Below are 57,671 nucleotides of genomic sequence, written 5' to 3' on the forward strand. Positions count from 1 at the left end.
CCCCTCGGAGCCTACGGTGTGCATGCCCGAGGAGGGCAGCACGTGCAGCACGGCTGCGAACAGGATGATGAGCAGCATGCCGAACCAAAACGAGGGGATGGACATGCCGACGTAGGACACTCCGCTGATGATGGCGTCGGCCTTCGAGTTGCGCCGGTAGCCAGCCCACAGCCCCAGCGGGATGGCCAGCACGAGAGCCAGTCCTAGCGAGCTGCCCATGAGCAACAGCGTGGCGGGCAGGCGGTTGGCGAGAAGCGTTGCAACCGGCATGTCGTGATTCGTCGCCGAGACGCCGAGGTCTCCCTGTATCGCTTTGGATGCCCAGGCGAGGTACTGCTCGGGCAGGCTCTTATCGAGCCCGAGCGTCGCAATGACGGCAGAACGTTGCTCATCGGTCATGTCGGGCGTGATGTACATCTGCGAGATGTCGCCGGGCGCGAAGTAGATGACCGCAAACGACAGAAACGAGATGAGCACGAGCACGACGGCGAGTTGGACGGCTTTCTTGACGACGTATCTCAGCATGGAGGGACTTTCTTTTGGGGGCGAGCCCTCCGCGTTTGCGCAGAGGGCCCGCCTGCGTTATGAGGCTCTCTCTTACGCCAGCTTGATGGCGGCGAACTGCGAGAACTCGGGGATGATCGGCGAGGCGTCCAGGCCGCTGACGTCCTTGCGCGACACCATGACGTAGTTCGTGTACGTCAGCGGGTACTCCCAGCACTCATCGAGGTAGCGCTGCTGGATCTCCTTCCACTGATCCTTGCGCGCCGCCTGGTCGGGGTTGGAGTTGGCGGCCTTGGTGAGCTCGCCCAGCTCATCGGAGAAGCCGGTCATGAAACGCGACGTGCCCGACGTGAGGTAGTTGTAGGCCTGGCGCGAGCTGATGCCGCGCTCGGAATCCCAGCCGTTGGAGCCCAGGTCCCACGTGTTGCCCTGGTCGGTGCCGTACGCGCCGTAGAAGAAGCGGTTGAAGAACGTTGTGGAGTCGAGGCCCTCGATGCTGAGGTTGACGCCGATGGCCTGGAGCTGCTGCTGCACGACGACAGCGACCTGCTCCATGTTCGGGCGGTCGGCGTTGAAGATGTACGTGAGCGTCTGACCGGCCAGGCCGCTGGACTCGGCGAGCTGCTTTGCCTGCTCGATGTCCTGCGTATAGCCGGGGCACTCCGGGTCGTAGTCGTACTGGTCGGGTGTCAGCGGGCTGTTGGCTGGCGTGGCCAGCTTGTCGGTGCCGTAGGCGAAGTCGACGATCTCCTGGCCGTTGAGTGCGAGGAACAGGGCCTTGCGTGCGTCCTCGCCCAGCGTGGACATGACGGGCCCCTGGGGGTTGAGCTGCAGGTAGTTGAGGCGCGCCTCGGAGACGGAGTACAGTGTGTACGTGGCCTCGTCGGCGGCGTACTTCTCCAGGTCCTCGGCCGTCGTGACGCGCATGTAGCTGACCTCGCCGTTCTCAAAGGCGAGCTGCTTGGTGCTGCCCGAGCCGATCGTCTTGGCTACGAGCTTCTTAATGGAGAGCTCGCCGCCGTAGTAGTCGGCGCGCGGGGCGTAGACGATGCTGTCCTCGTTGATCTGCTCGACGGTGAATGCGCCGCTCGTCACCATGTCGGTCGTGAAGAAGTAGCCGGCGTTATCCGCGACCTTCGAGGGGTCGTTGTCAAAGGCGTGAGCGGGCAGCGGCGTCCAATTGCACATCGTGTAGATGTAGGTGACGTAGACGGAGGGCAGCACGACCTCAAGCGTCTTGTCGTCCTTCTTCGTGAACGTGACGTCCTCGCCGTTGACCTGTGTCGTGCTCGTCTTGCCGTCGTACTTCAGGCCGTTGTACTCGATCGTGAACAGAATGTCGTCGACGGTGATGGGCTCGCCATCGCTCCAGTTTGCGTTGTCGCGGATGTGGATCGTGTAGGTGAGGCCGTCCTCGGAAATCTCGACGCCATCAGCGAGGTGGTACTCGATCTTGTCGCCGTCGAGCTCCTGGAACAGGCACTCGTAGACGGGACGCACGACGATGGTCTGATCGTCGTTGCCGCCGGAGGAGGGCTGCAGCGAGGAGGGCATGAAGCTGATGGCCATCGTGAACGTGCCGTCGGACTCGTCGGCGCGTGCCACCTGTGGCGCGAGGCCGGCGGGCAGCACGGAGGCCAGGCCGAGGCCGAGTGTGGCGGCCAGCGTGCCCTTTACGAGCGAGCGGCGGGAGAGGGGAGTGGTGAGCAAAGGCTGCATGAGGAATCCTTTCATGTGGGCTGGGCGACCCGTTGGGGCCGCAGGGAGGTTGAGTCGTGGCGTGCCCGAACCGGACGCGCGTGGCTGGTGCTCAGGGCGATGCCCCACGTGCGGCGGGAGCGCTTTTCCCTGCAGGCTGCCCTGGAATCGCGGCATGAAAAAAGCCCTGGCCGTGGGCGCCCTCTGCGCTTCCACCTGCCAAGACCCTCGTTTGCTCTTCTGCTGCCACGCCTCTCGCCGCACGGGCGAGGATGGCTGTTCTGTTGGACCCGCGACCCTGCACACGGCAGGTCGTTGCACTACATGATCCCCGTATCCCCATGTCTTCTCGCACCTCCCTTCCCTCATTCTTGGCTCGGATTCATCGCTGCGACATAGTGCCGATTGCCAGCTTGCTTGTCAAGCTCGGACGTCGCGCCTCTGCTTGTCGAGTGCGGGCCGCTTCTTGCCCCAGAATCAGCCCGCACTCGATGAAGCTCTATCCTGCCAGCTCGCCCGTGATCTCGGTCATTGCGGCGATGCCAGCGTCGATCTCGTCTTCGGTGTTGAGGTGCGAGAAGCTGAAGCGCACGGCTCCCTGGCTCACGGTGCCCAGCGCGCGGTGCATGAGCGGCGCGCAGTGCGCTCCGGAGCGCGTGCAGATGCCGTAGTGCTCGGCCAGCAGGCTCGTGATGCGCCCCGAGTCCACCTCGCCCACGTTGAGCGCCACGACGCCCGTGCGCGCTACGCCGCCGTGACCGCCGTACACGCGCACGCCCGGCAGGTTCGCGACGCCGGTCTCGAAGCGCTCTGTGAGCTCGGCCACGCGTGCGGCCACGTGCTCCACGCCGACGCGCTGCAGGTAGTCGATGCCGGCTGCGAGTCCCGCCAGTCCGTGCGCGTTGAGCGTGCCGGCCTCGAGGCTCTCAGGCATCGCAAGCGGCTGACGCTCGTCGTAGCTGTGCACGCCGGTGCCGCCCTCGAGCAGTGGGCGCACCTCGACGCCTTCCGCCACGCAGAGCCCGCCTGTGCCCTGCGGCCCCAGCAGACTCTTATGTCCGGTGAAGCACAGCACGTCGACGCCGAGGGCAGCCATGTCGACGGGCAGGGCGCCGGCCGTCTGCGCCGCGTCGAGCACGAACAGCGCCCCGACCTCGTGGGCCATGTTCGCCATACGCGCCACGTCGTACACGTCGCCCGTGAGGTTGGAGGCGTGCGTCGCCACGACGAGGCGCGGCCGTCCGGTGCGCAGCAGCTCGCCATAGGCGTCGAAGTCGAGCGAGGCATCGGGGCGGATGGGCGCTACGTCCACGGCGCAGCCTCGCTCGTCGCGCGCGCGGAACAGCGGGCGCAGCACCGAGTTGTGGGAGGCAGCCGTTGTGAGCGCCCGGTCGCCGTCGCGCAGCAGGCCCGCGATGGCGACGTTGAGCGCTTCGGTGACGTTGTAGCCAAAGGCCACGCGCGAGGGGGAGGGGGCGCCCAGCAGCTCGGCAACCTTGCGCCGCGCGTCAAACACCGCCATGTCGGCCGAGATGGCGGCGTCGTGCGCCCCGCGCCCCACGTTGCCAAACGTCGTGAGCGCGCGCACGACGGCGTCGACGACCTCCTGCGGGCGGGCCATGGCCGTGGCGGCGTTGTCGAAGTAGATCATGGGACGGGTATCCTCTCGGGATTATGTGGCACGGACGCTCGTGCGGGCGGGCCGCGCGGACAAGGTGGGACGGCCGGTGGCTTACAGCTCGATGTCGAACACGCCCTCGTGGGTGATGCCGTGTGTTTCAAGCGCTCTTACGACGACGTCGCGCTCGGCGGCCTCGGCGCGCCACGCGAGCCCACAGCCTGCGGAGATGGCCGACGGAATCGGGATGAGCCGCCCGGGGATGCCCAGGCGCTTGGCCGCGTCCTCCATCCCGCATGCATCCGGCGTATTCGCAAACGTGACCACGACGCACGGCCGCTTTTCGAGCATGGAACTCTCCTTCGTTAACGTCGCGAGCCGCTCGGGCCGGTGTGCCGTAAATATACGGCAATCTGCTCTAGCGCCCTACGGTGCAGCAGATGCAAGGCGCGCCGAGGCGAAGCGTATTCGACATACGTGAGCCGAAGCGCAACGCCGCAGATGATGTGCCGTAGGCCGCTAGAGCGTCTCGATAAAGGCGGCGATGCGCGTCTCGATTTGCCCCGAGTCGCCCATGGAGTAGTCGGTCTCGAGCTTCATGTACGGGACGCCGTGCTCCTCCATGACGCGGCCCATGCGCGCGGCCTCGATGTTGAACGTGTGGCATGCCTGCAGCACGGCATCGATGACGCCGTCGACATGGTACTTCTCCACCATGGCCAGCGTGTTCTCCATGCGGCCCTCGTTGGGCGTCATGACGGAGCAGTTGATGTTCAGGTAGCGCTCTGCGATGGCGCGCAGGATGTCGGGCGCCTCTTCGTCGACGAGCAGCTTGTTCGTGCGCTCGCCGGAGCAGTCGTCCAGGCAGACGATGACGCCGCCGTTGGCCTCGATGACCTTGCCCACCTTGTTGATGAGGCCGCCGGAGGGGCAGCCCGTCAGCAGGATGCGCTTTGCGCTGGGAGAGACCTCGCTTTTGCCCTCAGCAGCCTGTGCGGCACGCTGGTTGACGAGCTGCTCGACGCGGTCGGCGAAGTTGTGCACGTCGAAGTTGAACGACCCGGCTAGAAGCGAGCTCATCATCTCGGTGCCGCGCACGGCCGGCGGCTCAGAGGTCTGCAGGTTGTAGAGCTTGATGAGGGCGCGGCGCAGACGGTTGCGCGTGCGCGCGGCCTCGCGCAGGTCGTCATCGGTGATCGTGATTCCGTAGAAGTCCTCGAGATACCCCTTGAACCGCTTGAGCTCCTCGTACCACTCGTCGTGCTCGTAGGAGCGCGAGCGCGAGTTGGGCAGGTGCAGCACGTACGTGTTCTTGAGATCACCGAGCAGCTCGTACATCTTCTTTTTGCCGTCGCACGTCGTCTCGCCCACGATCATGTCGGCGAAGTACGTATAGGGGCACTTCTCCGTAAGCGCGAAGCCGTACGTCGACTTGATGAGCGGGCAGAGGTTCTTGGGCAGCACGGTCTCGGCGGCGGGAATCGTCTCGTCACTCATGCCGCACAGGCCGACGGCCGACACGTGGGCGGCGTCGAGGATCTCGAGCGGGGTGAACGAGCACAGCACGCCGGCAAGGCGCCCTCCGCTCTCCTTGAACTGCTTGACGCGCATGAAGCCGGCCTTGCGCTGCTCGTTGAACTCCTCGAACGTGCGGGGCAGCGGCTCAAGCTCCTCGGTTGAACTCTTCTGAACTTCGGGTTCAATGGTCGTTTCGGCGCTCATATTGGCGTTCCCTCTCTTTTTTCCTATGGTTCGACGGGGTTGCGTGCCTGTTCAGCGCGTCCGGCCCCGCGTTCGTTTCTCTTACAGGTGGGCTGCCGAGATGGCTGCCCCGATGGCACCGGCATAGCGCGCTTGCGGGCGTGTCACCACCTCGTGACCGAGATGTGCGCCGAGCTGGGCGACAAAGTAATCGTTGTCGCACAGGCCGCCCGTCAGGAAGTACGAACCCGCCGCGTCGCCGCTGACCTGCCCTACGAGCGCGGCGACCTTCTTGACGACGCTGCCGATGATGCCGTTGGCGATGTTCTCGCGCGGCTCTCCCTTGCCGACGAGCGAGATGACCTCGCTCTCGGCGAACACGGTGCACATCGTCGAGATCGTTGTGGGCTGGCCGGCGCGCGCAAGGCGTGACAGCTCCTCCTGGCTGACGCCGAGGCGGTTGGCCATGATCTCGAGGAAGCGCCCCGTGCCGGCAGCGCACTTATCGTTCATGACGAACTTCTTTACGTTGCCGCCGGCCAGGTGCATGACCTTCGTGTCCTGTCCGCCAACGTCGACAACGACGCCATCGGGCCCGAACAGATATGCCGCACCGCGCCCGTGGCACGTGATCTCCGTGATGGCCTTGTCGGCATAGGGCACGGCGATGCGGCCGTATCCCGTGGCGACGCATGCGAAGCTTCCCTTGGGATAGCCCGCCTCTTCGAGCATTCCCAGGGCCCGCTCGGCGGCATCGACGCTGCTGTACCCCGTGGGTGCGAGCAGCGTGCGCTCGAGTGCGAGCGAGCCGTCTTTCGCAGCGGTCCTCGCCGCCGCGGCTTCGTCTCCAGCGAAGGCCGTGACTGCCTCGGCAGGCAGTCCCATAACGGCGATCTTCGTTGCGGTCGAGCCGATGTCAACGCCTACGTAGTGCATGGTTCTCCTTGCTGTTCTCCCCCTGGGCGTTCGCGCGCGCCTGTCCTACAGCGTATGCACTGCCACCGTGAGCCGGTCGAGCGCCTCGCGCAGCACATCCGTGGGGCAGGCGATGTTTATGCGTTCGAAGCCGGCGCCGCCCGTTCCGAACGCGGCGCCTTCGTCTCCGAACAGGTGCGCCCTCGTGTGCAGGAATGTTTTGAGCGTGTCTGCGTCCATGTCGAAAGCGCGCATGTCAAGCCACTGCAGGTACGTCCCTTCAAGCGGCATGACCTTGATCTGGGGTAGCTCGCGTGCCACATAGTCTTCGACAAAGCGGCGGTTGCCGTCGAGCACCTCGAGCAGCTCGTCGAGCCAGTTCTCGCACTCGTTGTATGCGCAGGCGCACACCGGGTATGCAAACGCGTTGAGGCTGAACGGGCCGCCGCGCCTGAACCCGAGCCGCTTGAACTTTGTTCGTACTTCCTCATCGGGAATGAAGATGTTCGAGCACTCGAGCCCGGCTAGGTTGAACGTCTTGGACGGGGCGGTGCACACGGCGATGTGACCGAGTTCGTCGTCTGGAATGACGCGTGCCAGCGTCGTGTGCGTGTGTCCGGGCATGATCAGGTCGTTGTGGATCTCGTCGCAGACGATGAACACGCCGTGGGCCAGACAGATCTCGGCGCAGCGGCGCAGCTCGCCGGCCGTCCACACACGGCCGGCGGGGTTGTGCGGGCTGCACAGCAGGATCATCTTTGTCGCAGGGTCGGCGGCCTTGCGCTCAAGGTCGTCGAAGTCCATCTCGTAGTGGGCCTGCGGCGTGCCGTCGCCCACAAGCCGCAGCGGATTTTCGACAAGCGTGCGGCCGGCGCTTTGGACGGCGCTCTTGAACGGGAAGTAGACCGGCGGCTGAATGATGACGCCGTCGCCGGGCTCTGTCAGCGCCTCGACAAAGCGGTAGAGCGCCGGCACGACGCCCGGGCACGTCGCGATCCAGTCGCGCTCGGGCGCCCACTTGTGGCGGCGCTCCTGCCAGCCGATGACCGCTTCATAGTAGGCGTCAGTGGGTCCGGTGTAGCCGAGAATGGCCTCGTCGGCGATGCGATGCAAACACGTGGCGATCTCGGGCTGCTTGACGAACTCCATGTCAGCTACGGACAGCGGCACGACGTCGGCAGGGACATCGGGGCAGTCTTTCAACATCCCGTCCCATTTGGACGAGCCAGTGCCGGCGCGATTGACGCGCGTCGTAAAGTCGTACCGCATAGCATTGCGTCCCATAAGGGGCGCCTCCTATCCTTTGCGAGGCTGCAGCGCCCGATATCGTCCAGCGCGCAGCTCGATGACGTGGAACACGCGGTTGAACGCGAAGCTCAGCACCTCGTAGATGATGGTGACGAGCAGGTAGGCTTCGAGGTAGGCGTAACTCTGGTTTGCCTCGAGCACGCTTGTCGCCATGATCTCGTGGACGCCGACGAAGTACGCCAGCGACGTGCCGTGCAACAGGCCCACGAACAGGCCGTTGAGGTTGGGCAGCGCCGCCACGATGGCCTGGGGCAGCACGATGCGCCTCATGGCTTGGCCGTGCGTCATGCCACACGCCAGCGCCGCCTCCATCTGCGTCGCGTCCACCGAGGCGATGGCCGAGCGCAGCACCTCGCACGAGTACGCCGCCTGGTTGAGCACGAACGTCAGCACGGCGAACACGACGGGCGGCACCGCGGCGACGTTGGCCTCGATCCCGGCGGACAGCAGTGCGTTGTAGATGACGACCGGCATGAAGTAGTACATGACGTAGAGCAGCACCACTTCGGGCACGGAGCGCATCATGGACACAAACACGGCGACGAGCTGGTTGAGGACGGGGATGCGCTTGAGCCGGGCCTGGGCGAGCGCGAAGCCGAGCAGCCAGCCGAGTGGGGCCGAGGCGAACACCATGGCCAGCGTCAGCGGCAGCGCGCTGAGGACCGCGGGGGCCGCTTGGAGCAGGAAATCGACGTCGAAGATCATCGCGGCACCCCCCCTACGCCGTTGCCCGGCGACGCCCGCGCGTCGTCGTGCGCTCGAGGCCCATGAACGCGAGCATGAGCACGACGCACACCACCCAGTAGATGATGGCGACGGAGACGTAGAGCTCGAGGCGATAGGCGCCGTAGTTGGCGGCGGCTATGACGTTTGCGCGCCCCATCATGTCGATGACGCCGATGGAGAACGCCAGTGACGTGCTCTTGAACAGCGAGATGACGAGGTTGCCGAACAGCGGGATGGCCGTGGCGACGGCCTGGGGCAGCACGATGCGGCGCACGGCCTGCGCCTGCGTCATGCCGCAGGCCAGGGCCGCCTCCGTCTGAACGCGCGGCACGGCGAGAAACGACGAGCGCATCATCTCGCCCATGTCGGCGCTGGCGATGAGCGAGAGCGCCGCCACGATGAAGTACACCTTGTTCGCCGCCGCGATGTCTATTCCCGCCGTCGCTTTGAGCACCTGCGGAAGCGCGAAGTACAGCAGGAATATCATCACGAGCGACGGGATGCCGCGCATGAGCGACACCCAGGTGCGAGCGATGACGTGCGCCCAGCGCTTCGAGCCGAGCTGCGCCATGGCGACGAGCAAGCCAAGGGCCATGGCGATGAGCAGCGACGTCACCATGATGAGCAGCGTCAGGGGAAACGCTTGGAGCACCTTGAGTATGAACTCGGGGATTCTCTCCGGGAATACCAGGTAAGTCATCGCGTGCAGAACCTCTCGCTCTTCGGGGACGCTTGCGGGGCGGGCGTGTCGGGCGCGGCGCCGGCGGGACAATGGTACCGCGTGTTGGCGCCGCGCCCGAGGTGCTCAGGCAAACGGGGGCGAAGAAACCCGCTCGGGCGCCCCGGTGCTCCTACTTGCCAGCCTCCTTGGCGTCCGACGCAGCCGAGCTGTCCTTCTGGGCGCTCACGTCGACGAGGACGCCGTCATCGGAGACGGAGTAGTACGTGTCGCCCTTGCCGACGATGATGTCGGCGCCCTCCTTGAGGAAGTCAGCGTTCTCGGCGAACACGTCGCCGCCGAGCCACTTCTTGCCCAGCTCGCCGAGGCTGCCGTCAGACTTTGCCTCCCTGAGCGCCGTCGTGAGGTCGGCCGCCAGACCCTCCATGCCGGGGCGCAGCATGAAGAAGTCTAGGCCGTACGTGACGGTCTCCGTCAGTGCGAGGTCGGTGCCGGCTCCCTGCTGAATGGAGTCAAAGCTCGAGACGAGCGTGTAGCAGGCATCGGCCTGACCGTTGGCGACGGCGCGGAACCAGCTCGCCACATCACCGACGTTCTCGGCTTCGACGAGCTCGATGGCCTCGTCGGGATGCTCGTCGTTGTACTTCACGAGGGCCTGGTAGTAGGCGTTCGTCGGGTTGACGAGCAGCTTCTTGCCAGCCAGGCCATGGACGTCCGTGATGCCGGAGTCCTTGCGCACCGCCGCTGCCATGGGCCCGATGCAGTAGGGCTCCTCGGGGAAGATGAACTTCTCGAGGCGCTCGGGCGTGCGGGCGATGGCGCACGACACGAGGTCGCATGCGCCCGACTGCAGCGAGGCGACCATGCTCTGGAACTGCATGCCGTCGAACTGGAACTGGTACTTTCCGCCGAGCTTCTGTTCGCAGAGCTTCAGGACATCGATGTCATAGCCCTGCAGCTCGTTGTCCTCGTTGACGAAGCAGTACGGCTTCGTCTGGTTCGAGGTGATGATCTTTACGACCTGCGGGTTGTCGGCGGCAAAGGCACGGCACGTCAGAGGGGCAGCCGTGCTGGCGATCGCGAGGCCGGCGGCCAGGCAGAAGAAGCTGCGGCGGGAGATGCCACGCGTGCTGGACGCGGTGGAGTGGGCGCTGTTCATGGGATGTTCTTCTTTCTGTGATGAGGCGAGGAGCTGGATTTTTGTGGCTCCTTCACCGCGCGAGATGGGGGTTACTGAATGCCTGCGACAGACGTGGGCTCGGGATCTGCCTGCTGAGTGTCGGCGGGGATGGGACGGCGGGGCGTCGGGCGATTGGTCGTCTCGCGTTCGGGGCGCAGGGCGACGAGGCCGCCAACTAGGCTGATGCCGGCAATGCCCAGGGCGATGCCGACGAGGTCGTTACGCGACGCTGCGCCGAAGCGGGCAGGGCCGTGCGAAGAGGGGGTGTTCACACTCACGATGTGACCTGCGTTTCTCGAAGACGCGCAACAAGGCGCATGCCGATGCGGGCTGCCCAGACCGGGCGGGTGTTTCGCTCACTCAGGGCGAGGCGCCGCGAGCCGGATGGGGCGACACCGTCGCGGGCCGAGAGCGGTCGGCCTGTTTTTGCGCATAAAAAAAGCCCTTGCCGCGCCCTCTGTTGGCGCCGCCCGGGACCTCTTCTGTGCTGGCTGCTCTTCCGTTGTACCCGCGTCCCTGCACACGGCAGGTCGTCTCTCTACATGACGATCGTCCCTGCCCCTTGCTCCATGGCATCATGTGAACACCCCCTCTCTCCGTAACGTGGGCGCATCGCTGATCTGCGTACTGCGCGCGATGCCCCTTCTCCATCTGCTATCGCGCATCTTGCGACAGGCGTGGAGGCGCCGTCAAGTCGTCTTTGGGCGCGGGAAAACGAAATCCTCCCCAATCGCACGGATTGCTCACGCGAGGTTTTTCTGTCCGCCTGGCTCGATATTGCGTCCATACGCTGCGCGTTTGCGTTTGGTTTGCGTGCGCTGTGGGGTGTTGGCGTATGCTGGATCGTGACGTACAGGTGAAGGATGGCATGTCGTCGGGCCTTGCTGGCCGACGGCGCGGGGGTGGGATTGACATGGGCGCGCAGCGCTCCGCTGACAGCAAGATGCCCGGGACGATGGTGCACGACTCCTCGTACGACTCGATGCCGCACTCGCTCACGAATGCTGAGATCGAGGCGCTCGAGCATGAGCTCTCCACGCGCACGATCGACTCGCGCCACGACTCCCACCTCCATCGCAGCGCCGACCTGCGCAGCCTCAAGCTCCGCTGGGAGAGCGTCATCGAGGACCGGGACGTGCTGGCAAAGGACGCGAGCATTTCCACGAAGTCCTCCATCGTCATGCGCGTCGGCCGGCTCGTGCTGTCAAGCGGTGCGAGCGGCTATCGCGTCGAGAAGGTCATGGGGCACGTGGCGGCTCTGCTCGGGACTTCCTGTCAGGCTGAGGTGGGCCTCGTGTCCATTGACCTGACGATCACGGACGGCCACGCCGCGTTTACCGAGGTCGCCTCCCTTCCGGCGACGGGCGTCAACACGGAGCGCATGCAGATCCTCGAGCGCGTCGTCGACGAGCTCGAGGAGGGGTTGGGCGAGTTGACGGTCAGCGACGTGCATCGTCTGCTCGACACGATCGAGAAGCATCCCGGCCGCTACAGCCCGTGGCAGCAGGGTCTCGCGGCGGGCCTCGCGTGCTGCGCGTTCGTCTTTCTGCTCGGCGGTGGGCTCATCGAGATGTTCGGCGCCCTCGTCGGCGCAGGCATCGGCAACTTCGTGCGCTGCCTCATGCTCAAGCGCCGCATCAACCAGTTCGGTTCCGCCGCGCTCTCCGTTGCTGTTGCGGGTCTGTGCTACGCCGCGACGCTCGCCCTGCTGTCGCTGGTCATCCCCAACGCCATGCACCACGCGGCGGGCTATATCGGCGCGATGCTCTTCGTCATTCCGGGCTTCCCGCTCATCACGAGCGGCCTGGATATCGCGAAGTTCCGCTTTGCCTCGGGCCTCCAGCGGCTGGCGTATGCGCTCACTATCGTCATCGGCGCCACGATCGTGGGGTGGATGATTGCCAAGCTCGTGGCACTGCAGCCCGATGAGTTTGCGCCACTCGGGCTCGATCCGGGCGTGGAGTGCCTGCTACGCGTCGTGGCGAGCTTTGTCGGCGTGTTCGGCTTCTCCGTCATGTTCAACAGCCCGCCGCGCATGTGTCTGGCCGCCGCGCTCATCGGGGCAGTCTCCAACACGGCACGTCTCGAGCTCATCGATTTCGCGGGTATGCCGCCTGAGGCCGCCGCGTTGCTGGGCGCCCTCATCTCGGGCTTGCTCGCGTCCGTTATCGGCCTTCGCTTCACCTTGCCGCGCATCAGCCTGACCGTGCCGTCCATCGTCATCATGGTGCCGGGCCTCTACCTGTACCGCGCGATGTACTACCTGGGCGACCTTAGCGCGATGGCGGCGCTGAGCTGGGGCATGGAGGCGTTCATCATCATACTGTGCCTGCCGATCGGTCTGGCGATCGCGCGCATGCTCACCGACAAGAACTGGCGCTACGACCGATAGGGGCGGCCGGGCCTGCTGGGCGACACGCTGGCTTTGCTCGGGGAGCCTCGCTTCGTGGGCAGAAATCGAGTTCGTGAATGGGCCGTCTGGAAGCCGAGGCTCGCTCGCTGCATGCGACCTGCGGTTTTGCTGGCTGCATGGCGCGCCGTGGTCTCTTCGGTTGCGAGGCGGCATGCATCAGCTCTGTTTCTGTCCGTGGAACGGCGGATCCGATGCGAAAGTGCTCGCGCTGCGGCGACGAGGGACCTTCCGCGCGCCCAAAAAAGCCCGGGGGCGATGGACTTCCCATCCGTCGCCCCCGGGCGCTGCGAGATCTTGTGGCGGACGCCTCGCTGGTCGGGAGGGGCGTCCGCAGACTTAGTCGCGAGAGGCATCCTTTGTCGAACTTGCAGAGTTCGCCTTTGCGTCCTTGGACGAGCTCGCGGAGCCTACCTTTGCGTCGGCGTCCGAGCTCGCCGCGCTCAGCACGCCGTCCTCGACGACGGAGTACACGGACGACCCACCGTCGATCATGATGTCGGCACCGATGGGGAAGTCCGGATAGGCGGCGAATACGTCTTCGCCGAACCACTGCTGCGCCACCTTGCCGAGCGAGCCGTCCTCGCGGGCGGTCGCTAGGGCGGCTGACACGTCGGCGCACAGCTCCTCGTCGCCGACGCGCATCAGGTAGTACAGCGCGTTGATCATGACAGGGCCCACGGCCACGAGGTCAGTGCCGGCGCCCTTCTGAGCGTCGTCGAAGCCGCCCTTGAAGATGAGGATGCCGTCGCACTGGCCGTTCTCGACAGCGCGGAACAGGTCGGCGTCGCTGACGATGGGATCCTGGCTGTTGACGGTGATCTGCGCGTCGGGATGGTCGGCGTTGTACTTGAGGATGGCCTGGTACTCGGCGAGCGTCGCGTTGCAGCGCAGCGTCTTGCCCGCCATGTCAGCCAGGCTCTCGATGCCCGAGTCCTTGCGCACGGCGAGGACCATGGGGGCGAGGCCGTAGGGCTGGTCGGGCACGAGGTACTTCTCGAGGCGCTCCTCGGTACGGGAGAGCGCGCAGCTCGCCATGTCGCTCGAGCCGGACTGCAGCGAGGCGATCATCGTATCGAACGGCATGCCCTCGAACGAGAACGCGTACTTGCCGTCGAGCTTCTCCTCGACGAGCTTGAGGCTGTCGATGTCGTAGCCGGCCAGTTCGCCGTCTTCGTTGATGAAGCAGTAGGGGCGCGTCGAGTTGTTGCTGGAGATCTTGACGGCGCAGGCCTCTCCCTGCGCGGGGGCATCCGATCCGGCGTCGCTGGCTGCCGTGTCGGTGTCAGCTCCGCAGCCAGCGAGCACGAGGCTCAGGGCACCGGCGCCGGCAACTGCGCCGCCTAGCCCGATGAATGATCGGCGTGAGATGCCCGCTGCGGGACGTATGTCGTGCTGTGCCATGGTTGGCATCCTCTCCCTGTGGAAGCGATCGCGCGTCCGCGGTCGGGCGCAGACGCGCATGTATATATGGGCAACCTTATTCCCCCAAGTGTTGCGGGTAAGAAAAGAAATCTCGCCTGCACCGTACCGCGACAATATTCCCAGTCCCCAGCCTGTTGGGGCGTTGGGTGCTCCCTCGCTGTGTTTCCTTTGTCGGATGTGGGGGCGTGAAGCCTATCGCGCCGGTGGGAGGGACGAAGGCGGGCATGATAGCCCGCACGCACGGCACAGGACGCAGACAAGGCCCGAGCGGCCGCCCCGAGGAGGTATCGCGCATGAACCTGAGTGACATCCTGCAGGTGGAGTACGTCAAGATGGAGCCGAACGAGGGCCTGACGCGCACGAAGGTGAGCGACGTCATGCTGCAGCCCAACGGCATTCTGCACGGCGGCATCAGTGCGTGGCTCGCGGAGAACTGCGCCAACAAGGCCGCCATGACCGGCTATTCGCCCGACTATGCGCACCCGGTTGGCCTGAACCTCGAGTCGACGCACATGCTGCCGGTCAACCTGGGCGACACGATCGAGACGCACGCTCACATGGTGCATGGCGGCGGCCGCACGCAGGTGTGGGCCATCGAGCAGAAGCGCCTGTCCGACGGCGCGACGTTCAACGTCTCCCAGTTGACGATCTACATCAAGTACCTGCACAAGAAGCCCGGGTCCCCGGTCAGCGCCGAGGCCTAGGAGCGGGCGGGCATCTCGGCACGAAAAGGCGCCCCGGGCGACGGAGGAACAGCCGTTGCCCGGGGCGCCTGACGTTTTGTGCGACGAATGCGTCGGTCGCCTACTTTGACCCAGCGGGATCGTCGGTCGCCTTGAACAGCTCGCCAGCGGTCGTGGCCAGGCCGGCGAGGCCTTGCAGCTCCGAGGGGATGATGATCTTCGTTGCCTGGCCGTCGGCGACGCGCTGCATTGTCTCGAGGCTCTTGAGCGTGAGCACCGCGCTGTCGGCGCCTGCCTCGCGGATCATCTCGATGCCCTGGGCCGTGGCCTTCTGCACGCTGAGGATGGCCTCCGCCTCGCCCTGGGCCGCAAGGATTTGTGCCTGCTTCTCGGCTTCGGCTGCCAGGATCTTGGCCTGCTTCTCGGCCTCGGCGTGGAGCACTGTGGACTGCTTGTTGCCCTCGGCCTCGAGGATCTGCGACTGCTTCTCGCCTTCGGCCTGCAGGATGGCGGCGCGGCGCTCGCGCTCGGCCTTCATCTGCTTCTCCATGGCCTGTCGGATGCTCTGGGGCGGCGTGATGTCCTTGAGCTCGACGCGGTTCACCTTGATGCCCCAGGCGTCCGTCGCCTCGTCGAGCGCGATGCTCATGCGCGAGTTGATGCTCTCGCGCGACGTGAGCGTCTGGTCGAGCTCGAGGTCGCCGATGACGTTGCGCAGCGTCGTGGCCGTGAGGTTCTCGATGGCGGCCAGCGGGTTGTTGACGCCGTACGCGTAGCGCTTGGGATCGGTGACCTGGTAGAACACGACGGTGTCGATCTGCACGGTTACGTTGTCGCGCGTGATGACCGACTGCGGCTCGAAGTCGACGACGTTTTCCTTCAGGCTGACGCGCCGCACGATGCGCTCGACGAACGGCAGCTTGAAGTGCAGGCCAGCCTTCCACGTGGCGCGGTAGCTGCCGAGGAACTCGATGATGAGCGCGTCAGTCTGCTGCACCATCTTTATGCACGTGGACAGTAGCCACAACACGATGACGGCGGCCACGATGATGGCGATGACGCCGGCGAAGTTGATATCGAGCGACTCGAACATGAGCGTTCCCTTCTTGAAGGGGGTGAATGGGGCGTGCGTGCCAGAGCTAGGCGGCGCCTCCTCCCAGCGGCTCGACGACGAGCCGCGCTCCGTCGACGGAGACGACGCGGGCCTGGGAGCCGCTGGAGAGCTCGCCCCCGTTGGCGCAGCGTGCGAGCCACGACGTGTCGCCGAGCAGCGCGCGTCCGTCGTGCGTTGCGGTGATGCCTTGCGTGACGGTGACGACGCGCCCCACGTAGCCGTCGGCGTTCATCTGGGGCTCCCCCTTGGCGTTGACGCGCTTGCGCATGAAGGGACGCAGGGCGAGCAGCATGACGAACGAGGCGACGAGGAACACGATGACCTGCGTGAGCACGTTGTCGACGAAGAGGCTCACGACGAACGTGACTGCGGCGCCCAGGCAGAACCAGATGCAGATGAGCAGCGGTGAGGCCGCCTCAACGAGGCCGGCCACGACGGCGACGCCGAGCCAGACGAACGGCAGAAACGATCCCATGAGCCGCCTCCTTGTGCGATGCGTGCGATATGCCCCAGTATACCCCCACGCGGGGATGTTCAGCGGTTGCGAAGGCAGGTCGAACCTCCCCGCATGGGCTCGTTGCCTGCACCTCGTCATGGGGGCGCGCCCCGCATGATGAGGCCTCATATCGACAGGCAGTGACGGCGCGACGTATGGTGGACCGGTCGGGGCGAGGCGGGAGAGCGGGGGCGTGAGGTGGCACTGCGATCGTCGAGGGCAATGCGGGCGCGCGGGGCGGCGGGTCGCCCCACGCTCGCGAGGGGCGCGATGCGCGTGCCGGTTCGCGTTCGTCGTGCGGTGCGCGAGCTGGGGGAGGGCTTCGAGGAGCTGCTGTGGCCCACGCGCTGTGCGGGCTGCGACGCTCCCGGCGTGCTGCTGTGCGACGCGTGCCGGGCACGCTTGCCCCTCGCTGACCAGGCGCATGCCTGTCCGCGCTGTGGGGCCCCGTTTGGGGCGCTGGTCTGCACGGAGTGCACGGACTGGCATACCGGCGCCGATGACGAGGGCGTTTCCGACCCCAGCCCGGACGACGCCTCCGCCGCTGGGCTGCTGGCGAGTGCCCTGGACGGCGTGTGCTGCGCCGGGTCGCTTGCCTGGCCGCTCGACGCGCTCATCCGTGCGTACAAGGACGCGGGGGAGCGCCGCATTGCCCCGCTGCTTGCGGACGTGCTCTTCCAGGCGCTGGCGTTCACCCGAGCGTTTGACGTGCGCGATGCCACGTGCCTCGCGTTCGTCCCCGCGACGCCCGCCGCGTTCGCTCGCCGCGGCTTCGACCACATGGACGCCGTCGCCCGCCCCCTCGCCGGGCTGCTCGGCCTGCCCGTGCGCGACGTGCTGGCGCGCGGCGGGGGCGCCGACCAGCGTCGCCTGACGCGGGAGGGCCGCCGCGCCAACGCCCGGGGCGACGTTGTGGCGTGCGCGCGGCTCGACGGCGAGCGCGTCCTGCTCGTTGACGACGTGCTCACAACGGGCGCGACGCTGCTCGCCTGCGCCGGTGCCCTGCGCGCCGCGGGCGCTTGCCGGGTGTACGGGGCCTGCGTCGCCCGCGCGTGGTGACGTCGCCCTCGGCCTCGTGGCCGGCGCGTGGTGTGACCCTGTGCGGGGTCCAAGTTGTCTCCCGTCTGCTACTATTACCAGGTTCCCCCGGGTCTGTGGTTGCGGGCGTCCCCATGGGGTCGCCCTAGTCCATGGCAGACGAGGCCAAAGGGATCCACGTAAGCGTCGGCGTGCGCGCGGGCGCGAGCATGGCTCGTCCTAGGGGTAAGTCGTGCCGCCCGTTGATAGGGACAAACCTGTCCCGCGGGCGAGAGGGCCAGTAGTGAGGGCCGCTGCGGCGGCGTGAGCGACCGTCCCAGCACGCGAGTGTGGGGCCAAATACCAGGTCAGCCGGGGGAACACCGTTCGTTTTGACAGGAGGCCGCACGCAGCGGCCCGTATGTCGGCGCAAGCGACGCCCGTACCAGCCGAGCGCGCTCGCCGCGAGCCAGAAGAGAGCTGACGCCATGAAGCGCATCACCCGTCTCGCCGTCTCCGCCGTTGTCGCCACCGCCTGTGCGTTGGCCCTGACCGGCTGCAGCAGCTACCCGTCCGTGCAGGAGGCGATGGACGCCGCGGCGAAGCAGCCCGTCGTCAGCTCGCCCGTCGTCAAGACGGACGGCGTGCTCACGATCGGCATCAACTCGTCCAACGCGCCCTATGCGTGGGCTGCGCAGTCCGGCTCGAGCACCATCAGCGGCGTCGACGTGGACGTTGCGCTCGCTCTGGCCGAGCAGATGGGCCTCACCGCTCGCTTCGTCAACGTGGGCACGGGCGTGACGGGCGCCTCGACCGGCGACGTCGACGTCGTCATGGGCGTGAGCCCCACGCAGATCACCGACGGCCTGAGCGTCGTCGTGGGCAGCTACGCAGATGCCGCGCCCGCTGTGTTCATGAAGGACTACACGGGCGCCAAGCTCACGCTCGACGAGGTCATCGCTGGCCCCGTTGGCGTGCAGAGCGAGTCCGCGAGCTCCAAGACGTTTGCCGACATGGCGCCGACGGCTGCGCAGCAGGGCTTTGCCACGCTCAACGACGCGTTCGACGCGCTCCAGGCCGGCACCGTGAAGTACGTTGTGTGCGACTCGTTCATGGGAGGCTATCTGGCCGCCTCCTATGACGACATCTCGCTGGCGGGCGCGCTCCAGATGCCCACGACGCGCGGCATCGCCGTGGCGGCGAGCAACGCCGAGCTCCAGAGCGCTGTGCAGAGTGCCGTCGACGAGCTTGCGTCCAACGGCATCCAGAGCCTGATCCGCAGCTCATGGGTGGGAGATCTGCCCTCCATCACGGCGGAGAACCAGGTGGCGGCCGCCGTGCCCACCGCGCCCGCCGTCGACCCCGCCGCGGTGCCTGCCGAGGGCGAGGCGGCTCCCGCCGAGGGCGAAGCCGCTCCCGTCGAGGGCGAGTAACGCCGCGCGGGGCCTTCGCCAACTTTTGCCAACTTGCTGCGGGAACTCGACTCAACCGGGGCCATTTACGGGTAAGCTAGGGATACGCACCGGATGCCCGCGGCGGGCGTCCCTCCTGCGAAGCGCGACCTGCCTCGAGGCCACAGCCCTGGGGCGGGATCTACTGGTCGATTGATTGGAGCCGTCATGAACGTCACCGTCACTGGTCGCAACATCGCCGTCACTGACGCCCTTCGCGACTATGTCGAGGAAAAGCTGTCGGCGGCAACGAACGTGTTCGACATCCCGATGAATACCGAGGTCGTCCTGCGCGTTGAGAAGAACCCGTCCAACCCCGTTCCTCAGGTCGTCGAGGTCACGGTCTTCATCAAGGGCGCCGTCGTTCGCGTGTCCGAGGCCGCAACCGACATGTATGCCGCCGTCGACATGGCGGCTGACCGCGTGTCCCGCCAGCTGCGCAAGTTCAAGACGCGCGTCGTTGACCGCCGTCAGCGCGCCTCCCGTCCCGAGGCCGAGCCCGGCGTGCCGCTTGACGAGCTTGTGACGCCCGAGCCGGATCCCGCGGCGCCCGAGGCAGACGACGAGGAGGACTACGTCGTCCGCGAGAAGCTCATCGAGTTCACGAAGCTGACGGAGGACCAGGCCCTGCTGCAGGTCGACCTGCTTGGGCACGACTTCTTCGTCTATACGAACGCTGACACGGGTGACGTCAACGTCATGTATCGCCGCAAGAACGGCGGCTACGGTGTCATCAAGCCGGTCGCACCGGCGCCGGCGATGCCCGAGCACACCGCCTAGCTCTGCAAACGCTCGTCCGCGTGCGCCCCGCGCCCCAAACGCGGGGCGCACGTGTATGTGGCGCCCTCACGTTCCCAGCCCTCTCGTCGAAAGGCTTACCTGCATGGCTTCGCCTGTACCTCATCTCCTCGCGTTCTCGACGCACCCCACCTGCCGCATCATCATCGACTCGTGCAGCGATGTCAGCTCCGAGCTCGCGCAGCGCCTCGGCGTCGACGTCATCGAGTTCCCGTTTGTTCTGGGCGGCGAGGAGCACTGGGACGATCTGGGCGCCTCGCTGTCGTCGCAGGACTTCTACGGGCGCATGCGCTCTGGCGAGCGAGCCTCGACGAGCGCCATTCCCACAGGCGTGTTCGCCGAGATATTCGAGTGGTGCGCCAAGCAGGGTGTTCCGACGCTCTACCTGAGCTTCACGGCGGGCCTCTCCTCGTCGGTTCATGACGCGGAGACGGCTGCCGCCCAGGTTCGCTGTGCCCACCCGACGTTCGAGCTGTCGGTGCTCGATAACCGTGCTCCGGCTCTCACGGCGTTGCTGCTGGCCGAGCAGGCGTGCAAGCTGCGCGACGAGGGCATGCCCATGGGCGACATCGCCGACTGGGCAGACGAAGCGTGCAACCGCATGCACGGCTACTTCACGCTCGAGTCGCTCAAGTGGCTCGCTGCGGGCGGCCGCATCCCCAAGGCGGCGGCGTCCGTGTCGTCGCTGCTCAACGTCAAGCCCGACCTCACCTATGACCTCGACGGCTCGCTGACGCTCATGGGCGTGTCGCGCGGCCGCAAGAAGGCGCTCAAGTGGGTCGTCGACCAGATGCGTGCATGCTGGGACGGTGACACCTCGCTGCCGCTGGGCATCGTCGACGCCGACTGCCGCGAGGACGGCGATGCTCTCGAGGCGCTCGTGCGCGCATACTGCGACGAGCGCGGCGTTGCCTGCCCCGAGATCATCCGCTTCGAGCTCGATCCCACGATCGGGTCGCACGTCGGGCCCGGCATGCTGGCCCTGGCGTTCTGGGGCACGGATCGCCGTTCCATGGCCGGCGGACGCGGCAAGCGCTAGGCGTCTCTCGCACACGTATCGACTCCCATCGGAAGGGACTTCCTTGGACATCAAGACCATCGCCTTTATCGGCACGGGCCTCATGGGTGCCCCCATGGCGGGGCATCTCATCGACGCCGGCTACGAGCTCACCGTCTACAACCACACGCCTGAGAAGGCCCTGCCGCTCGTGGGCAAGGGAGCCAAGCTCGCCGCGAGCGCCGTCGAGGCCGTGCAGGGCGCCGACGTCGTCATCACGATGGTGGGCTACCCCGAGCAGGTCGAGGAGCTGTACCTCGCGAAGGACGGCATCGTCTCGGCGGCGAAGCGCGGCGCGTACCTCATCGACATGACGACGTCGTCGCCACAGCTCGCTCGCGACATCCACGACGTTGCCGAGCTCGCTGGCCTCCATGCGTTCGACGCGCCCGTCACGGGTGGCGAGGACGGGGCCAAGGCCGCGACGCTCACGATATTTTGCGGTGCCGACGACGAGACCGTTGCGCCCGTGCTCGACGTGCTCAAGGTGCTCGGCACGCTCGTGTTGACGTTTGACCGCGCGGGCCAGGGCCAGATGGCCAAGCTCACGAATCAGGTGGCGCTGGCCGGTTGCATGCTCGGTCTCGTCGAGGGCCTCACGTTTGCCAAGCAGGGTGGCCTCGATGTCGAGAAGATGCTCGGGGCGCTGCTCACGGGTACGGCCGGCTCTACGATCATGCGCGGTCTCGGCCCCAAGATCCTGCGTGACGACTATCGCCCCGGCTTCATGGTCGAGCACTACGTGAAGGACCTCAACCTCGCGCTGACGACGGCCGAGGACGAGGAGGTCACGCTGCCCGCGACGGAGACGGCGGCCCAGCTGTACAGCATGCTTGCCGAGATCGGCGGCTCGCGCATGGGCACGCAGGCGCTGTCGCTCGTCTACTCCGACGAGGAGAGCTGCGCCAAGGCGGGCCTGGACTGGTCGGTGCTCAACCTCGACGACGATGACGAGGAGGCCGACGAGGTCGAGGGCGGTGACGCATGCGGCTGCGGGCACGACCACGGCCACGCGCATGGCGAGGGCTGCTCGTGCGGCTGCGACGACGCTGACGATGACGACGAGGAGGAGACGCCGGCCGAGCGCCTGAGCGGCTTCGAGGCGCCGTTCTCGCAGAACTAGCGACGGAAGGGCCTGTTCGCATGGACTTTGGAACCGCCGTCATCTCCCTGCTCTTCATGGTGCTGGGTATCGTCATCGGCAACAAGGTGGGAGAGACGCTCGCCACTCGCCTGGGAAGCAATCGCCAGTTCTGGGCGTACAACATCGCGGCCATCGCCGTGGGCATCGTCGTGTCGGCCTTCGTGTCGGCCCTGGGCCTGCTGTGGGTCGCCGGCCTCGTCATCGGCCTCATCGGCGGCAGCATATTCGGCCTCAAGATGGGCTACGGCAAGAGTGTCGGCGTCTGGGCCAAGCACGACCGGCACTTCCGCGTCAACGCCGACCAGGTGAAGGCCGGGGAAGCCGTCAAGCGCGGCGAGGATCCGGACGAGATCGCCAAGCGCGACCTCATCAGCGTGGCACCCGACGGGGAAGAGAAGCATCCCACCACGAAGAGCGGCCGAAGGGGTCGATAAGCCATGAGCGAGGAGACGAAGATGGACGAATTCGACCCCACGGTTGCTGACGCTGCGGCCGTGAAGGCACCGGAGCGCGGCAAGCGCTCCGGTGCGGCCAAACCTGCCCTCGAGTTCTCGGCGACGTGCCCCTCGGGCTTCGAGGCGGCGCTTGCCGGCGAGCTGCGCGGCCTGGGCTGCGCCCGCGTGCGCCCGCTGAAGGGCAGCGTCTCGTTTGCGGGCGACGTGGCGTGCGGCCTGCGCGTCTGCCTGTGGAGTCGTCTCGCGTCTCGTGTCGTGCTCGTTGTCAAGCGCGTGCCGTGCGCTACGGCTGACGAGCTATACGACGGCGTGCGCGGCATCGCGTGGGAGGACCACATCGCGCCGGGCGCCACGATCGCGGTGAGCGCGCGCGGTGGAAACGACGAGCTTCATGACCCGCGCTTCGCGGCCCTGCGCGTGAAGGACGGCGTGGCCGACCGCCTGCGCGAGCAGCGTGGCGAGCGCCCCAACGTTGACCCCGAGCGGCCCGACCTGCGCCTGACGTGCGCCGTGCACGACCGCCGCGCGACGATCGGCATCGACCTGTCCGGCGATCCGCTTATCGACCGCGGCTATCGCGTGCGCGCCCGCGCCCGCTCGCAGGCGTCGCCGGCGACGTTTCTGCGCGAGGACCTCGCGGCGTTCGTGCTGGCCCAGGGCGACTGGCCCCGCCGCTCCCGCCGCGATGCCCGCGCCGTGTTCGTAGACCCTCTGGGAACCTCGCCCGTGCTTGCCGTCGAGGCCGCGGCCATCGCGTGCGACCGCGCGCCGGGCCTGACGCGCGACCGCTGGGGCTTCGACGCCTGGCTCGGCTTTGACGCGCAGGCGTGGGAGGCCGAGATCTCGGCGGCTGACGAGCGCTTCGACGCTGGCCTTGCGACGGGGCGCCGCGTCGTCGTGGCGGCTCGCGACGCCGGAGTGCGCAGCGAGCTCACCGACATGGCGAAGCGTGCGCACCTGCTCGACGCCATCGAGATCACGAGCGGAGGCCCGTCCGGGCTCAACCTGGGCGAGACGGCGCTGCCGAGCTCGCTCGCGGGTTGCGTCATCGTGGATGAGGGACTCTCCGGCGTCACGGGCGACCAGCCGGCCCGCCTTGCGACTGTGGCGGCCCTGCTGCGGACGCCGGCGCTGCGCGAGGTGCCACTCGTCGCGCTTGAGCCGGGTGACGCCCTCGGCTACCTGCTGGGCTACAAGCCCGAAGCCAGCGTCGATGTCATGAACGGCTCGGCGCGCGCCATCGTTGCGAGCTACCCCTCGGCTGCCCGTGCGGCGCGTCTCGCGGGGGAGAGCGGGCTCGCGGACGTGCCCGCTGCTCAGGGCGCCGGGGACGAGGACGGTGCGCTGCCACCCGTGCCGAGCGTGAGCGCCTACAGCGACATCGCGCTGCCCGACGGCTCGACGATGGGCGTGCTCGTGCCGGCGAGCGACCAATTTGCGGCGCGCCTGGCAAAGGTGGGCAAGCTGCGCGCCAAGTGGGCGAAGCGCACCGGCGTGAGCTGCTATCGCGTGTACGACGCCGACCTGCCCGACTACGCTGTCACCGTCGACCTGTACCAGGGCAGCGCCCAGACGCCGGGCCGCTGGCTCGTCATGAGCGAGTACGCGGCGCCCAAGGAGGTCGACGAGGCCCTGGCGGCGCGTCGTCTGGCCGATGCGCTCGCCATTGCGCCGCGCGTGCTGGGCGTCGACCCCGAGGACGTGTTCCTCAAGGTGCGCAAGCGCGCGAAGGGCGGCTCGCAGTATGCCTCCGACGCGCGCAGCCGCCGCGGACGTGGCGCGCTCGTGGAAGAGGGGGGCCTCACGTTCGAGGTCAACTTCTCCGACTACCTCGACACGGGCATCTTCCTCGACCATCGCGACGTGCGCGGGCGCATCCGCGAGCTGGCGAGTGGGACGCGCTTCCTGAACCTGTTCGCGTATACGGGCACGGCGAGCTGCTATGCGGCCGACGGCGGCGCGTTCTCCACGACGACGGTCGACCTGTCGGGGACGTACCTCGAGTGGGCCAAGCGCAACATGGAGCAGAACGGCTTCGCGGGCGGCTCGCACGAGTACATCCAGGCTGACGTCATGCCGTGGATCCAGCAGACGCGCCACACGGCGCTGCGCTGGGACCTCATCTTCATCGACCCGCCGACGTTCTCCAACTCGGCTAAGATGCGCCAGAGCGGCTTTGACGTGCAGCGCGACCATGCCGAGCTGCTCATCGGGGCGTCGCGCATCATGAGGCGAGGCGGCATGATCCTGTTCTCGTGCAACCTGCGCGGCTTCACGCCCGACAGCGAGGCGCTGGCCAAGGCAGGCCTCGAGATCCGCGACACGACGGAGGGCACGATCCCCGAGGACTTCTCGCGCAACGCGAAGATCCACCATGTGTATGAGGTGCGTCGCGTCGATTAGGGGGATCCTTCGATAACAACGGGCGGCGCTGGAGCACGTCATCTGCTGCGCTCCCGCGGTCCCTCGCGTATTTCAATACGCGTCGGGCCGCGGCGCCTTGCATCTGACGCACTCCAGCGTCGCCTAACGGCGATAGCTTTCGCATGGTATCTGCGGCGTTGAAGGGCGGCTCGCGTACTTAGTACGCGTCGCCACCCTTCGCCTTGCATCCGGCGCACTGTGGCCTCGCTTAACGGGGTAAGGGTGCTTGCGAGCTCGCCGCTATTTCATAGCCCAACCCGCTCTACCTGCGGGTTGCAACTGGTAGGCGCCTTGCGGTTGCAGGAAAATGCAGCCTGTGGGTTGGTGGAGGGCGTTTGGGACGGCGCGTATTATGGGCTGCGTACCCGGCTTTCAGCAGCCAAAGCCCGCCCTCTCTGAAAGGCGCCCCTATGAGCTTTCGTGACAACCTACAGCACCTGAGGGCCATGCGTAACATGACGCAGGAACAGCTTGCGATGCTGCTTGGTGTCAGTCGCCAGTCGGTGACAAAGTGGGAGGCGGAAAAGGCCTCTCCCGAGATGGATAAGCTGCTTGCCATCTGCGACATTTTCGGCTGCACGCTTGACGACCTCGTTCGGGGCGACCTCAGCACTCGTCCTGCTGAGCCTTGCCCTCAGATGGTACAAGCAACCGGCCCCGTTCACGACGTCTGCGGCTACGACGAACACGCACGTCGTTTTGCCCTACAGGTTCCCACGGGCGTCGCGCTCTGTATCGCGGGCTTCATCCCTTCCGGGCTGCTTGCGAATATCGCCCTCGTTCCAGGCAGGCAGACGGGCATCTTGTCGGTAGTCTGCCTGTTCGCAGGCGTCTTGGCGGGGCTTGCCCTGCTTATCCCTGCCAGTATGGGGCACATCGCGTTCCAGAAGGCGCATCCTTACGTGCAGGACTTCTATACGGAGAAAGATCGTGCGCGGGCTCGGCGCACTATGTCGATCTGTCTCGTTGCAGGTATCGGACTCATCCTGCTGGGCCTCTTGGGGTTCTTTCTTTTCGATGGAACAGCGCACGAAGACACGTGGGGTAGCGCCGCTCTGTTTGCCGGTATCTCTGCGGGAGTGTGGTTTATCGTCTACGGCGGCATGACGCTGGGGCGCATGAACATCGCCGGCTATAACAAGGAGATCGCCGAGAACCTTGAGCTTGACGACATCGAGGGTCTCGATGTGGACGAAGCCCGGCGCGCACGACTTCTTGCCGAGGGACGCATGAACAGGCGTATCGGCGTTGTGTGCGGTGCCATCATGCTCGCGGCGATGATCGCCTCCCTCATCTGGCTGTTCCTTGGCGTGCTGTTTGCGGGCGGCAACGTGTCTGATCACGCGGCGTGGAGCGTCGCCGCGCATCAGCCGTTCTGGCTGCCCTGGGCCATCGGTGGCATCCTCTGCGGTATTGCCAGCCTGCTTATGCGCGAGTTCGGGAGTCGCAACGGCTAGAGTGCTCTCCGCGCTTGTCGCGTTTGCGAGCTTCCTTGGGGTCGAGCCGCTTGCCCGGGCGCTTTTTGCGGATGTGCGGGCTTTTGCAAAATGAGCTCTCGAAAATGGGCGCGGATTGCGGTTGTGTGGGAAAAGATTGGCCCCATTTTGCGGATGTGCGAGGTGGCGCTCTAGGCCCAGCCTCCTGACCTGCGGGTTTTCTGGAGCATGCATGCGGAGCTTTCCCGCAAACCTCGCACAGCCGCAAATCGCGCCCATTTTGGAGGCGCGCTCCAACAAAACCCAGCACAAGCGAAAATTGCGCCCAGCCAGGAGGACGCTCGCCCCAGGCGCGCCCAGCCAGGAGGACGCCCGCCCCAGGCGCGCCCAGCCAGGAGGACGCCCGCCCCGGGCGCGCCCAGCCAGGGGGCATACCCGCCCCAGGCGCTCCCAGCCAGAGGGCATACCCGCCCCGGGCACGCCCAGCCAGGGGGCGCCTGCCCCCCCCAAGCGTGTCTGCCCCTGGGCGCCTGCCTCTCATCAAACCCTCAGCTCAGCGCCTCATCCCCCGAGGATGATTCCAGAAATACGCCTCAACCTCCCCGCTTCAATCATCCTGCCTGCCTGACGGGCCTCGATGGCACGCCCCTATCGTGAACGCCGGAAATGACCTGCGGATCGTGAGGAGAGGGCAAGCACATGGGAGCGTATGAAGAGGGCGTCTGCATCGAGGACGAGGAGGCGTTCGACCCGCTGGCGGAGGATTTCGCGCTGGTGGAAGACGCTGAGGACGAGGGCATCGTCGACTTGCCGATCGTGCCCGAGATGCCGGAGTCGCTGCGTGGCAACAGCGTGTTCGACCGGCAACGCTATGCCAGCGCCCAGGACGCCATCGAGGAGCTGCTGCGCCGCAATCCCGGTCGCAAGCCCGTGTTCCTCGCCATCATAGAGGCGTGCTGCGAATCGCGTACGACGAGCGAGGTCGCGCGGGCAGTGAGCGCGGCGCAGGCAGAGAACCGCTCCGTGTACACGCCGTTGTCCTTGTGTTCGATCCTCGAGCGCGCTGGTGCTCTGACGAGCGAGGTTCCCGACAGCGCCGACGAGGTGGTCGAACAGGAGGATGGCATCGAGTACCTCGAGGTGAAAGAGGCGCCCGAGGCAACGTGGACCTCGACGGATGACGGGCTCATCGTGCTGTCGGCCCATCGGGAGGGTGGGGCTCTGCTAGAGTTGCTCTCTTCGGAGTCGGAGGCCATCTATCGGCCCGTCTACGAGCGCGTACTGGCGTTTTGCGCCGAGCGGCCTCAGCCTAAAAGCGCCATCGACGCGCTTGTCGACGACGACCCGCTCGTGCAGAGCCCCCGCCGCTACTCCAACCACTTCATAGAGCTTCTTGAGAACCGCGAGGCGCTGGCTTGGCACGACGGGGGCTGGAACGCCACGGAGCTCGGCCTGCGCTATCTGGAGGAGATAGCTGTCGGAGCGTAGCGCCCCTTCGCAGTTCATCCCTGAGTCGAGAGGATCATCCCATGAACAAACTCGATACGAGTGCCGCCATCGCAGCCGGCGCCGCCTCATCTGCCGTCCCCGCCGCAAATCCCCAGCTCGAGGAGCTTGCTGGCGTCATGGACGGCCGCGCTCGCACGTATGGCCTGCTCGCCCGCCTGTTCCGCGTCGAGGTGGACCAGACCCTGCTCGACGACCTGCGCGGCATGCGCTTCCCCACGAACACGGGCAACGCCCACGTCGATGCCGGCTACTCGCTCATGTATCGCTTCCTGAAGCGCACGTGGGAGGACAGCGTGCTCGAGCTGGCGCGTGACTACGTACGCACGTTCATCGGCCACGGCGTTAACGGCCATGCCGCGGCCTATCCCTACGAGTCGGTGCACACGTCAGAGAAGCGTCTGCTCATGCAAGAGGCGCGCGCCGAGGTGCTCGCCGTCTATCGCGCCAACGGCCTCAAGAAGGAGGAGCACTGGCGCGAGTGCGAGGATCACATTGCCGTGGAGCTTGAGTTCATGCAGGTCATGGCCCAGCGCACAGCTGCCTTACTGCGAAAGGGCGACGAGGACGGCGCCGTTGTCGCCCTGCGCACGCAGCGCGCCTTTGTGGCCGACCACCTGGCGAACTGGGTGCCGATGCTTGCTGCCGACATGGGCCGCTTCGCCCAGACAGACCTCTATCGCGGCCTTGCTGAACTGACGCAGGGCTTCGTCGAGATTGAGGGGGCGCTCCTCGGCGAGCTGCTCTCGGGCGTCGAAGCGGCGTAGGGCGGTCGATGGCGATGGGAGGCAAGGAGAAGAGGGAAGCTGGCGTCACGCGCCGGCAGGTCCTGGCGGGGCTCGGATGCGTCGTGGGCACCGTGGGCTTGGGGGCCGGCGCGAAGTATCTGGGTGGGGGCAGCCTTCTGCGCCCGCCGGGTGGCCAGGACGAGGGGCGGCTGCTCTCGCTGTGCGTGCGCTGCCAGCGCTGCTACGAGGCATGCCCGCAGAAAGCCATTGCGCCTGCGGGCGTCGAGGGTGGCTTTGCGAACCTGCGCACGCCGACGGTTGACTTCCACGCCGGCTGGTGCGACTTCTGCACGGAGACGAACGACGGGCATCCGCGGTGCGTCGAGATGTGTCCTACGACGGCGCTGCGCATCGAGCAGGGGGCGCAGAGGAGAGACGTCGTCATCGGGAAGCCGATGTTGACGACGGACTGGTGTCTGGCATACCGCATGACGCGCTGCCGCGAGTGCTACGACGCGTGCGAGCTCGACGCCATCACGCTCGACGACGCCAAGCGCCCCCACATCGAGCTGGACAAGTGCAACGGCTGCGGGGCCTGCGAGTATGCGTGTCCTTCCATGACGGCGGGCACACCCGTGGCGGGCGCGACGCACCGCGCCATCATCGTCGTGGCGGCCGATCGGGGCGGGGAGGTGTAAGCGCATGGCCAAGCGTGCAAGTTATAAGCCGCAGGCTCGCAAGACCGACGACGGCATGACGTCTGTGACCTGCGAGAATGATACAAATCTTTCTGCTAAAGCTGAGTCTAAGCTTCAGGGAGAGGCCGAGGGTGAGATCGACGTTCGGAGCGTCCGGTCAAGGCCGGTGTGCTCGGACAAGCCGCAGGCGCGCGCCGAGAGGGCAGTGTCTTCCGGCGTCGCTCCGATCCGTCGCGCCAAAGCCGTCGCTTCGTATAAGCCGAGCGTGTCGGGCGGGCGCCGAAGGGGAGCGAGCCTCACGAGGCTGCGCCGTGCTCTACCGGCCCTTGTCCTGCTGGCGTGCTCCGTTGCGTTTGTGGCGATGGTGCCGCTCGGCAACATCTCGGCGTTCGGCTGGGAGTCCATCTCGGCCATCTGTCCCGTCGGTGCGCTGGCGACACTGCTGGCGAGCAAGACGCTCGTTCCGCGCGTGCTCATTAGCCTGCTCATTGCCGTGACGCTCATCGTGTTGTTTGGGCGCGCGTTCTGCTCATGGGTGTGCTCGGTGCCGCTCGTCCAGCGTCTGTTGGGCCTGCGCGACGGCGACCGCGAGAGCTCGCGCAAGAAGGGCGTCACGGGCTCGTGCGGTGGCGGGGCCGGCGGGTGCGGCTCGTCTGCTGGTTGCGCGAGCTGCGCCCAGGTGCGCGGCAAGGCGCTCGACACGCGTCACTGGGTGCTGGGCGGAAGCCTCTTGTCAGCGGCCGTGTTCGGCTTTCCCGTGTTTTGCCTCGTCTGCCCCATCGGGCTGACGTTTGCGGCCATCTACCTCGTGCTGCGCCTGTTCACGGGCAGCGCGTCGTGGGCACTTGTCATCGCGCTCGCACTGCTCGTCGTCGAGCTGCTTGTCGCGCGTCGCTGGTGTCACCGCTTCTGCCCACTCGGCGCGCTCATGTCGCTGGTCGCCAAGGCCAACCGCACGTTCGTGCCGACAATCGACCGCGCGGTCTGCCTCGAGACGCGTGAGGGGGCTCACGAGGGGGCGCGCTGCGGGCGCTGCGCGAAGGCGTGCCCCGAGGGCATCGACTTGCGCGACCTCACGACGAGTCCGACGGCCATCAACGAGTGCGTCAAGTGCCGCGCCTGCGTGGAGGCGTGTCCGACGCATGCTATAGCCATGCCCCTGCTGCCGCCGAGGGGCGCCGCGACCCCGGTGCCGACTGGCGCGAACGCCGCCCCGCTTGCTGGGACCGCGCGTCCTGGGGAGTCCAGGACGCCTGTGAAGGAGGCGACGACCGATGTCGAGGCCTGAGATGCTTGCGGGTGCTCTCGAGCGCTTGCAGAGCTCTGAGCTCACCGTGTTCCCGTATCGCTGCGCCGTCATGCGCAACCGCAACGCGAGCTGCACGCGCTGCGCGCAGGCCTGCACGTCGGGTGCTATCAGCATCGAGTGCGACGAGATCGCCATCGACCCGGAGCGCTGCGTGGGCTGCGGGACGTGTGCGACCGTCTGCCCGACGTGCGCTCTCGAGGCGCGCCATCCCGGCGACGCGGAGCTTGCGAAGCGCGTGGGGGAGGCGCTTGCTGCCACGGGAGACTCACTCGTCATCGCCTGCGACGCGCTGTGGCGCCGCAACGCCGGGCGCATCGATCCCGGGCGCGCCGTGCGCGTGACGTGTCTGGGCCGCGTGGATGAGTCCGTGCTGGTGGAGGCCGTGGCTCGTGGCGCCCGGCGTATCCTGCTCGCGCACGCCGCGTGCGAGTGCTGCCCGCGCTCTGCGGGGCGCTCGACGTATGTCGAGGTCGTTGACACGGCGAACGCGCTGCTCGAGGCGTGGAATTCGCCCGTTCGCGTCGAGCTGCGCGAGAAGCTGCCGCCGTGCGTGCGACTCGAGGCGCCGACTCCCGTCGGGCCGGCCTATGACGAGCGGCGGCGGGAACTGCTCGCTTCGGTGGGCCGCGCAGGTGCGGAGGTGGGCGACATCCATCCAACTGAGGATCTCGGCAGTGGCAGGGGAGGGGCGGATGCCCGTCCGCTCAAGGTGATGCTCGACGGCACTCTTCCCCACTTTCTGCCCGACCGCCGCGAGCGCCTGCTCGACGCCCTGGCTGGGCTGGGAGAACCTGCGCAGGCGGCGCTCGAGACGCGCCTGTGGGGCCGCGTCGACATCGACGTGAGCCACTGCAAGACCTGCCTTATGTGTGCGACGTTCTGCCCGACGGGCGCCATCGCCAAGGTGGAGGGGCCCGACGGCCACGTGGCGCTCGAGCATCGCCCGGCGGACTGCGTGAAGTGCCGCTGCTGCACGGACGTGTGTCCCACCGGCGCGCTCGTGCTGCGCGAGGACGTCATGGCGTCCGAGGTCGCCAACGGCGTCGTTGCCGAGCGCTTCGACCTGCCGCCTGTGCGCGATGGGCGCGGTGGTCCCCACTCCATGATCGGGGCGCTGCGCAAGATCATCCACTTTGACCAGCTCTATGAGCGATAGCGAGGTGCGACCTATGGCTCCGAACGAATTGCGCGAACTTCTGCCACTGCTTGACGCCCCCCGCCTTCTCGTGCGCGGCACGGCAAACGCCGGAAAGACGGCGCTGGCCCTCGAGCGTGTCGCCGCCCTTGTAGAGGCGGACGTCCCGGCGGGCTCAGTGCTGCTCGTGTGCGCCAGCGCCACGGCTGTTGCGGATGCCCGGCGTGCTCTGGACGGCCGTGCTGGCGGTGATTGCCTGGCGGGCGTGCGTGTTGCCACGGCCCGCGACGTCGAGCTCGAGCTGCTTGCAGCACCGGCCGCCCGCGCCCACACGGGGCGGCGCGCCCGCGTGCTCACCGACTTCGAAGAGACGTTTCTGCTCGAGGACCTGCGCGTGACGGGTCTGCCAGCCCGCCGTCTCAAGGGCATGCTCGGCTTCTTTCGCAAGAGCTGGACGGAGCTGGCCGACGACGATATGGCGAGCTTTATCATCGACACGCGCGAGCAGATGGTGATCGACGCCGTGCGCGACCACCTCGCGGCCTATGATGCGATGCTGGCCTGCGAGGTGTCGAACCTGTGCGTCAACTTCCTGCGCGTCTGCCCGGAGGCGGCACGTGGGCTGGGCGTGTCCCACATTGTCATTGACGACTACCAGTGCCTGAATCGTGCGTCTCAGGTTGCCCTGGACATGCTGGGGGCCTGCACGCTGGCCGCTTTTGCCGACCCCCGCCACGCCGTGCAGGGTGCCGATCCCTTCCCCTATCCGGCGGGCGTCGCGGAATTCTTGAAGCGCAACGCGGGGGCCGCCGTGATTGATCTGCCCGATGCCTCGCCCCGGGACGCACGTGGTGCTGCGGCGGTGTTAGCCAGCAGCGGCTATCTGGACGCCCTGTCGCTTGGCCTGCTCGAGAGCGGGGGCAAGGTCGAGGCCGAGCAGACGTACGACGTTACCCCGCTCTCCGTGGCGCCTGCGGGTGTGTGCCGCATGACGTGCGAGACGCCACAGGAGGAGTTCGCCGAGGTTGCGAATAGCGTGGGCGACCTTCTGGTGGGAGGGATTAACCCCACTGATGTGCTCGTACTGGCGCCGAATCGCAGCTGGCTTGCCAACGTGGGGCGTGCGCTTGATGCCGAAGGCGTCGCGTATCAGGAGCTGTCGGATTGCCAGGCGGTGGGCGGTTCGTTTCGCGACCTCGACCGCTGCGCTGCGGGGCGGTTCTACGCGACGCTGGCCCTGCTTGCTGGCCCGTCCGATCCGCTTGCGTGGCGCGTGCTGTGCGGGTGCGGCGACTACCTGGCCCGCAGCGCGGCATTTGCCGGCATCGAGAAGCTGGCGCGCGAGCGCGGCGTGAGCCTCAACGAGGCAATCGCGCTTCTTGCTGACGGCGACGCACCTGCGGTGCCCGGCCAGGGTGGCGTGATCGAGGCGTGGCACGAGGGGCGTGTGCTCATTGGGGCGCTGGAGGGCCTGCGCGGCGAGGCATTGCTCGATGGACTTGCGCGAGAGCTAGGACTGAGCGACGTACCACAGGCGTTTGCCGAGCTTGTGCGAGGCGACGAGCCCGATGCGGCGGAGCTGTTTGAGCGGGCGTACCGCGCGGTGCTCACGCCGGCGCTGGGCGGCGACGAGGCTGGCGTGCGCCTGGTGACATACGACGCCGCCTGCGGCCTCAAGGCGCCCCACGTCATCGTCTGTGGTCTCATGAACGGCTGGACTCCGCCGCACGCCTACTTTGACCTAGCGGAGGCGGGTTTTGCCGAGCGCCAGGCCATGGACGTCGCGGCACGTCGGGAGCTCTATGCCTTGAGCTCGTGCGCGACGCAGACGCTGACACTGACGGGTTTTTCGTCCTGCGACCTTGAGCTCGCCGAGCGGCTGGGCCTCAAGGGATATCGGGTGCGCATGGGAGCCGACGGGCGCCGCGTCACAGCATGTCGCCCGAGCGACCTGGGCACGTACGCCCTGCATGCTTGGGGTCTTGCCGACATTCCTACGCGCGGACTGCTCGTCGAGGCGCCCGCCCCCTCTGCCATCCCTGCGCCCGCAGCCAGTGTCGCCGCGTGCGCCTCTCTTCGATAGGAGTTCCCATGACCATCCATCCCTCGCTCATCGAGAAGGCCAGCCTTGACGCCCGCGAGTTCAACGCCGACGTGGCGGCCGACATCAAGCGCTCGTTCGCCTACGTTGGTCCCATGACGGTGGGGAGCCACGAGCCTGTCGCGGCCGACGGCTTCGCCTGCAACGAGATGCGACTCATCGTGCGCATGGGCAAGCCCTACTGGCGCGATGAGGATGCCGGAGGGACGGGTGCCGAGCTGTGGGTCGGCGTGAGTTCCTGGCTGGCGGCCAAGGCGTACAAGGTGTCGTCCACCATGTCGAATTTCAACACGTCGCGCGCCGAGGCCGGCTCACAGACTGTGTGCTACGACCGCGTCGAGCTCGACATGAAGCCCTACGTACTCGGCATCGCATTGGGGGAGGGCGATGGCCTGCCCGCTCTCAATGAGCTCGCGGGCCGCTTCCGGGCGTTGCTGAATGCCGGCGTCATCCCGTCTGACGCCGCCGGCGTCGAGATGCCCTCGGCCGCGAGCCTCGAGGCGCAGCGTGCGGCTGTTGTCCAGGCGCTGGCGGAACGGCAGGTCGAGAACGAGGCGAGCGCACGTGAGGGGGGCGCTTCCGACGCCGATGGCGCCGAGGTCGCGTCGGGTGCTGCCGACGACGGGGAAGCGCATGGCGCATGCACTGGCGAGGCCGCACCGGATGCCTTTGACGGCGGGGAGGCGACGGGCGCATGCGATGCCGCGGGCGCGAACGGGCGACAGAGCGGCGCATCCGCCATCGTCCACGCCAGCGATGGTCTGACGGCGCTCGACTACGCGCTGTGGGATGTGCGCCTTGCCGACGGCTCCGTACGCTCGCTCGACAGCGTGACCGGGATGTGGCTCTAGCCATGGGCGTGCCGCGTGTGAGGCTCACGCAGGGCCCTGTGGGTTCCGGCAAGACGGCGGCTCTCGTCGAGCAAGCCTGTGAACTCCTGCGCTTGGGCGTTGCTGCCGCGGACGTCCTCGTCGTGGCGCCGGGAGCCGATGCCGTCGACGAGCTGCGCAGCCGTCTCGAGGCTGCCGCGGGCATCGCGTTGTCTCGGGGCATTCGCACGAGCTCGGTGCGGGCTCTGGCGCTGGATGTTCTGTCGACGCGGGGGGCTGGCCCCTCCGACGGCGCGGAGGCATGCTCGCGGCAGGAGGGCGCGCAGCCAGAGACGGCTGACGCCCCGCGTTCTGTGCGCGTCCTTTCCCACGCAGAGCGCTCAATTTTCCTCGCTGACCTGCGCGCTCATGGGTTTCCCGCCAAGCAGGTCAGCGCGGCGCTCGCTGCGGCCCAGAGCGCGTGGCGCCTGGGTGACGAGGCGCTGCGCCTCGACGGCGACGCGTGTTTGACGGCTCTGCTCGATGAGCTGGGGCGTCGGGGCGCCCTGCTTCAGGAGGCGCTGTTCGCGCGGGCCATTGGCTGCCTGAGCTCGGCGGATACCCGGTGTGGGGAGGCCATGCCACGTGGCGGTGCGCGCTTCGTGCTCGTAGACGACGCCGATCTGCTACCGCCCGCTGCTCTGCGCCTTTGCACTGCCCTGGCAGGGGAGGAGCTGTGGGTTGCGCAGTCCGGGAACGTACCCTGCATCGAGGCGACAGAGCCTCCCGTTGAGCTCGACGCCCCCGTACATCGCCTGGGCGCGCGTCGAGCGTGCGTTGTGAAGTGGTCGGACGCTGCCGAGGAAGCGGCGGGTATTGCCGCGTTTGCGCGGCAGGCTATCGAGCGCCTTGCCCTGCCAGGCGAGCTGTTTATCGCCTGCCCGAACCGCACCTGGGTGCGCCGCATCAACGATTCGCTCGGGCGAGCGGGTATCACAGTCTGCGCTTCTTCGGATCGGCCCCCTCTTTCTGGCGATCCGCGCGACGCCGTCGCTTCCGCAGGCCTGCGTGCGTTTGCCGCACTGGGCGTGCTGGCCAATCCCCTCGATGTCGCGAGCTGGCGTACGTGGTGCGCCGTCGGCCGCTCCGACGTGGCCGCGCCTGCGTGGCGCCGCCTGAGCGAGACCGCCAAGGCACGAGGGATGAGCCTTGACCGCGCGATCGGGCCGGAGGGACGGGGCCCGTGCACGGGCGAGAATGTCAGCGGTGCCGACAGGCTGCTCGCCGAGCGCATCGCCGCTGGTTGGGAGCTCGTCGAGAAGTGCTCCAGCAAACGCGGCCGCGCCCTGCTCGAGGCAATCGGCGCGAAGGGGGCCGAGGACCTGCTTTCCCTTGTGGCTGACGACAGGGGCTCGGTGGGTCCGGCCGACGACGCCCACGTGCTTTTCGCCCGTGCCGTAGGCCGCGTTGTCGAGCAGCGCTTTGGCCACCGCGGGACGTGCGTGCGCGTGGGATCCATCTCGGCCCTCGCTGGCTTGCATCCTCGTATCCTTGTGCTGGCAGGCTGCAACGACGGGCTGGCCGATGAGCGCCTTGTGCGCGACGCCCTGGCCCGCCCCTGCGACGAGCTGCTCGTTTCCTACGTACAGCGCATGCCTGCCGACGTTGCACGGCGCCAAGGCGCCTGCGTTCGTCGGACGCGCCAAGAGGCCGGCGAGACCGTCGCTCTGCTCGCGCCAAGCCCCGCGATAGCCGCCCTCGGAGCCGAGGCACCCTCGACGGTGGGAGGGGAGCAGTTCATCTCCACTACCCTCCACCTCCGCCCGTAGCGGCCCGTAGCGGGCCACGGCACCGCATCTGCGGCGTTGGGCCGGGGCTTACGTAGCGTCTAGTACGCTACGCCCCGGCCCGCCTTGCATCTGCAGCACTGTGGCCCGCTATGGGGGCCCGCCTTACTTGCATGGCTACTTGTAAAAAGAAATGTCGTCCTGGAAGCGCTTGCGCCACTCGTTGCAGATAAGATCGTGGTTGAGCGTGATGACATCCATGATGTCTCGGAGATCTTTGGGCGGAATCTGGCCGTTGTTGTGGGCGATGCCGAATTCGAGCACCCTAGGCATAGGTTTTCGTCACTTCGTGTGCGAGGCGGAGAATCAAGGGTGCGTTGCGCTGAATGAGGGCTGTAAGATCCTCGATGTCCTGGGGGGAGAATCCCTCGACCTCGCTCCACGTATAGGCGGGTAGCAGGCAGTATCCCGAATCAAATCCTCCGTCGACGGGGCGCTCGACGCCCACGAGTACGGTGTTGTCTTCCAGGACGTTTGAATAAGCGATGCGCGTATCATCGGGAAGCTTTAGATAACTGTGCATCACGATGATCACCTCTCTCTTTGGACAAGTGTACCACCGGGCGTGACGGCCCCGTGCGCGCTGGGTACGGCTCCTCCCTACGCCTCGAACTCGTCGATGAGCTTGATGAGCTCCTGCCTCGAGTGGACGCCCAGCTTCTTGTAGACGTGGTTGACGTGTGTCTTCGCCGTGCCCTCGCTGATGTAGAGCTGCTCGCAGATGAAGCTCACGTTGCGGCCCTTTGCCAGCAGGAACAGCACGTCCGTTTCGCGGCGCGACAGCAGGAACGTGTCGGCCACATACTCGCAGCGGCGCACGAAGCGCCCCTTGCGCACCGTGTCGCCGTCCCCTTCACCGCCTGCGTTTTCCTCTCCGCGCGCGCTCGCAGCATCACCCGGAATGACGCTCCCGATGCCCGGCTGCACGTACGGCGTGCCCGCGTGGCTGCGCGGCAGCTGGCTGGGCGCCGCCTCGGGGGCCGTGGGACTCGCAGGCTCGCCGTCGTCGGCCGGGCAAGTCCCCTGGGCTTTGCGCGCACAGCTGGCGCACGGCCCGTCCTGCTCGGCGTCAGCGCCCCAAAGCGCGCTCGGCCGATATGGGCGCACGACGATGGCGAGGATGTCGTCACGCCGGGGGAAGAGGCCTGTTGCGATGACGAGGCACGCCAGGCTCGTCACGAGGCCGAACACCTCGCCGGACAGAGTCTCGCCCACGGCGGGCTGCACATACAGGTTCAGCGGCGTCGCCAGCAGGTATCCCAGCGCTAGGCTCCCCTCTCCCAGCCCGAACACGAACACGGGCGAGAGGCGAAAGCCCTGCGCGAGCGAGCCCAGATACGCCCAGCACATCGTCGCCCCGATGACGAACGCCGTCAGCAGGCTCACGGCGGGCGTGGAGACGGTCGCCGCCCGTGTGAGCGCAAGCGGCAGGATCAGCAGCGCCACGAGTGGGAGGATCGTGCGAAACGCGTGCCCGAAGCTCTGCCCCTTGCGCCGCGCGACGACGCAGGCGCCCAGCGCGAGCGCACTTCCGACGAGGGCCGCCACGGCCGTTCCCACCTCGCCGGTCGCTCCCGCCGAGGGCTTCATGACGAAGCCGGCGTGGGTGATGAGGCAGCCGAGCACGATGCCGAGGCTCATGAGCGTCGGGACGATCTTGACTGCGAACGAGAATCGCTTGATCTGGAGCTCGCTGAAGTACGTCGCCTCGCGCATGTCGGGGTCGGGCAGGCGATCGGTCACACGGTTGCGCAGCAGGACGACGTGCGCCATTTGCAGGGCGCCCACGATGGCGTGACCCCAGGGCACGGGAAGCCTGCTGGCGAAGAACGTGTAGGCCAGGATGCCGAGAGCGGTGCCAACGACGGCGTTGAGCGACACGTCCGTCAGGTCGAGGCGGCCGAAGGCGATGCCCCACAAGAACGTGAGGAGCGCCAGGCCAAGGCCCATGAGCGCCCCGCCTGCTAGCTGCATCGGGATCTTGAGGGCGCCTCCGACCACGATGGCGACGATGGACAGGCAGGCCCCCACCAGCATGAGCGTTGACCCCACGGCGATGGACGAACTCCGGCGGAACAGCGCGTGGAGCCGCGTGTCTGCCAGGCCGCCTGCCAGCAGCGCCGCGGTGCCGGCCGCGCAGCACGAGATGCGCTGCACCGTGGGCTCGCCGGTGGCGAGGCTGCCGGCGCCGCCGAGCAGGACGTCGAGGACGAGCAACACGATGAGGCCGAGGCCCAGCGCCTCTCCGCGCAGCTCTCCCACCGACGAGCTCTCGTCGCTTTCGATATGCAGGCTCAGCCTTGGTATGCGCAGCGCCATGCCTCTTCTCCCTCTCTCCCAGATCCTGGCCCGCCTTTTCCCGAAGATGAGCCGATGACCAGCATAAACGTTTCTGCGCACCAACAATCATCCCCGGGGGATGAGTCTCGGATCTTGCCGAAGCAACCGCGGGGAATGAGGTTGATTTCCCCCTCGACCCTAGCATCGGGAGGCGTACGGGCAAGCTCGCTGAGCCCCGGGCCTTCCGGGTGCCTGTGCGAGCGCTTGTCAGGTAAGAGGAGAACGAGGGAGGAGAACCATATGGCCAAGCTCACCATGAGCCGTCGCAGCTTCGTCCAGGCAGCGGCTGTCACCGCGGCTGCCTGCGCGCTGACCGGGAGCACAACGCGCCCGCTGCAGGCCCTGGCCGAGGGCGAGGACACCACGGCCGGCGAGGTCAAGCGCATCCGCTCCACGTGCCGCGCGTGCGGCAAGGTGGAGTGCGGTGTGTGGGTGACTGTCGAGGACGGCAAGGTCGTCAAGGTGGAGGGCGACGAGTCCACACCGCACGGACGCGGCCACTGCTGCTCGAAGTCGCAGGCGTCTATGCAGGCCGCCTATCACCCCGACCGCCTGAAGTACGTCATGAAGCGCACGAACCCCAAGGGTGAGGATGACCCCGGCTGGGTGAGGATCTCGCTCAAGGAGGGTTTGGACCTCGTCGGCGAGAAGTTCGGCGAGATCGTCAGCAAGTACGGCGGTGAGTCCATCTTTGCGATGGGCGGCACGTCGCGCGTGTGGACGCAGGCTCCCTACGGTACGCTCAAGCAGGTGTTCGGCACGCCCAACGCCCACCTCGCCTACGAGATCTGCAAGGGTCCGCGCCACTTCGGCGGTATTCTGACCGACGAGATCGGCTCGCCGTGGATGGAGGTCGAGCAGGAGCCCAAGGTGTACGTGCAGTGGGGCATCGCTGCCGAGTACTCCAACTACGACTCGAACAACCGCACGGTCACGGACGTGTCGCAGCACGCGAGCTGCCACATCCTCGTCGACCCGCGCCTGACGCCGCTGGGCAAGGAGAGCTCCATCTGGCTGCCACTGCGCGTCGGTACCGACCTGTGCCTGTCGCTGTCCTGGCTCAAGTGGATTCTCGACAACGAGGCCTACGACGACGCGTTCGTGCGCCGCTGGACGAACGCCCCGTTCCTGTGGTGCGAGGACAAGGAGAAGGAGGGCGAGCCCGGCGACGGCACGTGGTTCATGGAGATGAATGGCGGCATCCATATGCGGACCCGCCTGCTCACGGAGGCTGACCTCAAGGAGGGCGGCTCGCCGAAGCGCTTCATGGTGTGGGACGAGGCCAACGAGCGCCTTACGTACTGGGACGCCGAGGCGTGCCAGTGGGAGGGCGAGGAGCACCGCATCCCGACGACGGGCATGTGGGTCGAGCATCCCTATAAGCCGCTGGCCGCCGACGCCTGGCTGCCCGACATCTCGACGTTCGCCGACCCCGAGACGGAGGCCGACCGTTTCCCGAACGGCTCGAAGGAGTGCAACCCCGAGGGCCTGCCCAAGCTGCCGAGCCTGTTCCCGGGCGAGGTCGAGGTCACGTGGAAGGACGGAACGAAGCACGTCGCCCGCACGGTGTGGGATGCGTTTGCCGAGAACCTCGAGCCGTACACGCTCGAGTACGCCGAGGAGGTCACCGAGGTTCCGGCCGAGCTCATTGAGCAGGCCGTGCGCACGTACACGACTCGCGTCAACCCGGCCTACGGCAACGGCGGCATCCACTACCAGCTCGCTCCCGACCAGACGGGCCACGCCGTCCAGAATACGCGCGCGCTGCAGATCATCGCGTGCATCACCGGCAACTCTGACGAGCCGGCTGGCAACCGCGGCTCCTCGAAGGCCGAGGTCGACGGCTGCCCCGGCCGCGCCACGATGCTGAAGACCGACTACGGCGACAAGGCCATCACGTGGGAGGGCCGCGACAAGTCCATCGAGGACCAGATTCCCGAGATCCAGGACTTCGTGCAGTACCTCATCGACAACGACTCCCCGCTGGCGCAGCGCTACGACAACAAGGTGCCCACCGACGAAGAGGCTCGCTGGATCGCCGAGCGCAAGGGCGGCGCATACCGCCCCTCGGCGGCGTGGCCCAATCCGACGACGACGTGGGAGCGCAACGCCAAGCAGATTAGCGCCGAGCGCTTCCCGCTGCTGCGCTACTGGAACCGCTGGGCGGACTCGGCGACGATCTGGGACTCCATCAACGAGATCGACACGCCCTACCAGATCCACGGCGGAATCTGCATGTCCGGTGACTTCATGAACGAGTCGAACCTCACCGAGGCGTGGGAGGCCCTGACGAAGCTCGACTTCTGGGTGGACATCAACCTGTGGAGCTGCCCGAACAACGGCTGTGCCGACGTGGTGTTCCCCTGCCTGCACTGGCTCGAGGTCAACACGACGCGCGTTTCGCAGGGCGCCGGTGGCGTGTTCGGCGCCGGCCAGCGCGCCAAGCAGCCTGAGGGCGACCAGATCTACGACCCGGTTTTCGTCGTGCTGCTCTACAAGGCCATGGGTGTGCCGTTCAACGACACCGACCCCGACTACGACGAGTGGCTCAACCTCAACGTCGAGGACTTCGTGCAGATGGGCGGCACCGTCAGCTACGAGGAGCAGGAGGCCCGCGTTCTCAAGGCTGCCTGCGACGCGTGGAAGACGCCCGAGTTCCCCAACGGCCCAACGTTTGCCGAGTACGCTGCCAAGTTCCAGGAGGAGGGCTGGTTCGACTGCCGCGAGTGGCACCCCGAGCGCTGGGGCACGTACCGTCGCTGGGAGATGGGCTACCGTCGCCAGGAGGGCGGCTACAACCTCTACCCGGCCGTCGACGAGAAGGCCGGCTTCATGACGCCTACGGCCAAGGTCGAGATCTGGTCGACGATCATGGAGTCCTACATCGATGACGAGGACAAGTTCCCGCACTGGCGTGAGCCACAGAACTCCAAGGTGAGCGCGCCCGAGCTCTACGACGCCAGTCGCGCCGACGAGATCGGCCAGAGCCAGCCCGTCGCCGGCAAGATGGACGAGAACGAGCACATGATCAACCGCGAGGGTTATGTCGAGGCGCTCAAGGCCCATCCCGACGCCGTGTTCACAATGACGACGGGCGCCCGCCAGCCCGTGTACTTCCACACGGAGCACCGCCAGCTGCCGTGGTGTCGCGAGCTGTGGCCCTACCCGCGCTTCGAGATCAATCCGGCCGACGCTGCCCGCCTGGGCATCGAGGAAGGCGACTGGGTGTGGATCGAGTCGCCGTGGGGCAAGGTCCGCGAGGTCGCTGACCTGTATTACGGCATCAAGGAGGGCACGACCAACGCGAACCACGGCTGGTGGTTCCCCGAGGTCGACTCGGCCAGCCACGGCTTCGAGCTCGTCAACATCAACTGCTGCCTCGACAAGTACGCGCAGTGCTGGATCTGCGGCGCATCCCAGATGCGCGGCGTCCCGGTCGTCGTGTACAAGGCGACGGCGGAGAACTCCCCGTTCGGCAACCCGGTGCCGTGCGATCCCGACGGCAACCCGGTCATCTGGGAGGCGACCGATCCGCGTCTGAAGGAGTGGCTGAGCTCCGACCCCGCCGCCGAGGGCATGAACTACTACCGCGCCGAGGCAAAGGGCTTGCAGACGTCGAAGAGCCTGATTCGCGCGTAACGGGCGCGCGCCCGCGGCGGGCATGCGAGCCGTCGCGCCGCGGGCGCGCCTTCTACGAAGGATAAGAGGGGAGAGGACCTCATGTCGCAGTATGCGATCATCACTGACCTGAACCGCTGCACGGGCTGCCTGGCCTGCACCGTCGCCTGCAAGGCGGCCAACGGCGTGCCGGTGGGCAACTTCTGGATCCGCACGATGCGCGTTGGACCGAGCGTCAAGGAGAACGGCTCGGGCCAGTATCCCGACGTTGACATGTACTTTTTGCCGATGCAGTGCCAGCACTGCGCCACGCCGGCCTGCACGACCGTGTGCCCGACGGGCGCCTCGGCCAAGGCGGAGGACGGCACGATCCAGATCGACAAGGAGAAGTGCATCGGGTGCGGCGCCTGCATCTCGGCGTGCCCCTATGGCGTGCGCTACCTCAACGAGGAGCTCAACGTCGTCGAGAAGTGCACGATGTGCCAGCAGCTTATCGAGCAGGGCGAGCTGCCGGCGTGCGTCGCCCAGTGCGGCGCCCGCGCCCGCTTCTTCGGCGATCTCGACGAGGGCATCGACAGCTTCGAGGGCCCCTGGCGTCCCATTCAGGCCGGCACGTACGAGGAGCAGCAGGCGACGCGCGTCAAGATTCGCGACGCCGTACAGCCGTTCGAGGACGACGACGTGCACCAGCTGCCCGACGAGGGCAACGGCCCGCAGTTCCAGTACATCCTGCGCCAGCACTACGGCGACCGTCGCGATCGTCCGTGGCGGAGCTAGGCCATGGGTGCCCAGGTCTTGACGGCGCTGTTCACGCTTGCGACGTGCCTGGGGGCCGGCCTTTTCGGCTTCCAGGGCGTCCAGGCGCTGCGCTACCGATCTGAGCGGCTGAACAAGGCGTCGGCAGCTGTCGCCGGCGTCTTGGCCTTGGCCGGTCTCGCGTGCTTTGCCCTGCGCCTCGGCCGCCCCGAGCGGCTGTTCGGTGGGTTTGCGAACCTGACGTCGGGCATCACGCTGGCGCTGTATGCCGTCGCTCTGTTTGTCGTGGTGTGCGTCGTCGTGCTGGTCATGTCGAGCCGCGCTGAGGACGGCAGCGTCCCGGCGTGGTGCGGCTGGGCTACGCTTGTGGTGTCCGCGTTGCTCGTGGCGGGCACGACCTGCGGCTACCTGCTGTCGGCAAAGCCGGGCGGTGAGCTGTTCGCGACGATGGGCTTGTTTGCGGGAGGCGCGCTCGTTATGGGAAGCGCGGCTCACCTGGTGCTGGCCTGCGTACGCGCCGACGCCGACGCGCTGGCGCTCGGGAGGTGCTGTCTGCTGGCATGCGCCGTCGTTGCGGGCGCGTGCCTGGCGGCATACCTCGGGTGGTTCTCGCTCGATACGCAGGCCGAAGCCGCCGCGACGAAGTCGGCATTCTCCATGAGCACGTTTACGGTTGGTGACTCGGGCGGCCAGGCTGCCGCGGGCGAGCGCTTGTCCGCGCTGCTTTCCGGCGCGCAGGCTTCGCTGTTCTGGGGCGTCGGCGTGGCGTGCGGCATCGTCGTGCCGGTGGCATGCGGCCTTGTGGCGCTCGTCTGCGGACGGGTACGCACGGGATCCGACGAGCCTTCGGCCGCCGGCGTGCGCCGCGGGCTGCTCGGCGCGCTGGCGGCTGTGGCGCTGCTGGCGAGCGTTGGCGGCGGCTACGCGCTGCGGCTGTGCTTGGTGGCCCTGGGATAGGGCCGACATTCTCGGTTATGCTCGCGGGGGCACCCGATCGCGCGCTGTCACGCGGCCGGGTGCCCTTTGCTGTTGCGGAACTGCGCCCCGGCGGCAAAGATCGCTTATAGTGCGGTGGTTTGGCCGAGCGCCTGGCTGCCGCCCGGCTCGACCTAGACGTCGCGTCGGTGCCCGTCCGGCAGCCACACGGTGAAGCGCGTGCCGAGGCCCTCGCGCGTCAGCACGTCGATCTTCCCGCCGTGGGCGTCGACGATCCACTTGGCGACCGCCAGGCCGAGCCCGGTGCCGTCTTTGTGCTCGCTGCGGGCCGCATCCGCGCGGTAGAAGCGCTCGAACACGTGGGCGACGTCGTTTTGCGTCATGCCCATGCCGTGGTCTTCCACAAAGCAGCCGTGCATGTTCCTCGTCGGATCGACGCGCGAGCCGAGCTCGATCGCCGTGCCGGGAGGGGAGTAGCGCGCGGCGTTGCTCACGATGATGCGCAGCGCCTGCTTGACCATGGCTCGGTCAGCCACGATGAGCTCGGCTGGGGCGTCCCCGCAGGCCTCGCTGCCTCGGCGCACGGTGTACGCATGCTGTGCATCGATCATGCGGGACTCCTCGGCGACCTCTTCCACGAGCGCTCCCAGATCGAACGCCTCGGGCGTCATCGCCTGCCTGCCCGAGTCGCCGCGGGCCAGGAAGAGCAGCTGCTCCACGAGCTCTTGCATGTGCGCCGTCTCGGCCTTGAGCGCGGCGATGGACTCGTCGAGCACGGCCTCGTCCGTCTTGCCCCAGCGGTCGAGCATGTCAACGTAGCCCCGCACGACGGCGATGGGCGTGCGCAGCTCGTGCGAGGCGTCCGAGACGAAGCGCATCTGCTGCAGCTTTGCCTCCTGCATGCGGCGCAGCAGGCCGTTCAGTGCGATTTCGATGCTCTGCAGGTCCTTGTCGCCCGTCGATACGCGCGGCATGTCGACAGACGCCGTCTCGATGGCGTGCTCGAGATGGGCGAGCGCGTCGGAGTCGACGGGCTCTGCCGTCGCGCTGCCGATGGCCTCCGCCGTGAGCGCGAGCTCGTTGAGCGGACGGAGCCTGCGCCTGATGAGGCGGGCCTCCGTGACGCCGCTCAGCAGCACGACGGCCTCGACGGACAGCGCCACGATGCCGATGGGCAGCGCGTGGTTCCACAGTTTGGAGAGGGGAAACACGTACTCGTAGGCGGCGCCCGATCCCGCCTCGCCCCGGGCGATGGCGCCGTCTGCGTCGCGCACGGGGGCGGCGAACACGAGGGCGTCGTCTTCGAGTCCTGGGTTGTTGGCGCGCCAGAACACGGTTTGGCCGGGCTCGAACAGCTTGATGTCGGCGCGGGACTGCTCGGGGATTTGCTGCAGGCACTCGTGGACGAACGTTCCGGCAAGTGCGACGCACAGTGCGACATCGAGCAGGATGAACGTCGCGAGCCGGTTCGCCCACGAGGACAGGGCGATGCTGCGCGCAATGGACGACGCGCGCTTGCTGACGCCGTCTTTGGGAGCCCGCGCTTTCGGCTTGCTACTCCTCGCGGACGACATAGCCCACTCCCCGCACGGTCGAGACGAGCTCCAGGCCGAAGCGGTCGTCGATCTTGGCTCGGATGTGGCGCACGTAGACGTCGATGACGTTCGTCTCGCCCACATAGTCGTAGCCGCAGGCCTCGCGCACGAGCTGCTCGCGGGTCAGCACGATGTTCTTGCGAGCCATGAGGGCGCGCAGGACGTCGAACTCGCGGTTCGTGAGCTCGACGCGCGCGGGGGTGCCGTCTGTCGCCAAGACCGCGACCTCGTGCCGGTCGACGTCGAGTCGCACGCGGCCTGCCGCGTAGGCTGCCCCCGGTTCCGTGCTCGCCGCACTTGTGCCGGCAGACACGCTCTCGTGTGCGTCCTCACCCTGCGGGCCCGCGGCCTTCTCGGTCGCCGGCCTGTGCCTCAGCGCCAGGCGGATGCGGGCGAGGAGCTCCTCGATGGCAAACGGCTTCGTGATGTAGTCGTCGGCCCCGGCGTCCAGGCCGGCGACCTTGTCCATGACGGCGTCGCGGGCCGTGAGCAGGATGACGGGCACGCTGGAGACGCGGCGGATCCTTCGGAGCACCTCCAAGCCGCTGAGCTGGGGCAGCATGACATCGAGCAGGATGAGGTCGTATGAGGCGGCAAGCGCCTGCTCCACGCCGGCGCGTCCGTCGACCGCCTTGTCGACCGCGTAGCCCTCGTGCGTCAGCTCGAGCTCTATGAAGCGCGCGATCTTCTCCTCGTCCTCGACGATGAGGATCCGCCCTGCGCCCTCGGCCATGTGCGCCCCGCTTCCTGCTATTGCTGCGTGCCGTTCTGGTTCGACGCCTCGTCGCCCATGACGGTGCGCTTGAGGTTATCCACGCCGTCGGAAGCCTTGTCCGACAGGTCGTTCAGGTTGACTTCAATGGTTCCCACGCCGTCAAAATGGTAGCGGAACTCGAAGAACAGGCTGATGATGAGCAGTGGGATGGTGACCCAGAACGCGAAGACCACCAGCAAGATCACGATGAGGATGGGCATGGAGAACATCTGCCTGCCCTGGCGTTCGGCCACGAGTGACGTGTCGACGCTCTTACGCAGAACGCGCTTGAGCCACCCCATGAAGCGGGAGAACCCGTCGACGAACGCGTTGGCTTTCGTGGACTGCTCGTAATCGCTCTGGGCCTGGGCCATGCGCGCCGCGTCCTGCTCGTCGGCCGACGTAGCGCCCGACGTAGCGTAGCTCGCCGTCTTGGCGGCCGTCTTGCCCTGGCGTTCGAGCAGCACGACGGCGTCGAGCACGTCGTAGCCGCTCAGCTCCAGGGCCGCGCGCGCCTCCTCGAAGCTTACGCCTGTCTTGTCGCGGACAAGCTCGGCCTTGCGCATCTTCTCTTCGTCGGAGGGTGTTGCGGCGGGGCCGGTTGCATCCGTTGCCGTGGGGTCGCTCATGGTGGTCGTCCCTTCTCGTGGGGGAGCCGTGCAGCTCCCAATGGATGATCCCATCATGCGGCGCGCACATTAAGGCGTCCCTGTGCGCGGATTAATATTGGCTTAACGTTTCACCACTGCTGGTAGCGTTGAGGGATATCGTGCCCACATTCCCTGGTGTTTTGACGGTTCCTCGCTGCCGTTCCGTTGCAAAGGGCCCCAGCTGGTTACACTAGGCGTAGTCAGATTTTCTGAACACGGCGGAATCGGCGCGCCCTGGCATCGCAGCGCATGCGGTGTCGGGCGCGCTTTTGTCCCCGCCCAGAGAGGAGCCGTTCCGTGGCGAATAGCGAAGAAGCGCTCAACGCTCAGGTTGATCAGGCGATTAAGAATCTCCCCACGCTCGTTGAGAACCTGTCGGGGCGTGATCGTAAGGCTCGCCAGATGTCGGCGCACGTCATCGCCGAGCTCGCGCGCATCAGGCCCGAGGCTATCGCCCCATTCGTCGACGATCTCATTGACGCCATCGAGCGCCCGGAGGCTCAGACGCGCTGGGAGGTGCTCGACGCACTGACGTCGCTGGCGAGCGTCGACCCCGAGACGGCGGCCAAGGCGTACGACGGGGCTGAGACGTCTCTGTTCGACGAAGAGTCCGGCCTGCTGCGCGTGACGGCGTTTCGTTATTTCACGACGATGGGCATCCAGCCCGGCTGGTCGACGCGCGTGTGGCCGCTGCTCGACGAGGCACTGCAGTGCTACCACGGCGACCAGGAGTTCCCGGGCATGCTCGACGCGATTGCCGCGTTCGCTCAGGAGCCCACGACGGACGCGTCCGTTCGCGCTGCCCTGGCCGAGCGCATGAAGTTCGACGCCCAGTCGTCGAAGGGCGCCCTGTCCAACCGCGCCCGCCAGATTATTGAGATCTGCAGAAAGTAACAGGTCGACAACATAATGTGACGCGCTGTCGGGATGCTGCGACATCCGCGCGCTAGAATGGGCCCGCACGTTGCACGTCAGGACGCGCGGGCCCATTCTTGTGGCCGGCGCTGCCCGTTCCCAAAGACCCGCTATGAGATCGAGGAGAACGACATGGCACAGCACACCGTCACGCTTATTCCCGGCGACGGCATCGGCCCGGAGATCTGCCAGGCCATGCGCCGCGTCGTCGACGCCACCGGCGTCGACATCGCCTGGGAGGAGGTCGAGGCCGGCGCGGACGTCATGGACAAGTACGGCACCCCGCTGCCCGAGTCCGTGTTCGAGTCCATCCAGAGGAACAAGGTCGCCATCAAGGGCCCCATCACGACGCCGGTCGGCTACGGCTTCCGCAGCTGCAACGTCGCGCTGCGCAAGCGCCTCGACCTCTACGTCAACCTGAGGCCTGCTTATACGCTGCCGGGCAACGGCGCGCGCTACGACGACATCGATCTCGTGCTCGTGCGCGAGAACACCGAGGACCTCTACGCCGGCATCGAGTTCGAGGAAGGCTCTGAAGGCGCCAAGGGGCTTATCGACTACGTGAACGCCTCGGGCGCGGGCCAGATCAAGCCCGACTCCGGCATCACGATAAAACCGATTTCCGTGTCCGGCTCCGAGCGCATCGTGCGCTACGCTTTCGAGTACGCGCTGGCCAACGGTCGCCACAAGGTCACGGCCGTGCACAAGGCCAACATCATGAAGTACACGGACGGCCTGTACCTGCGCGTGGCCCGCGAGGTTGCCAAGGAGTACGAGGGCCGCATCGAGTTCGAGGACCGCATCGTCGACGCCACGTGCATGGGCCTCGTCATGCACCCCGAGAACTTCGACGTGCTCGTGCTGCCCAACCTGTATGGCGACATCGTGAGTGACCTGTGCGCCGGCCTTGTTGGCGGCCTGGGCATCGCGCCGGGTGCCAACATCGGCAAGGACGTCGCGCTGTTCGAGCCTGTTCACGGCAGCGCCCCGAGCCATGCCGGCAAGAACGAGGCCAACCCCACGGCCGAGATCCTGTCTGCCGTCATGATGCTGCAGCATCTCGGCGAGAAGGAGGCGGCTGATCGCATCCTTGCTGCCGTGCGCGCGGTTCTGGGCGAGGGCAAGGACGTCACGTACGACATCAAGCGTACGATCACCGGCTCGACGGAGGGCTGTGTCTCCACGAGCGCCTACGCTGACGCCATCATCGCGAAGCTGTAACGCCTTAAAGCGGCGCCGTTCTGCCGGAGCCCCGCATCCATCCAGAATATCGGATGGATGCGGGGCTTTATTTGTTTTTGTGGGACATGTCCTGACCTGGCAGGGGAGGGAAGGCCTGGCGTGGCCAAAACCATGCCGCTTTGCGAGCCCGCCTGTGCCGAACGCGCTCCCTGCGGGCCGCGAACCCGCACTTTCGGCGACCTGTGCTGCGGCAGTCAGGGCCCGTACGTTCCCGGGGCGCCTCGCATAGGAGGGAGGACTCACAAAGCTCGGTGTTTTTGGCCAGATCAGGGCGTCCCCGTCAGTTTCTGCCCTTGTGCGACAGCGTTAACCCTCACCCGCCGGGATCATCCATTTTGGTTATGCCGGCGAGTCTTGACGCGCCATGTATGGCCTCTGACCTGCGCAAATACCAAATCACCCCTTTTGGCACGCCTCGTTGCGTAAGCTGAAAACCAGCCGCGGGCCCCGGGCGTCCTGCTCGGGGTGCTCGCGTCATCGTATCGCCGTACCATGAAGAAAGGGGAACCACATGGCACAGCTCAGTATGGACCGCCGTAGCTTCGTCGCCGGCTCCGCCGCCGTCGGCATCGCCGGCGCCGTTGCCGCTTCCGGTCTGGTCGGCGCCACACGCGCAGAGGCCGAGGAGGCCCACAAGGCTGCGGTCACGTCCTACTACCAGTGCGCCGAGGACTGGCTCGGCCTGCCTCCCGAGACGGGCGAGCCCTCCGAGACCTACGAGTGCGACGTGCTCGTTCTCGGTGGCGGCCACGCCGGCATTCACGCTGCCCTTGCTGCCGCGGAGGGCGGCGCCAAGGTCATCGTGGTCGAGAAGTGGGCCGAGGACATGCGCAAGGTCAAGGGCGAGGACATCGGCCACATCAACTCGCAGTGGCTCATCGACCAGGGCTACGGCCCCTACGACGTGGGCGAGGTCACCAACGAGTTCGTGCGTCGTGCCGGCGGCCGCTGCAACCCCGAGATCATCCGCAAGTTCGTTGCGAACTCCGGCGAGATGTTCGACCATCTGCAGAGCCTCGTGAGCTGGCCTGATGATCGCATCAAGATCATGCCGACGACCGAGCGTAACCCCGAGGCCTCTCCGTTCGATCCGAGCCAGGTCATCTGCCAGGTCTCCGGCTCCACGGCCGACGGCCCCGTCGAGTATCCGATGATGTGCGGCGGCAACGGCTCCTACGCCGCCGTCGCCCAGTTCATGGGCGAGATCAGCCACGACAACTCCATCCCCGGCTGCGCCGCCATGTCGCGCCTGGACGAGGTCATGCAGTTCGCCATTCTCAAGGGCCAGGAGCTCGGCGCCGAGTGGCACTACGGCGAGCGTGCCCTCAAGCTGACGACGGACGAGTCCGGTGCGGTCACGGGCGCCATCTCGCAGAAGAACGACGACGAGACGTACGTTGAGTACAAGGCCAAGACGGGCGTCATCCTGTGCCTGGGCGACTATAGCGGCGACTACAAGATGGTGTGGAACCTCAACGCTGACATCGCCGAGTTCAATGCGCGCCAGGGCCTCACGCAGGACGACCTGTTCTCGCCGTTCGCCGACTGCACGGGCGACGGCCAGAAGATGGCCTGCTGGATCGGCGCTGTCATGGAGCCCACGCCCCGTGCTTCGATGAACACCGGCGGTGGCGGTGGCGGCCCTTGGGGCACGTGCCCGTACCTGTTCCTCAATGCCAACGGTGAGCGCTTCTGCAACGAGGCCAACGCGGTGGGCGTCACCGAGGCTACGCTGCTCCAGCCTGCCGGTGTCGTCGCGACCGTGACGGACGCCAAGTACTACGAGACGCTCAAGAACGCTGGCCTCGACCACGGCGCGCCGAACTACGGCCGCCCGGTCTACTACGAGGAGCTCGTCGCCGACATGGAGGCCATCGAGCTCGAGAACCCCGAGGGCGGTCCGGTGCGCAAGTGCATCATCGCTGAGCGCGACCCCTCGACGGTTTACGCTTCCGAGACGCTTGAGGGCGCGCTGAAGCTCGCCGGCTACGAGGGTGAGGCGCTCGAGACGGCTCTGGCGCAGGTCGCGGCCTACAACGAGCTGTGTGCGTCGGGCAAGGACTCGCAGTACGGCAAGGACGCCAAGTACATGGTGCCGATCGACGAACCGCCGTTCTACACGGCTCCGGCTGATAACTCCAAGACGACGAGCGCGGGCCTCGTGACGCTGGCCGGTCTCGAGACGAACAACAACCTGCAGGTGCTCGACGTCAGTGGCAACGTTATCCCCGGCCTGTGGGCTGCAGGTAACTGCCTGGGCGAGCGCTACGGCAACTCGTACGCCACGCCGTTCGCCGGCAACTCCATCGGCATGGCCATGACGCACGGCCGCGTCGCCGGCAAGCTCATCACCGGCCAGGAAGTCCTCTAAGCACGACGGTGTGCGGCGCGTCCGGTCGGGCTATCCCCCGATTCGCCTGACCTGATGCGCCGCTACCCATAGGCCCTCCCGTCCCAGCGGAAGCACCGGGGCGGGAGGGCTTTTCGTGCGCCGCCCGTTGCGGGCGGAATGCCCTTCGGGCTGGGACGGGGATGCCGGGATGTGTGGCGTGCAGGGCGGCAGGGCGGGGAGCGGCGTCGCCAAGTTGCCGCGCCGCCCGATGTGCTTGCTCCGGTAAAACGAGGACGGCCCCATCCCGCCGCGCTTTGGGATGGGGCCGCCTGCCGTGCGCGGTTCTAGACGCCCGGCCTTACTTGCCGGCGAGGTAGGTGCCGAGCTCGCGGCCGAGCGTGATGCACATGCCGATGCTCACGCCGGGGATGGGCGTGATGTATGCCGGCCCGAAGCGCATGCCGCAGTTGTTGCCCGTGGCGTAGAGGCCCTCGATGGGCTGGTAGTTCTCGTCGAGCACCTGCTGGTCGTTCGTCGTGACGAAGCCGCCGGTCGTCACGAGCGCGAAGCCGAGCGCCGGCTCGGTGACGTGCGTATAGAACGGGCCGTTCTCCACGGCGAACAGGAAGCGCGGGTCCTTGCCGAAGTCGTCGTCGACGCCTGCGGCGCACAGCTCGTTGTAGTGCTCGACCGTGGCGAGGAACGTGGCCTTCTGATCGGCGTTGTAGCCGATGAAGTCGGCGAGCTCGTCGAGCGTGTCGGCGCAGAACCAGCCCTCTGCCCCCTCGGCGCCCGTGCCCTGAGCCGCGGCGATGGTGGCCTTCATATTCTCGACCGTCGCCTCGTCGGCATAGTCGAACGCCTGGTGGCCCGGGAAGCCGATGATGATCTGGTCGGCATAGCCGCTGTCGTACACCGAGATGATCTTGCCGCGGTGCAGGCGGGCGAGCTGGAAGCCGTTGAGCTCGGGGCCGCCGAAGCCCTCGTTCTGGAAGCGCTCGCCGTCACCGTCGACCCACAGCGGGCCAGGGATGTAGTCCGGGATCGTCATGGAGTCGAAGTTCATGGACGAGATGTCCGTCTCGAGGCGGCCACCGGCCCACACGCCCATCTGGATGGCCGAGCCGTCGCGATCCATCATGCCGGCGAAGTCCTCGCCCGGCGCGAACGTGCGGGCGATCTGGGGCAGGAGGTCGGCACACATCTCCGCGTTGCCGCCGAAGCCGCCGCCGGCCAGGATGACGCCCTTGGAGGCGTTCACCTTGACGTAGGAGCCGTCGGAAGCCTTGGCGACGAAGCCTGTCACCGCGTCGCCGTCCTTCACGAGCTGCACGGCCGACGTGCCGAACAGGACCTGGGCGTTGGCGGCGTAGTTCTGCTCAACGTAGCTGAGCTGGCAGCGGGAGAGGTCCTTCATCTCGAGGCCCTCGCCGTTGTTGACCATGCCCTTGCCGTTCCAGTTGTCCTCCCACCACTGCAGCGTGCCCGCGTAGTAGCGCAGACCGTTGTTGAGCTGGTGGATCGTGTGCTCGTTGTCCGGCCAGTGCGTGACGTGGGCCTTGTCCACGATGTCGGCGTCAACGGCCTCGAGGTACCAGTCGACCGCCTCGCCGGAGTGCTTGGCGAACTTCATGACGAGCGCCGGGTTGGCCTTGTTGTGCGCCTGGAGCTCCCAGTTGTTGACGAACTCGACGGGGTCGACCTCGGGCACGTCGTACTTGGCGAGCGCCTTGGAGTTGATGTGGCCGATGTCGTGGCCCAGCGTGAACCAGCTGTCCTTCTCCTGCTTCTCGGCGACGAGCACGTTCACGCCCTGCTCGGCGAGCTCGCGGTAGGCGGCCAGGCCCGCGTGGCCCAGACCGACGATGGCGACGTCGACGTCGTATGCCTGGGCGATGTCTGCGTCGGCTACGGGCTCGGGGGCCGTGCGCCACGACGCCGCGCTGGCGTCAGAGGCCTGGCTCGCGCCGGCCTCGTCGGCACGGGCGACGCCAGCTAGGGCGCTGGCGCCAGCGACGCCAAGGGCGAGCGCGCCGCTGCCGGCGAGCAGGTCGCGACGGGTGATGGAAGATGCTGCGCTCATGGGTGGTTCCCTTCCGTAAGGGTTGCGACGCCTTCTGTTTAAGAGGCGTCGACCGGGGTGTTGTGGCGCCGCCGCCCTGCGGGGGAGGGCGGCGCCTCGCTTGCCGGGCACCATGATGCGCATCGGGACGCTGTTGGGGAATCGCAGCGCGATGGTGATGCTCTGACCTGGTATTTTGACGAACATCACCCCTGTGCTGCGATATGGCTTTTGCCAGGGGAGGCCTGCGTCGGGGACGCCTTACTGGGCTGCGGGCGAGCCGCCCTCGTCCATCGTTTCGAGCAATGACACGAGCTCTTCGCGATTCGTCGTCTTCGTCTTGGCGTAGATGTGGGAGAGGTGCGTCTTGACGGTGTTCTTGGAGATGCCGAGCGTCTCTTCGACGTAGGCGCCGCTGTGTCCCGACGCCCAGATCGCGAGCACTTGCGTCTCGCGGGCCGAGAGCTTCGCGCGCTGGGCGAGCGCCTCGACGCGTGTCTCGAACACGTTGGCGCGCGGGCCTTCGAGGGCGTCTCGCGACACGAGCAGCTTGCCCTGCATGCCCACGAGCACGAGCGCTATGACGAGGATGGCGAACAGCGCAACGTACACGCACGCCTGCGTGTCGACGGCGCCGCTCGACCCCATGCCCTGGCCCAGCAGGTAGCCCAGGTATTCCGCAGCGAGGCTGATGGCGAATATGCCCAGCACGGGCCTATGGCGCGTCAGTGCTTCGCCGGCGACCAGCGACCAGACGAGGATGCGGATGACGCTGGAGCCGATGGCGACGACGCCCTGCCCGGCCATGGCTGGCGCCGCCACAGGGCTGACGAGCGCGATGCACCCGACGAACATGAGCGGAAGCGCGAAGAAGAACGCGGTCAGGATGCTGCGGCGGTGCGAGACGAAGGCAACGGCGCAGGCAATGACCGTTGCCAAGGCGCTGCTCAGGCAGAAGCCGACCCACTCGGCGGCGACGGTGAAGTCGAGTAGGCGCAGCGTGCCCGTCGTGCGCATGGCGCCCCCGACGAGCGAGGCGAGCAGGACGATGGCCATGAGGTTGAGCGGGATGCCCCCGAGCCAGCCGGGGAGCCCGCGCGTGTTAGCGGGAGGCTCTTGGCTCGCCGTAGATGCGTCGGGAGCGTCTTGCGAGAGGTGCGCCGGCACGCCCAGGAGGATGAGCAGCGCTGCGGAGCCGAGGGGCAGCGCCACGCCGATGCCGGCCGCGACGGCGTTCGGGACGAGCATGAGCGCCGCAAACGCGGCCAGGCCGGCCACGGATGCCAGGGCGAGCGTGAGCACGGCGCTGCGGACGCCACGGGAGGCGAGGCACTCCTGCCAGCAGAGGAGCAGCCATGCGAGGCCGACCGACGAGAGGACGTAGCCGGTCACCGAGCCTCCGGCGCCGAGGCCGAGCGGCTCGGTGAGCCAGATGACGAGCGTGCCGATCGCCCCGAGCACGGCTGATCCGAACGCGAAGCTGCGATGACGGGTGGCTGGCGCAAGGCGCTTGGCCAGCAGGGCGACGACCAGCGCCGTCAGCGCGACGGCTGCCATGGCGAACAGGTGAGTGCGGATCATCGAGACGCCGCGGTTGACGATGGGACTCGAGAACAGGATCGACTGCCAGGCGACGAGCAGGGCATAGCCCACGTAGGGCACGAGCGGGCGAGGCAGATACGAGCGTGCCGCAGCGAGAAGGGAAGACTGAGATTGCGACATGAGGCTCCTTGGAAGAGATCAACCGACAACAGGTGACGAGGTATGTCTCTCGTCCTATTGTAAGCCCCTTACTTCCGGCCTGCGATTGTCGTTTGGGCCGGCTGCGGACGCCCCGGTTTCCGGTTGCCTTGTGCTGCCAGGGGCCTCCTAACGCCGCGCGCCGCTCTTGTGGCGCAGCCCCCGCATGAACCACGCGTAGGCCAGCGCGATGAGCACGCCGACGCCGGCGACGACGGCCGCCACAGTCGCAGCCTGCGCAAAGCCGGCGCCCGCAGCTGCGGCGGCGCTCGTCCCGTCTGCGATGAGGCCGGCCTGCGTCCCGGACATCAGGCCGATGAACAGCGACGGCGCCACGCAGGCCGCGACCTGCACGAAGATGTTGAGCAGCGACACGCCACTGGGGTTGAGCTCGCGCGGCAGCGTCTTGAGACCGGCGGTCTGCGACGGCGACATGACGGCGCCCGCTCCGCAGAACACCAGGATGCTGGCCACGAACACGGCCGGTAGCGCCAACGTCGCGCCGAACAGCGCGTTGAGCACCATGCCTGCCAGCGCCAGCGCAAAGCCGATCGGCAGCAGCGGCCACTCGCCACTCGCGTCCTCGATGCGCCCGGCCACGAGGGCCACGCCGGCATTGAGCAGCACGGGCACGAGCAGCAGGCAGCCTGAGACGAGCGACGTCAGCCCGAGTGCGCTCTCGAAGTAAAGCGGCAGCAGCACGCTCATGGAGAACATGCACATCATCGCGATCATGACGAGCAGGCAGGCCGGGAAGAAGCGGCCCGAGCGCATCGGCGTCATGTCGAGCAGTGGCTCGCGCCCGGAGCGCTTCATCGCGAACTGCCGCGCCACGAACGCAGCGATGCCGGCCAGGCCCACGGCGATGGCGACGAGCGCGACCACGAGCTGAGTCGACAGGATGGACACGCCGTACACGAAGGCGAACAGGCCGACGGCGGCCAGCGCCACTGAGAGCGGGTCGATGGAGATGGCCTGCGTCGGGTTGGCGTTGCGCACGAGCGGTATGCCGGCGGCCAGGACGACGAGCGAGATGATGACCACCGGCACGAACACGAAGCGCCAGCCGCACAGCGTGACGAGCAGGCCGGAGAGCACGGGAGCCAGCGCCGGCCCGAACGTGATCATGCAGCTGCCGATGGCCATGTACGTGCCGAGCTTCTGGCGCGGCGCGACGAGTAGGATGGAGTTCATCATGAGCGGGATGAGCATGCCGGCGCCGACGGCCTGCAGCAGGCGAAACGCCAGCAGCAGCGGGAAGCTCGGTGCCAGTGCCCCCACGACGGAGGCTGCGGCGAGGACGGCCGTCGCGACGAAGAACAGCGGGCGCAGGTGGAAGCGCTGGAACAGGAAGCTCGTCGTGACGACCATGAGCGTCGAGACGACCATGTAGCCGCTGACGAGCCACTGAGACGTGACGGCGTCGACGGACAGCTCGGCCATGAGGCTGACGAGTGCCATGTTCATGATGTTCTCGTTGTACGTCGCCACGAACGCCGCGGCAAACAGCACGACGAGCATGGGCAGGGCCTGGCCAGGCCGAAGGGAGGATGCGGTATCCATCTGGTGGTGCTCCTTGCTTGGATCGCTTCGGGGTCGGCTGACGGGCGACCAGTCCGGGGCCTCGGATGGAGGGCGAGGCCAGCCCGGCGCCGCGCAGGGGTGGCGCAGCGTGACTGCGGGACGCGAGCAGGGGTGCGCCCTGTTCCGAACGACGGCAAAAAAGAAGGCGCCCTGTTGACTGTACCTCGTCACGGGGCGCCCTCTCTGTATTGCCTAGGCGTATGGTAGCAAGATCATCCGCATTCGTGTAAGACATTGCACGGCGAGGGCATACCTTCTCCACGGATGGAGCACGGGCGTGTTTTCTACCAGCCCTCCACGGCGTCTACGGCGTCGATCATAGCGGAGCGCAGGCCGGCGCGCTCCAGGGCGGCGACGCCCTTGATCGTCGTGCCGCCGGGGGAGCATACGGCGTCCTTGAGCGCACCGGGGTGCTCGCCGCTCGCCACGAGCATGGCGCCCGTGCCGGCGACCATCTGGCCTGCAAGCTGGTAGGCCTGGGCGCGCGTGAGGCCGTGCTTGACGCCGGCATCTCCCAGGGCCTCGATGGCCATGCAGATCCAGGCGGGGCCGCAGCCCGCGATCGTGCCGGCGACGCCCATGTGCGCTGTGTCGACGCGTACGACGATGCCAACGCTGCCGAGCAGCCTGTCGAGCAGAGTGCGCTCGCTTGCGTCCAGCGAGTCGACGTCCTCGACGACGAACACGCCCTGCCCCACGGAGACCGGCGTGTTGGGCACGCAACTCACGTGATGCGTGCCGGGCGCGAGGATCTGCTCGTATGTCTCGAACGGCA

48 protein-coding genes (2 of these 48 cut by a window edge) are annotated in these 57,671 nt (G+C 67.1%); 24 read left to right on the plus strand and 24 right to left on the minus strand.

Going from position 1 to position 57,671, the window contains the following annotated elements; all coding sequences use genetic code 11:
• The 11 genes from KHZ24_03420 to KHZ24_03470 form a co-directional block, all read right to left on the minus strand.
• Positions 1 to 525, minus strand: the 5' portion of a protein-coding gene (locus KHZ24_03420; GenBank protein MBS5450246.1) for an ABC transporter permease. The gene continues 450 nt to the left of window position 1, outside the view; 525 of the gene's 975 nt are visible here — the first part of the coding sequence; the start codon lies at positions 523 to 525; its stop codon lies beyond the left edge, outside the window.
• Between the two features lie 72 nt (positions 526 to 597).
• Positions 598 to 2,223: an ABC transporter substrate-binding protein gene (locus tag KHZ24_03425; protein MBS5450247.1), complete on the minus strand. Its 1,626-nt coding sequence runs from the start codon at positions 2,221 to 2,223 to the stop codon at positions 598 to 600.
• A 478-nt stretch (positions 2,224 to 2,701) separates the two neighbouring features.
• Positions 2,702 to 3,853: an aminotransferase class V-fold PLP-dependent enzyme gene (locus tag KHZ24_03430; GenBank protein ID MBS5450248.1), complete on the minus strand. Its 1,152-nt coding sequence runs from the start codon at positions 3,851 to 3,853 to the stop codon at positions 2,702 to 2,704.
• A gap of 81 nt (positions 3,854 to 3,934) precedes the next feature.
• On the minus strand, positions 3,935 to 4,171 hold the full coding sequence (locus KHZ24_03435) for a DUF3343 domain-containing protein (GenBank protein MBS5450249.1): 237 nt from the start codon (positions 4,169 to 4,171) through the stop codon (positions 3,935 to 3,937).
• 168 nt (positions 4,172 to 4,339) lie between these two features.
• Positions 4,340 to 5,542: a 2-hydroxyacyl-CoA dehydratase gene (locus KHZ24_03440; protein ID MBS5450250.1), complete on the minus strand. Its 1,203-nt coding sequence runs from the start codon at positions 5,540 to 5,542 to the stop codon at positions 4,340 to 4,342.
• 81 nt (positions 5,543 to 5,623) lie between these two features.
• Positions 5,624 to 6,457 (minus strand): CoA activase, encoded by an 834-nt coding sequence (locus KHZ24_03445; GenBank protein ID MBS5450251.1) that lies wholly within the window; start codon positions 6,455 to 6,457, stop codon positions 5,624 to 5,626.
• Between the two features lie 45 nt (positions 6,458 to 6,502).
• The gene (locus KHZ24_03450) at positions 6,503 to 7,705 is read right to left on the minus strand and encodes a pyridoxal phosphate-dependent aminotransferase (protein ID MBS5450252.1); all 1,203 of its coding nucleotides are present in this window, start codon (positions 7,703 to 7,705) and stop codon (positions 6,503 to 6,505) included.
• 27 nt (positions 7,706 to 7,732) lie between these two features.
• A complete protein-coding gene (locus KHZ24_03455) occupies positions 7,733 to 8,449 on the minus strand; it encodes an amino acid ABC transporter permease (protein ID MBS5450253.1) in 717 nt (238 codons plus the stop codon).
• Between the two features lie 13 nt (positions 8,450 to 8,462).
• Positions 8,463 to 9,170, minus strand: coding sequence for an amino acid ABC transporter permease (locus tag KHZ24_03460; GenBank protein ID MBS5450254.1), 708 nt, complete (start codon positions 9,168 to 9,170; stop codon positions 8,463 to 8,465).
• Positions 9,171 to 9,321: 151 nt separating this feature from the next.
• Positions 9,322 to 10,308, minus strand: coding sequence for a transporter substrate-binding domain-containing protein (locus KHZ24_03465; GenBank protein ID MBS5450255.1), 987 nt, complete (start codon positions 10,306 to 10,308; stop codon positions 9,322 to 9,324).
• Between the two features lie 71 nt (positions 10,309 to 10,379).
• Entirely contained in the window at positions 10,380 to 10,607 is a 228-nt protein-coding gene (locus KHZ24_03470) for a hypothetical protein (protein MBS5450256.1), read from the minus strand.
• Between the two features lie 557 nt (positions 10,608 to 11,164).
• On the opposite strand from KHZ24_03470, the gene KHZ24_03475 reads away from it, so the two are divergent.
• On the plus strand, positions 11,165 to 12,721 hold the full coding sequence (locus KHZ24_03475; GenBank protein MBS5450257.1) for a threonine/serine exporter family protein: 1,557 nt from the start codon (positions 11,165 to 11,167) through the stop codon (positions 12,719 to 12,721).
• A gap of 357 nt (positions 12,722 to 13,078) precedes the next feature.
• Here the strand turns inward: KHZ24_03475 and KHZ24_03480 are convergent, their stop codons facing one another.
• Positions 13,079 to 14,143, minus strand: coding sequence for a transporter substrate-binding domain-containing protein (locus KHZ24_03480; protein MBS5450258.1), 1,065 nt, complete (start codon positions 14,141 to 14,143; stop codon positions 13,079 to 13,081).
• Positions 14,144 to 14,457: 314 nt separating this feature from the next.
• On the opposite strand from KHZ24_03480, the gene KHZ24_03485 reads away from it, so the two are divergent.
• Positions 14,458 to 14,868, plus strand: coding sequence for a PaaI family thioesterase (locus KHZ24_03485; protein MBS5450259.1), 411 nt, complete (start codon positions 14,458 to 14,460; stop codon positions 14,866 to 14,868).
• A 100-nt stretch (positions 14,869 to 14,968) separates the two neighbouring features.
• On the opposite strand, the gene KHZ24_03490 is transcribed toward KHZ24_03485, so the two are convergent.
• Both KHZ24_03490 and KHZ24_03495 read right to left on the minus strand, forming a co-directional pair.
• A complete protein-coding gene (locus KHZ24_03490) occupies positions 14,969 to 15,940 on the minus strand; it encodes an SPFH/Band 7/PHB domain protein (protein ID MBS5450260.1) in 972 nt (323 codons plus the stop codon).
• A gap of 46 nt (positions 15,941 to 15,986) precedes the next feature.
• Entirely contained in the window at positions 15,987 to 16,436 is a 450-nt protein-coding gene (locus KHZ24_03495; protein ID MBS5450261.1) for an NfeD family protein, read from the minus strand.
• 297 nt (positions 16,437 to 16,733) lie between these two features.
• Here KHZ24_03495 and KHZ24_03500 point away from each other — a divergent pair, with 297 nt between their 5' ends.
• From KHZ24_03500 to KHZ24_03575, 16 genes are all read left to right on the plus strand, one after another.
• On the plus strand, positions 16,734 to 17,516 hold the full coding sequence (locus KHZ24_03500; GenBank protein MBS5450262.1) for a ComF family protein: 783 nt from the start codon (positions 16,734 to 16,736) through the stop codon (positions 17,514 to 17,516).
• Positions 17,517 to 17,962: 446 nt separating this feature from the next.
• A complete protein-coding gene (locus tag KHZ24_03505; GenBank protein MBS5450263.1) occupies positions 17,963 to 18,907 on the plus strand; it encodes a transporter substrate-binding domain-containing protein in 945 nt (314 codons plus the stop codon).
• A 186-nt stretch (positions 18,908 to 19,093) separates the two neighbouring features.
• Complete coding sequence (raiA, locus tag KHZ24_03510) at positions 19,094 to 19,705, plus strand: ribosome-associated translation inhibitor RaiA (GenBank protein MBS5450264.1); 612 nt, start codon at positions 19,094 to 19,096, stop codon at positions 19,703 to 19,705.
• A gap of 103 nt (positions 19,706 to 19,808) precedes the next feature.
• Positions 19,809 to 20,762, plus strand: coding sequence for a DegV family protein (locus KHZ24_03515; GenBank protein MBS5450265.1), 954 nt, complete (start codon positions 19,809 to 19,811; stop codon positions 20,760 to 20,762).
• A gap of 82 nt (positions 20,763 to 20,844) precedes the next feature.
• Entirely contained in the window at positions 20,845 to 21,903 is a 1,059-nt protein-coding gene (locus KHZ24_03520) for an NAD(P)-dependent oxidoreductase (GenBank protein ID MBS5450266.1), read from the plus strand.
• Positions 21,904 to 21,923: 20 nt separating this feature from the next.
• Positions 21,924 to 22,358 carry a hypothetical protein gene (locus KHZ24_03525; protein MBS5450267.1) on the plus strand — a complete coding sequence of 145 codons (435 nt, stop codon included), beginning with the start codon at positions 21,924 to 21,926 and terminating at the stop codon, positions 22,356 to 22,358.
• A 21-nt stretch (positions 22,359 to 22,379) separates the two neighbouring features.
• Positions 22,380 to 24,782: a bifunctional 23S rRNA (guanine(2069)-N(7))-methyltransferase RlmK/23S rRNA (guanine(2445)-N(2))-methyltransferase RlmL gene (gene rlmKL / locus KHZ24_03530; GenBank protein MBS5450268.1), complete on the plus strand. Its 2,403-nt coding sequence runs from the start codon at positions 22,380 to 22,382 to the stop codon at positions 24,780 to 24,782.
• A gap of 431 nt (positions 24,783 to 25,213) precedes the next feature.
• Positions 25,214 to 26,260: a helix-turn-helix transcriptional regulator gene (locus KHZ24_03535; GenBank protein MBS5450269.1), complete on the plus strand. Its 1,047-nt coding sequence runs from the start codon at positions 25,214 to 25,216 to the stop codon at positions 26,258 to 26,260.
• A gap of 678 nt (positions 26,261 to 26,938) precedes the next feature.
• Entirely contained in the window at positions 26,939 to 27,727 is a 789-nt protein-coding gene (locus tag KHZ24_03540; protein ID MBS5450270.1) for a hypothetical protein, read from the plus strand.
• A gap of 41 nt (positions 27,728 to 27,768) precedes the next feature.
• Positions 27,769 to 28,512, plus strand: a complete 744-nt coding sequence (locus KHZ24_03545; GenBank protein MBS5450271.1) for a molecular chaperone TorD family protein — start codon at positions 27,769 to 27,771, stop codon at positions 28,510 to 28,512.
• An 8-nt stretch (positions 28,513 to 28,520) separates the two neighbouring features.
• Positions 28,521 to 29,171 (plus strand): 4Fe-4S dicluster domain-containing protein, encoded by a 651-nt coding sequence (locus KHZ24_03550; protein ID MBS5450272.1) that lies wholly within the window; start codon positions 28,521 to 28,523, stop codon positions 29,169 to 29,171.
• A gap of 361 nt (positions 29,172 to 29,532) precedes the next feature.
• The gene (locus KHZ24_03555; GenBank protein ID MBS5450273.1) at positions 29,533 to 30,459 is read left to right on the plus strand and encodes a 4Fe-4S binding protein; all 927 of its coding nucleotides are present in this window, start codon (positions 29,533 to 29,535) and stop codon (positions 30,457 to 30,459) included.
• Positions 30,446 to 31,636, plus strand: a complete 1,191-nt coding sequence (locus KHZ24_03560) for a 4Fe-4S binding protein (protein MBS5450274.1) — start codon at positions 30,446 to 30,448, stop codon at positions 31,634 to 31,636. Before KHZ24_03555 ends, KHZ24_03560 begins: the two co-directional genes overlap by 14 nt.
• 13 nt (positions 31,637 to 31,649) lie before the next feature.
• Entirely contained in the window at positions 31,650 to 33,698 is a 2,049-nt protein-coding gene (locus KHZ24_03565; protein ID MBS5450275.1) for a hypothetical protein, read from the plus strand.
• 8 nt (positions 33,699 to 33,706) lie between these two features.
• Entirely contained in the window at positions 33,707 to 34,567 is an 861-nt protein-coding gene (locus tag KHZ24_03570; GenBank protein ID MBS5450276.1) for a hypothetical protein, read from the plus strand.
• Positions 34,558 to 36,354 (plus strand): hypothetical protein, encoded by a 1,797-nt coding sequence (locus tag KHZ24_03575; GenBank protein MBS5450277.1) that lies wholly within the window; start codon positions 34,558 to 34,560, stop codon positions 36,352 to 36,354. Before KHZ24_03570 ends, KHZ24_03575 begins: the two co-directional genes overlap by 10 nt.
• Positions 36,355 to 36,489: 135 nt before the next feature.
• Here KHZ24_03575 and KHZ24_03580 read toward each other — a convergent pair whose 3' ends face one another.
• From KHZ24_03580 to KHZ24_03590, 3 genes are all read right to left on the minus strand, one after another.
• Positions 36,490 to 36,645, minus strand: a complete 156-nt coding sequence (locus KHZ24_03580) for a hypothetical protein (protein MBS5450278.1) — start codon at positions 36,643 to 36,645, stop codon at positions 36,490 to 36,492.
• On the minus strand, positions 36,638 to 36,907 hold the full coding sequence (locus KHZ24_03585) for a hypothetical protein (GenBank protein ID MBS5450279.1): 270 nt from the start codon (positions 36,905 to 36,907) through the stop codon (positions 36,638 to 36,640). The genes KHZ24_03580 and KHZ24_03585 overlap by 8 nt, the downstream gene beginning before the upstream one ends.
• 65 nt (positions 36,908 to 36,972) lie before the next feature.
• Positions 36,973 to 38,691, minus strand: coding sequence for a response regulator transcription factor (locus KHZ24_03590; GenBank protein MBS5450280.1), 1,719 nt, complete (start codon positions 38,689 to 38,691; stop codon positions 36,973 to 36,975).
• A gap of 261 nt (positions 38,692 to 38,952) precedes the next feature.
• Here KHZ24_03590 and KHZ24_03595 point away from each other — a divergent pair, with 261 nt between their 5' ends.
• The 3 genes from KHZ24_03595 (at position 38,953) to KHZ24_03605 (ending at position 44,043) form a co-directional block, all read left to right on the plus strand.
• The gene (locus KHZ24_03595; protein ID MBS5450281.1) at positions 38,953 to 42,351 is read left to right on the plus strand and encodes a molybdopterin-dependent oxidoreductase; all 3,399 of its coding nucleotides are present in this window, start codon (positions 38,953 to 38,955) and stop codon (positions 42,349 to 42,351) included.
• An 81-nt stretch (positions 42,352 to 42,432) separates the two neighbouring features.
• Positions 42,433 to 43,107, plus strand: coding sequence for a 4Fe-4S dicluster domain-containing protein (locus KHZ24_03600; GenBank protein MBS5450282.1), 675 nt, complete (start codon positions 42,433 to 42,435; stop codon positions 43,105 to 43,107).
• Positions 43,108 to 43,110: 3 nt separating this feature from the next.
• The gene (locus KHZ24_03605) at positions 43,111 to 44,043 is read left to right on the plus strand and encodes a hypothetical protein (GenBank protein MBS5450283.1); all 933 of its coding nucleotides are present in this window, start codon (positions 43,111 to 43,113) and stop codon (positions 44,041 to 44,043) included.
• A 152-nt stretch (positions 44,044 to 44,195) separates the two neighbouring features.
• Here KHZ24_03605 and KHZ24_03610 read toward each other — a convergent pair whose 3' ends face one another.
• The 3 genes from KHZ24_03610 to KHZ24_03620 are packed head-to-tail and all read right to left on the minus strand — an operon-like array spanning position 44,196 to position 47,000.
• Entirely contained in the window at positions 44,196 to 45,596 is a 1,401-nt protein-coding gene (locus KHZ24_03610) for a sensor histidine kinase (protein ID MBS5450284.1), read from the minus strand.
• Entirely contained in the window at positions 45,577 to 46,350 is a 774-nt protein-coding gene (locus KHZ24_03615) for a response regulator transcription factor (GenBank protein ID MBS5450285.1), read from the minus strand. The genes KHZ24_03610 and KHZ24_03615 overlap by 20 nt, the downstream gene beginning before the upstream one ends.
• 17 nt (positions 46,351 to 46,367) lie before the next feature.
• Complete coding sequence (locus KHZ24_03620; GenBank protein ID MBS5450286.1) at positions 46,368 to 47,000, minus strand: UBA/TS-N domain protein; 633 nt, start codon at positions 46,998 to 47,000, stop codon at positions 46,368 to 46,370.
• A gap of 363 nt (positions 47,001 to 47,363) precedes the next feature.
• Between KHZ24_03620 and KHZ24_03625 the strand changes: the two genes are divergently transcribed.
• The 3 genes from KHZ24_03625 (at position 47,364) to KHZ24_03635 (ending at position 51,549) form a co-directional block, all read left to right on the plus strand.
• Positions 47,364 to 47,915: a hypothetical protein gene (locus KHZ24_03625; protein ID MBS5450287.1), complete on the plus strand. Its 552-nt coding sequence runs from the start codon at positions 47,364 to 47,366 to the stop codon at positions 47,913 to 47,915.
• Between the two features lie 153 nt (positions 47,916 to 48,068).
• On the plus strand, positions 48,069 to 49,157 hold the full coding sequence (locus tag KHZ24_03630) for an isocitrate/isopropylmalate dehydrogenase family protein (GenBank protein ID MBS5450288.1): 1,089 nt from the start codon (positions 48,069 to 48,071) through the stop codon (positions 49,155 to 49,157).
• 532 nt (positions 49,158 to 49,689) lie between these two features.
• Positions 49,690 to 51,549, plus strand: coding sequence for an FAD-binding protein (locus KHZ24_03635; protein ID MBS5450289.1), 1,860 nt, complete (start codon positions 49,690 to 49,692; stop codon positions 51,547 to 51,549).
• 319 nt (positions 51,550 to 51,868) lie between these two features.
• Here KHZ24_03635 and KHZ24_03640 read toward each other — a convergent pair whose 3' ends face one another.
• The 4 genes from KHZ24_03640 to proC all read right to left on the minus strand — a co-directional run.
• Positions 51,869 to 53,593 (minus strand): FAD-dependent oxidoreductase, encoded by a 1,725-nt coding sequence (locus KHZ24_03640; protein ID MBS5450290.1) that lies wholly within the window; start codon positions 53,591 to 53,593, stop codon positions 51,869 to 51,871.
• 240 nt (positions 53,594 to 53,833) lie between these two features.
• Complete coding sequence (locus KHZ24_03645) at positions 53,834 to 55,294, minus strand: helix-turn-helix transcriptional regulator (GenBank protein ID MBS5450291.1); 1,461 nt, start codon at positions 55,292 to 55,294, stop codon at positions 53,834 to 53,836.
• A gap of 147 nt (positions 55,295 to 55,441) precedes the next feature.
• On the minus strand, positions 55,442 to 56,875 hold the full coding sequence (locus KHZ24_03650; protein ID MBS5450292.1) for an MFS transporter: 1,434 nt from the start codon (positions 56,873 to 56,875) through the stop codon (positions 55,442 to 55,444).
• A gap of 305 nt (positions 56,876 to 57,180) precedes the next feature.
• Positions 57,181 to 57,671, minus strand: partial view of a pyrroline-5-carboxylate reductase gene (gene proC / locus KHZ24_03655; GenBank protein ID MBS5450293.1) — the 3' portion only. Its footprint extends 331 nt past the window's final position; 491 of the gene's 822 nt are visible here — the last part of the coding sequence; its start codon lies off the right edge, out of view — the gene reads right to left on this strand; its stop codon occupies positions 57,181 to 57,183.

Source organism: Coriobacteriia bacterium, assembly GCA_018368455.1.
Lineage (GTDB): Bacteria > Actinomycetota > Coriobacteriia > Coriobacteriales > UMGS124 > JAGZEG01.

Excerpts from the sequence above, each read along its gene's own strand:
- KHZ24_03425 (MBS5450247.1), bottom strand. The coding sequence starts at position 2,223 with ATGCAGCCTTTGCTCACCACTCCCCTCTCCCGCCGCTCGCTCGTAAAG.
- KHZ24_03430 (MBS5450248.1), bottom strand. The coding sequence starts at position 3,853 with ATGATCTACTTCGACAACGCCGCCACGGCCATGGCCCGCCCGCAGGAG.
- KHZ24_03435 (MBS5450249.1), bottom strand. The coding sequence starts at position 4,171 with ATGCTCGAAAAGCGGCCGTGCGTCGTGGTCACGTTTGCGAATACGCCG.
- KHZ24_03440 (MBS5450250.1), bottom strand. The coding sequence starts at position 5,542 with ATGAGCGCCGAAACGACCATTGAACCCGAAGTTCAGAAGAGTTCAACC.
- KHZ24_03445 (MBS5450251.1), bottom strand. The coding sequence starts at position 6,457 with ATGCACTACGTAGGCGTTGACATCGGCTCGACCGCAACGAAGATCGCC.
- KHZ24_03450 (MBS5450252.1), bottom strand. The coding sequence starts at position 7,705 with ATGCGGTACGACTTTACGACGCGCGTCAATCGCGCCGGCACTGGCTCG.
- KHZ24_03455 (MBS5450253.1), bottom strand. The coding sequence starts at position 8,449 with ATGATCTTCGACGTCGATTTCCTGCTCCAAGCGGCCCCCGCGGTCCTC.
- KHZ24_03460 (MBS5450254.1), bottom strand. The coding sequence starts at position 9,170 with ATGACTTACCTGGTATTCCCGGAGAGAATCCCCGAGTTCATACTCAAG.
- KHZ24_03465 (MBS5450255.1), bottom strand. The coding sequence starts at position 10,308 with ATGAACAGCGCCCACTCCACCGCGTCCAGCACGCGTGGCATCTCCCGC.
- KHZ24_03475 (MBS5450257.1), top strand. The coding sequence starts at position 11,165 with ATGCTGGATCGTGACGTACAGGTGAAGGATGGCATGTCGTCGGGCCTT.
- KHZ24_03480 (MBS5450258.1), bottom strand. The coding sequence starts at position 14,143 with ATGGCACAGCACGACATACGTCCCGCAGCGGGCATCTCACGCCGATCA.
- KHZ24_03485 (MBS5450259.1), top strand. The coding sequence starts at position 14,458 with ATGAACCTGAGTGACATCCTGCAGGTGGAGTACGTCAAGATGGAGCCG.
- KHZ24_03490 (MBS5450260.1), bottom strand. The coding sequence starts at position 15,940 with ATGTTCGAGTCGCTCGATATCAACTTCGCCGGCGTCATCGCCATCATC.
- KHZ24_03495 (MBS5450261.1), bottom strand. The coding sequence starts at position 16,436 with ATGGGATCGTTTCTGCCGTTCGTCTGGCTCGGCGTCGCCGTCGTGGCC.
- KHZ24_03505 (MBS5450263.1), top strand. The coding sequence starts at position 17,963 with ATGAAGCGCATCACCCGTCTCGCCGTCTCCGCCGTTGTCGCCACCGCC.
- raiA (MBS5450264.1), top strand. The coding sequence starts at position 19,094 with ATGAACGTCACCGTCACTGGTCGCAACATCGCCGTCACTGACGCCCTT.
- KHZ24_03515 (MBS5450265.1), top strand. The coding sequence starts at position 19,809 with ATGGCTTCGCCTGTACCTCATCTCCTCGCGTTCTCGACGCACCCCACC.
- KHZ24_03520 (MBS5450266.1), top strand. The coding sequence starts at position 20,845 with ATGGGTGCCCCCATGGCGGGGCATCTCATCGACGCCGGCTACGAGCTC.
- KHZ24_03525 (MBS5450267.1), top strand. The coding sequence starts at position 21,924 with ATGGACTTTGGAACCGCCGTCATCTCCCTGCTCTTCATGGTGCTGGGT.
- rlmKL (MBS5450268.1), top strand. The coding sequence starts at position 22,380 with ATGGACGAATTCGACCCCACGGTTGCTGACGCTGCGGCCGTGAAGGCA.
- KHZ24_03535 (MBS5450269.1), top strand. The coding sequence starts at position 25,214 with ATGAGCTTTCGTGACAACCTACAGCACCTGAGGGCCATGCGTAACATG.
- KHZ24_03540 (MBS5450270.1), top strand. The coding sequence starts at position 26,939 with ATGGGAGCGTATGAAGAGGGCGTCTGCATCGAGGACGAGGAGGCGTTC.
- KHZ24_03545 (MBS5450271.1), top strand. The coding sequence starts at position 27,769 with ATGAACAAACTCGATACGAGTGCCGCCATCGCAGCCGGCGCCGCCTCA.
- KHZ24_03550 (MBS5450272.1), top strand. The coding sequence starts at position 28,521 with ATGGCGATGGGAGGCAAGGAGAAGAGGGAAGCTGGCGTCACGCGCCGG.
- KHZ24_03555 (MBS5450273.1), top strand. The coding sequence starts at position 29,533 with ATGGTGCCGCTCGGCAACATCTCGGCGTTCGGCTGGGAGTCCATCTCG.
- KHZ24_03560 (MBS5450274.1), top strand. The coding sequence starts at position 30,446 with ATGTCGAGGCCTGAGATGCTTGCGGGTGCTCTCGAGCGCTTGCAGAGC.
- KHZ24_03565 (MBS5450275.1), top strand. The coding sequence starts at position 31,650 with ATGGCTCCGAACGAATTGCGCGAACTTCTGCCACTGCTTGACGCCCCC.
- KHZ24_03570 (MBS5450276.1), top strand. The coding sequence starts at position 33,707 with ATGACCATCCATCCCTCGCTCATCGAGAAGGCCAGCCTTGACGCCCGC.
- KHZ24_03580 (MBS5450278.1), bottom strand. The coding sequence starts at position 36,645 with ATGCCTAGGGTGCTCGAATTCGGCATCGCCCACAACAACGGCCAGATT.
- KHZ24_03590 (MBS5450280.1), bottom strand. The coding sequence starts at position 38,691 with ATGGCGCTGCGCATACCAAGGCTGAGCCTGCATATCGAAAGCGACGAG.
- KHZ24_03595 (MBS5450281.1), top strand. The coding sequence starts at position 38,953 with ATGGCCAAGCTCACCATGAGCCGTCGCAGCTTCGTCCAGGCAGCGGCT.
- KHZ24_03600 (MBS5450282.1), top strand. The coding sequence starts at position 42,433 with ATGTCGCAGTATGCGATCATCACTGACCTGAACCGCTGCACGGGCTGC.
- KHZ24_03605 (MBS5450283.1), top strand. The coding sequence starts at position 43,111 with ATGGGTGCCCAGGTCTTGACGGCGCTGTTCACGCTTGCGACGTGCCTG.
- KHZ24_03610 (MBS5450284.1), bottom strand. The coding sequence starts at position 45,596 with ATGTCGTCCGCGAGGAGTAGCAAGCCGAAAGCGCGGGCTCCCAAAGAC.
- KHZ24_03615 (MBS5450285.1), bottom strand. The coding sequence starts at position 46,350 with ATGGCCGAGGGCGCAGGGCGGATCCTCATCGTCGAGGACGAGGAGAAG.
- KHZ24_03620 (MBS5450286.1), bottom strand. The coding sequence starts at position 47,000 with ATGAGCGACCCCACGGCAACGGATGCAACCGGCCCCGCCGCAACACCC.
- KHZ24_03630 (MBS5450288.1), top strand. The coding sequence starts at position 48,069 with ATGGCACAGCACACCGTCACGCTTATTCCCGGCGACGGCATCGGCCCG.
- KHZ24_03635 (MBS5450289.1), top strand. The coding sequence starts at position 49,690 with ATGGCACAGCTCAGTATGGACCGCCGTAGCTTCGTCGCCGGCTCCGCC.
- KHZ24_03640 (MBS5450290.1), bottom strand. The coding sequence starts at position 53,593 with ATGAGCGCAGCATCTTCCATCACCCGTCGCGACCTGCTCGCCGGCAGC.
- KHZ24_03645 (MBS5450291.1), bottom strand. The coding sequence starts at position 55,294 with ATGTCGCAATCTCAGTCTTCCCTTCTCGCTGCGGCACGCTCGTATCTG.
- KHZ24_03650 (MBS5450292.1), bottom strand. The coding sequence starts at position 56,875 with ATGGATACCGCATCCTCCCTTCGGCCTGGCCAGGCCCTGCCCATGCTC.